This window comes from Sphingobacterium populi, assembly GCF_001586775.1.
GTDB classification, from domain to species: domain Bacteria; phylum Bacteroidota; class Bacteroidia; order Sphingobacteriales; family Sphingobacteriaceae; genus Sphingobacterium; species Sphingobacterium populi.
The window spans coordinates 922743-980413 of record NZ_LQXS01000001.1 but is presented as its reverse complement, the minus strand read 5'-3'; the positions used below and the strand labels follow the sequence as shown (position 1 = coordinate 980413).

Sequence of the window (57671 nt, the reverse complement as noted above, 5' to 3'; positions counted from 1 at the left end):
ATCTTAGTGTCGCAGGATTATTAGGTAGATCATTACGTACCAATTGGTCTGTACCTGAGATCAACGAAAATATGTTTCATCGTTATGTATATTTTCACGATCTAAGCTATTTTCAAGCAAATACCATGGGCACACGTCTCGAGTTAGGACTGAGGCAACCTCTTCGCAGGCAAGATTTTGTTCGCTTCTTAGTTTCGTGGCAAGCCTTATCAGCGCATCATATGCCCAATATAGGGCGACAAACTGCAACTATACCCGGCACCTCTCGACAACAATTTTCACTGAGCCTTGCTTATGGATTTTAATATTACTTTAGATGTGGAGCTTATATAACGATTAATTGTCATCATCTGTTGCTTGGTACTAGTACCAGCTATGGTATTGCTTTCTAGTTTTTTTTCTGAACCTCAATATAGCATAGCCCAGTTACGATCTCTGTATAGCAGTGGCGACTCTGGAAAATGGCCAAAGCCAAATGTTGATGAGCAGGTGAAACCCAATTTTGAAGATATTGGTCTGTTAGAAGAAGTACCTTTTCCGGCAGATAATCCTTTTTCGGAGCGCAAAGCAGCATTGGGCAAATTACTGTTTTTCGATCCTCGACTGTCCGGCTCCAAACAAATCTCTTGTGCAAGCTGTCACGATCCTCAGTTGGGATTTGGTGATGGTAAAAGCTTGGCACATGGACACGACCGCCAGATTGGTAAACGCAACGCCATGACATTGTATAATGTAGGCTATTACACGTCGTGGATGTGGGATGGACGCGCTACTTCTTTGGAAGATCAGGTTTTGATGCCAATACAAGACCATGTCGAAATGATGATGGAGCTCGACATGTTAGTGCTGCAAATTGCGAACATAAAAGGATATCAAACTTACTTTCATCAAGCATTTGGTGATGATCGAGTGAATATTCTTCGCATTCAGCAGGCTTTAGCCACCTATTTACGAACCATTAAAAGTTACCCCACGAGATTCGATCGTTTTATTACCGGAGCGCAAGAAGCACTCACAGATCAAGAGGTATTAGGATTACATCTCTTCCGCACAAAAGCTCGATGTATCAATTGCCACAATACGCCACTATTCTCAGACAATCAATTTCATAATGATGGGCAAGCACTATATGGCACGCGCCAAGAAGACCTAGGTCACTATCACATATCAGGTAAGCAGACAGATATTGGAGCATTTCGTACGCCGTCACTGCGCAACATAGCTTTAACTGGACCTTGGATGCATCATGGGAATTTTCCAACACTGCGCGACGTGGTGGAGTTGTATAATCTGGGCAATCCAGCACCAATTCAACGAAGCGTAGTAGTCGATGAAAACCTACGACCTATTCCATCGCCATTATTGCAAAAATTGCATCTATCGCGTGATGAAGTCAATGCGGTTATCGCATTTATGCAGGCGTTAAGTGCTCCTGTACAGAGAAGGATGAATACCCCAGAACTACCCAATTAGTAGTTTTCTACCCTTAGGCAAATTGTCTTAGTGAGAAAATGGATATGCTTTGCCAAAAATTCTGGTATTTGTGTCATAACAGCTATTAAGTTTGTATTTATGATCGCTAAAAGCGTAAATTTAAAGTACATATAAAAATTAGTGTTATGTCAAAATTAGAGAATAAAGTAGCTATCGTAACCGGCGCTGGATCGGGTATTGGCCAAGCGATTGCAGAACTTTTTGCTTCTAGTGGAGCGAAAGTTGTCGTTTCCGACATTAATGAAGAGCATGGTAAAGCTGTAGTCGATAAAATTAAATCAGCAGGCGGGGATGCTTTTTTTGTGAAAGCAGATTCCTCAAGCGCTGAAGACAACAGAAAGCTCGTAGCGACTACTGTCGAACATTATGGCAGATTAGATATCGCCTGTAATAATGCTGGCATTGGTGGACCGGCACAGCCTACCGGTGAGTATGATATAGAAGCGTGGGAAAAGGTCATAAACGTGAATTTGAACGGTGTTTTTTATGGATGTCGCTATCAACTTGAGCAGATGGTGAAAAATGGAGGGGGCAATATTATTAATATTGCTTCGGTTCATGGTACGGTAGCAGCGCCTATGAGCAGCGCCTATACAGCTACAAAACATGCTGTAGTCGGTTTGACGAAAAATATCGCAGCCGAATATGCTACTAAAAATATCCGCTGTAATGCAGTAGGGCCAGGGTATATTTTGACGCCTTTATTGGAAAAAAACCTTACCAAGGAAATGCAAGATGGTATCGCTGCAAAGGCGCCCATGAACCGATTGGGCTCGGCCGAAGAAATTGCAAATTTGGTGCTATTTCTGAGTTCCGAAGATGCATCTTTTGTAACTGGAGCCTATTATATAGCAGATGGAGGTTACACCATAGTTTAGTTCGGCAGAGCAATACCACCAAAAGAAAAGCCTATCTTTCATGATAGGCTTTTCTTTTGGTGGTAAACATTTGATAGATTCACTTTCAACAGCCAATTTATAACTGCGTGATAAAGTGTAAGAAAGATGAAACTTTCTCTTTATAGGTATCCCGATTCAGCACATAATAATGTGCCCCTCTCTTTGAGCCGTCTTTATCTTTGTCAGATTGTTTTACCAATAAGCCTGTTGATCGCAGCTTTCGCATAAAATTGGGTCTATCTAGTTCGACATTATACACCTGCTCGAAAAGTGAGGCAATTTGTGGAATGGTAAATCGATCTGGTAACAATTCAAACAAGATCGGGTGCAAGGCAGCCTTGTAGCGCAAGTGCTCCTTAGCGGCCTTCACCATTTCACCGTGATCAAATATCAAGTCAGGAATACGATCTAGCGATACCCATTCGGCTTTATAGTCTTTACTTAACTGATTTTCGTACTTGCCAATATCGATAAGTGCATAATAGGCTACGCTCACTGTACGCGCGAGTGGGTCACGTCCTGGCTCACCAAATACCTGAAACTGTTCCATATAAATATCTTTCAGTCCAGTGAGATGCGTCAAAATACGGGAAGCCGCCTCGTTGGTGTTCTCATGTTGTTGTACGAAACCGCCCATTAGACTCCATTTTCCTTTTTCAGGCAGCATGCCGCGCTCAATGATCAATAGCTTGAGCGATCTGCCATCAAATCCGAAAATAATACAATCTACTGCCAGTAGCAAGCGAGAGTGTTCCTTATACGCACTCATATAATTTTATAAATTAAACAGCAAATTTGCCGAGAAAATCAGACGTCCGCAAATAAATCGCTGATTTTCTACTGTTTCAGCTTGTAAGCCAGCTCACCCCACACCAATTCTTTCTCAAATGACCTTAGATTTGTTTCTTCATCGATAATGACACATTCTATATTAGCTATCTTGGCAAAATCGTGGAAGTATTCGGTGGTAAGATTTTGGCTGTATACCGTATGGTGTGCGCCGCCGGCATAGATCCACGCTGAGCAGCCCGTTTTCATATCCGGTTTGGGTTCCCACAAAACACGTGCAACCGGTAACTTAGGAAGATCGTTATCAAAATCTTTTGCTTCCACTGTATTTACGACCAAACGGAAGCGGTCGCCCATATCCACCAAGCTGGCATTTAAGGCATCGCCTCCCTTAGCGTTGAATACCAAACGCGCTGGATCATCTTTGCCACCAATTCCCAATGGATGTACTTCTAAGCTTGGCTTATCAGCAGATAAAACCGGATCTACTTCTAACATATGCGCACCTAATACCATCGGATTGTTAGGATCGAGATGGTACGTGTAATCTTCCATAAATGCGCTTCCACCTTCCATACCCGCAGACATCACTTTCGCTGCACGTACCAAAGCAGCCGTTTTCCAGTCGCCTTCGCCAGCGTAACCGTAGCCAGCTTGCATCAAACGCTGTGTAGCAATACCCGGCAGTTGCTTCATCCCGTGCAAATCTTCAAATGTATTGGAGAAGCCCTTGAATTCACCTTCTTCCAAAAATTGCTGTAGTCCGATCTCTATTTGAGCGGCATCGCGTACATTTGCATAGTTCGACCCACCTGCTTTTACATCGTCCGACATGTTGTAGTTGCTTTCATATTCTGAGATCAGCTTATCGATCTGCACATCGCTGACTGCATCGATCTTCGCAACTAGATCTCCAACCGCATACGTGTTGACCGAAAAGCCAAACTGCGCTTCTGCTGATACCTTGTCGCCATCGGTGACCGCCACGAAACGCATATTGTCGCCAAAGCGTGCAAATTTTGCACCTTGCCAGTCATTCCACGCAGATGCCGCCCGCGACCATACATTGATCTGCTGCACTACTTCCTCATCTTTCCAATAACCGGTCACGACTTTGCGAGAGATTCCTAATTTGGATACGATATGACCAAACTCCCGATCTCCATGCGCACTCTGATTAAGGTTCATAAAATCCATATCTATAGAAGACCATGGAATATCTCGATTATATTGCGTATGTAAATGTAATAGTGGCTTATTCAAAATCTTTAGCCCGCGGATCCACATTTTGGCCGGTGAAAAGGTATGCATCCAAGCGACAATACCGACACATTTATTGTCATAGTTTGCGGCGGCAATGGTTTCGTAAATTTCTTCTGATGATTTGACGATGGGTTTGAATACCACACGTACCGGAATCTGCTTGCTCTGATCTAAATGCTTCGCTATTTCCTGCGCATGGTCGGCCGCCTGCTTCAAGGTTTCTTCTCCGTAAAGACTTTGGCTACCGGTCACAAACCATACTTCCAATTCATTTAAGTTAATCATATATCGTAATTTATAAGGTTTTAGTTATTGTCTAAATTGCTGACTTATTGTCCATAGTAAGAATCGGGACCGTGCTTACGTTCAAAGTGTTTCTTGATCAATGCATCTTTCATGCGTGGAGCGTTAGGCTGTATTTGTTCGGTGAATAGTGCCATCTTCGCCACGTACTCGAGTACTGCGCTGTTGTATACCGCTTTATCACCAGTTTTGCCCCAGGTGAAAGGTGCGTGATTGGCCACTAAAATCATTTCGACCTCTTCGTAGTTTAGTCCTGATCGCTCGAAGTGATTAAGTATTTGAAATCCTGTTTCGTATTCATAATTACCGGCAATCATGGCATCTTCCATCGGAGGCGCACAAGGAATGTCGGTCGTGAGGTGGTCGGCGTGCGTTGTTCCGTACAGCGGAATATCACGTTGACTTTGTGCCCAAGAGGTAGCATATTGTGAATGCGTATGTACGATGCCTCCAATCTTTGGCCAGTGCTTATAAAGTACAGCATGCGTTTTGGTGTCGGATGAGGGTCGTAAATCTCCAGCAATGGTATTCCCCTCGAAATCCACAATCACCATATCATCAGGTCGCAATTGTGGATAATCGACACCGCTAGGTTTTATCGCAAAAACACCTTGATCATGATCCGCTACGCTGGCATTCCCGAAGGTGAATAATACTAGCCCCAATTCCGGCAATCGCATATTGGCGGCGTAGGCTTCTTCTTTTATACGGTTGTATTTTGTACTCATAAATATTAATTTTTGCTAAGGCGTTGCTCCGTGAAATCACCTAAGGCGATGTATTGCGCATAGCGATTGGCGTATATTTCGGCGCGCGAAGGATCTGGCGCATATTCTTTGTCAAATCCTTGTCCCATTTGCTGCATGGCATCTTCGACACGTGGAAATATGCCGGCGACAGTTGCGGCAAACATGGCGGCACCTATAGCACAGGTTTGTTCGGATTGGTGTACTCGAATCGGCATTCCAATAACGTCGGCCATCATTTGCATGACAAATGGAGATTTGCGCGGAATACCACCTAGAGCGATTATGCCTTTGACTGGAATGCCTTGATCTACAAATCGGTCTACGATTCGTTTTGCACCAAAGGCAGTCGCTTCTACCAATGCTCTGAAAATGTGTGGTGCATCAGAAGCTAGGTCTAAATGCGTAAATGCACCTTGTAAAGCTTGGTTGGCATCTGGGGTTCTTCGGCCATTCAGCCAATCTAACGCTAATTCATCTTCTATTGTAGGAATAATTGTCGCAGCTTTTTGACTAAGTACAGTCAAAATCTGGTTTTCCAGTTGGTCGATTTGTTCGTTAGTGAGTAGCCCACTATCTCCGCCAATATGTTTTAAAGGCCATACCAATAGCTTTTTGAACCACGCGTAAGCGTCACCAAATGCAGATTGACCGGCTTCTAAACCAATCATACCCGGTATTACCGAACCATCGACTTGTCCGCAGATACCTTTTACTAATTTGTTGGCCATTTCTTGCTTGGGCGCGACGAGGATGTCGCAGGTGGATGTACCGATAATTTTGCTCAGATAATACGGTTCGATTTGGCCACCAACTGCGCCCATATGGCAATCAAAGGCTCCTATTCCGACAAATACATCCGTAGATAATCCTAATTTTGAAGCCCATTCTGCGCTGAGTTTTCCTGCGGCTTCGCTGGCAGTATATGTTTCGGCCGGCAACTTTTGTGTAAAGCCATCTAATAAGGGATCGAGCGTGGAGAAAAATTCATTTGGTGGAAATCCGCCAAATTCCGCTGCCCATAATGATTTATGACCCGCCGAGCATACGCCGCGTTTGATATCGATAACTTGATTTCCTCCGCATAATAAGAACGGAATCCAATCACAATGTTCTACCCATGATTGAGTAGCATGGCGCACTTGATCATCCTGACGGAAGATATGGAGTAGCTTGGACCAGAACCATTCGGAAGAATATATCCCGCCAACATACTGCAAGTAATCCACATCAAATTGTTTCGCATGTAGATTGATTGCGGCAGCTTCTTGAATGGCGGTGTGATCTTTCCAAAGTACAAACATGGCATTTGGATTTTCGGCAAACTCCGGTAGCAAAGCTAATGGTGTTCCAGATTTGTCGACTGCTACAGGCGTGGAGCCGGTGGTATCTATGGAGATGCCCACCACATCGCGAGCGATATCAGGACCACTTTGTTGTACACAATCGTGGATCACTGATTCTAATCCCTCTATATAATCTAAAGGATGTTGTCTGAATTGACTTTTCTTGGCATCACAATACAAGCCTTCTTTCCAGCGAGGATATTCAAATACGGAGGTAGCTATTTCTTTTCCATCGGCGGTGCTGGCTAGTACGGCGCGAACAGAGTCGGTACCAAAGTCGACTCCAATAACATATTTTGTAAGCATCATAATTCGATTTGTCCAAATATTATAAAATATTGTCAAACTGACAATTAAAATTAAATTATTTTTTATAATAATGAACTATTTGTCTGATAGCGATGTACTTGTCAGCCCCACAATATATTCGGCACTTGCTGAAAGCTGTATTATTCAAGAGAAATTATCATTGTAGTGAGAATTTATTTCTCCCGAAGCGTTATGATATTGCTTTTTATATGAAACTAATAGTGCTACACGCAAGAATGTATCTACACGTTAAAATCCGAATAGTATAGGGTAATATCAGCGTGAACCATCCTGAATATACCTGCTAACTTGCCCGATAGCAATAACCTTCAAAATACGAGAATTATGAATAAATTCCATTATGTACTTTTTTTACTATTGCTTAATATAGGATTGGTGTACGGCCAAGAGCAAAGATCGCTCACGGGGCAGGTCGTTGACGAAGCTGGGAATCCAGTGCAAGGCGCCACCATCTCATTAAGCAATTCATCCGAAAAAATTTCTAGTAATCGATCAGGTCAATTTGAACTGCGTTATACGACTGGAGCTCGGATGACTGTGAACTCCGTAGGACACGTTGAGTTTACACAAACATTGACAGATCAGACTACACTGACAATACGACTACAAACTTCGTCCGAAGAATTGGAGCAAGTAGTCGTTGTTGGTTATGGTACACAGCGTCGCGGAGAGACTACCGGATCGGTAGCCAGCGTGAAGTCTGAAAGCTTTAATCAAGGCGCTGTTATTGATGCTGGACAACTGATTCAAGGTAAAGTGGCTGGTTTGCGGATTACTACGCCAAGCGGTAACCCAAATGGCAGAACGCAAATCAATTTGCGTGGTCTGAATTCAATTCAAGGTGCGGTAAATCCGTTAGTGATTATAGATGGTGTACCGGGCGAATTTAATTCGGTGGCTCCAGAAGATATCGAATCAGTCGATGTTATGAAAGATGGATCTGCGGCAGCGATTTATGGTACGCGAGCCACGGGTGGTGTTATTTTCATTACTACGAAGCAAAATCGTTCTACAGATGGCCGTACTAGTATCGAATATAACAACTATGCGAGCTTACAAACACTTTTCCGCGTTCCAGATCTGCTAACGGCAGACGATTACCGTCGTTTGATCGCGGAAGGTAAAAGTTATGAGGATCTAGGCCACAGTACGAATTGGATCGACGAAGTAACTCAAAATCCATTCAGCCACAACCATAATCTAACTTTGTTTGGAGGTAACTCCAGAACCAATTTTACTGGATCTGTAAACTACAGAGATTGGGATGGCGTATTGTTAAAGAGCGGCCAAGAACGGTTGAACATACGTACCGACCTTAATCATGATATGTTTGATGGTAAACTTCGCAGTCGGATTCAAGTTATTAGCAACACAATCAGTGCCAAGCAGGGTGGAAGTTCGGAATATATGTGGCGTCAGGCGATGATTCGCAATCCAACGGATCGCATCTTCAATGACCAAGGAAAATGGCAAGAAAGTAATGCTTACATGTATGATAATCCGCTAGGCATGATTCATGAAACAGTGAACGATCGTTTGTTTCGTGAAACACGGTTGAATGGTTCATTGGATTATCGTCCAACAACGGATCTAAGTTTTAAAGCTCTATTTTCTCGTGTTCAAGATAACGATTTGACAGGAACTTCGACCTCGTTTGATCATGTGAATACGACCAAAAACAACTTAAACGGTACAGCGTCTCGATGGACGCGCGCAGGTGTAGAAAACCTAATGGAGATCACCGCAAACTATAATAAGCAGATTGGCGATCATCGTATCGTCGGTTTGGCTGGTTACAGTTGGCAGCGTAATATGTTCGAGAATTTCAATGCTTATAACTTTAATTTTCCGACTGACGAATACGGCTATAATAAGCTAGAAGCTGGCCGTGCTCTACAAAATGGATTGGCTACGATGGGAAGTTACAAACAAGAATCTACTTTGATCGGTTATTTTGCCCGTGCAAACTACAGCTACAAAGAGAAGTACTTGTTAATGGCGAGTATCCGTCGTGAAGGATCCAGTACTTTTGGTGAAAACAATAAATGGGGAAATTTCCCGGCATTGCAAGTTGGTTGGGATATGGCCAAAGAGGACTTTATGGCCAATCAAAGTAGTATCAACCAATTGAAATGGCGTGCTGGATACGGTGTAACCGGTACCATTGCTGCTTCACCATATAATTCGCAGATCAGCTACAATTACACATTAAGCCAAGGCGCTTACATCAATGGTGCTTGGGTACCAGGGTTTGTGCCAGCACGTAACTTCAACCCCGATTTGCGTTGGGAAAGAAAGAACGAGCTAAATCTTGGGGTAGATTATAGTTTATTTAATAATCGTGTTTACGGTTCATTAGAATATTATTCTCGTCAAGTCAAAGACTTGTTGTACATGTTCCAAGTGCCTGTGCCGCCGTACCTTACCTCTTCTATGTTCTTGAATGCGGGCGAGATGAGTAATAGTGGTTTCGAAGCCCTAGTAAACGTCGACGCAGTCAACAAAGAACGGTTTAAATGGAGAACCACTGTAGTCTTTTCGACAAATAAAAATAAATTACGGAATCTATCCAACGATCGATTCGGCGTAACGCAAGAATTCTTTGATGCGGGGTACACAGGCGAACCGATTCAGACATTTACTCACCGTGTACAAGTAGGAAGAAGCATTGGTGACTTCTATGTATACAAAACGGTAGGAGTAGACGAAGACGGAAAATGGTTAGTAGAAAGTCAAGAAGGTGATGTCATTCCTATTCAGGATGCGACTATCGAGGATCGCCAGTACTATGGAAACGGTATTCCGGATTTCAATTTAGGATGGAACAACTCCTTTCAATATGGCAACTTAGATATGACATTGAACTGGCGAGGATCATTCGGTCATCAGATTCTAAATATGTCACGAATGTATTATGAAAATCCTGTAAACCCAGCCTACAATGCACTACGTACAGCGTATGACCCAGTGTACGGACGTACATTGAACAATGACTTGGTGTACGTATCTCATTATATCGAAAATGGTGATTTTCTGAAGTTGGATAATGTGACGATTGGTTACACATTCAACAAGCAGTTGATCAAAGGAATCAAATCGCTTCGTATTTATGTGTCGGGATTAAACCTGATTACAATCACCGGATATAAAGGTCTGGATCCAGAGGCAACCAGCTATGAAGGAGAATTCCAGTTCGCGCCAGGTATCGAACACCGCGATCGCTATCCAACAACGCGTACCTACACAGCAGGACTAAATGTGCGCTTTTAGATAACACGATACACAAAGCTGATTTAATTATAAAATAAGCGGAAACGCTATAAAATATAACCATTATGCAAAAGTTTAAAAGTTCATCTATTGCTCTATGGGGATTGGTGCTAAGCTCAATGACATTAGCACCATCCTGTACAGACCTGCATGAACAGGTATATTCGGAAGTTTTAGGAAACACGGTCAATCCGACCGAGCGCGACCTACCTTTCATTTTAGCACCTACGTATGCTTCATTTCGTTCCCTAATGTTTGGCTGGCAAGGTTATTTTGACCTGCAAGAAGAAAGTGCTGATCATATCATCACACCAGTACGACCCAACGGTTGGGACGATGCCGGAACGTATCGTAGAATGCATCAACATACATGGAACACCGAGCAATGGCAACCTTACAATACATGGAATCAAGCTTATGCAACGATCACGAAAGTGAACATGGTCATGATGCAGATTGAAGATGGTACATTGCCGTTGCCAGAAGCGGTAGGAAAGAATGCTCTTGCTGAGTTGAGAGCTACTCGTGCATTAGCTTACTATTTGTTGTTAGATAATCATGGCAACGTGCCTATTGTAACGGACTATCGTGACGCCAGTCTTCCGACGCCCAAGACGCGTCAGGAATTGTATGATTTTGTGGTCAAAGAGCTAACCGATGCGATACCAGATCTATCTACTGAAGTACGTAGTATGTATGGTAGAGTCAACGTTTGGGCGGCAAAAACGTTATTGGCAAAGATTTATTTGAATGCTCAAGTTTACACTGGAACTGCTCAGTGGGAAAAAGTAATTACGGAAACCGATGCCATTATTCAAAGTAATGAATACCGTTTGGATGATATCTACAGTGCAGTATTTTCACATACCAATCAATCATCTCCTGAGATTATTTTCTCCGTACCTTATGACGAAGTATACGGGCAAGGAAACCAGATTCACATGAAGACTTTAGATCCACTCAGCCGTTTAGTATATGGTATGGCAGCAGGGCCATGGGGAGGTAATTGTGCTGTGCCACAGTTTATCGATAGTTATGACGTAGACGATAGCCGATTATACGATTCGTGGATTCAAGGACCGCAATTGAATGCTAGTACAGGAGCAGTTGTTATCAACTATGTAAATAGTGTACCAGGAATAGGTGGCGATGGCGTGATTGCACCATCAAATGCAGGCTATCGTATTGGTAAATATAAAGTTAAACAAGGTGCTACGAGCAATTTGGATAACGATTTTCCGATGTTTCGCTATGCAGACGTGTTGATGATGAAAGCAGAAGCACTCTTAAGGACAGGTAGAGCGGATGAAGCTGCCGTGTTGGTAAGCCAGGTACGTGCGCGCGCATTTAAAGACAACCCGCAAAAGGCTACGGTGACCGGAGCACAACTTTTGCAAGGTAGCAATTACAATTATGGATTGCAGGCAGTAGATGGAACGGTAAACGCTACGAATGGCGGAGCGGATATTCAATACGGACGCTTTTTGGATGAGCTTGGATGGGAATTCACAGCAGAAGCTAGAAGAAGACAAGACATTATTCGTTTTGGTGTTTTTCAAACCAAATCATGGTTTAATCATCGTCCGCATGCTAACGCTCAAAGCCGAACGCTGTTTCCGATACCAAATGCGGAGATCACCAAAAATCCAAATTTGAAACAAAACCTCGGATACTAATATAACGTTGTGTGTTACGTTTATATTGAAGAGAAAGCTTAGGCTTTCTCTTTTTTTTATAAGCTCATTTTTATGTATTACAATTTTTTGTATATCTACATAAGGCAAAGATTTCCAAAGTTGCCGTCCTGGCCATTTACAAATGGCGGCTATATGGATCATATTTCAGTAATTATAGTATACTTCATGCAGCATTACAATGATCGATTCGGGTTGCTTCGTAGAAAAACCTCTCGAAGTTGCATAACAGCAATACGTATGCATTAATGATTATTATTGCCCACGACTACGAGTACGAAACGAGATGTCTATCGGCCGATTTATTTTCTAAGTAATAGCTCATAATCAATTGTAAATCGAAACACGATGTGATATTTATATACGGAGTGATTTCCAATAACAAAAAACGGCCTTCATACCGAAGTATGAAGGCCGTTTTCACGTATTAGCTAATTTGGGTAGTTTACTATTTTAAAGTCACATCCAAATAGACAGAATGGCGACCATAGCTTTCGTAGAAAGGTTTGAAATCTACACCATCAATCGTGAAATGCAATTGACCAGGATCGCCTTGTATGGACTGGCTTATATCCTGCGCATTCAATGTTACAGGGCGCCAATCTTTACGTGCCTCCGGCTCTTGCGCAGCCAATAAAATTGGTCCGTAAAACAAACTAGCAATATTCTGCTGATCCATTACCGGCTCCAAACGGAACTGGAAAGGCAACTGCCATTCGATCATATCACCGTCTTTCCAGTTACGAGCTAACTTCACATACGATCCAGCTTCCGCTTTCACATTCTCCAATTTTCCGTTTATTTTGACTTGCACACCTTTGGTTGCCCAAGCTGGTACACGTAGGTTGATGGCAAACTTACCTTTGCCATGTACCGTTAATTTTGTTTGATCTGTTTTTGGAAAGTCAGTGGTTTGCTCAATGCGAACATCACGTTCCGTCCAAGTTAAGGTAGAAGGTATGAAAAGGTTGACGTACAGGTTTTTATTATCATTGCTTTTGAAGTAAATAGCATGTTGCAACTTTGTGCTGCTTTCGATAGCCGTACCATTACAACAGGTAAATCCATTCATGTGCGGATTACCGAATTGCTTCACAGAAGCCGGTCTGATTGGCACGTGGTAGGTGTTGGCCGGACTATCTTCTGCCACTGAAGCTAAAATATGATTGTACAACCCGCGTTCGTAGTAATCCATTAACTCCGGTCGTTGCTCAAACATAAACAAGCTGCTGGTCAGTTTCAACATATTGTACGTTGCACAAGTTTCATTCTGTCCGCCTGCGGAGAATCCATTTTGGTATAAAGTAGATGGCTCACCGATAAAACATTCGGCATTTACTGGGTTGCGCGCGCCGGCTACACCACCAATGCTATACATATAATCATTCACCGCTTTGTACCAGAAGTTATCGGCAATTTTGAAGTAATCTAACTCATCCGATACGCCATACATCTCGATGCTTCCTACGATCTGCGGAATGTGCTGATTGGCATGCAATCCGCGAAACGTATCGACATTTTTTGCCAATCCATGCGTGCGTGCAGCATTGCCGAAGAACATATCGACGTTATCAAACAGCTGTGCTGTTTTCCAATATTTACTTTCACCAGTTAATTGATACAAATGCGCCATGGTTTCGTTCATACCACCAAATTCACCAGCGATGTAGGTATTCCAGATGGCGCGCAAGGTTTCTGGTGGGAGTGCACTTAAACGTGATTCTACCCAATCTGCCATGCCTGTTGCCACTTCCAAAGCTTTTTTATTGCCTGTTTGCGTGTAAATATCTAGCAAACCGGCTAAGATCTTATGCAACGTGTAATAGGGCGCCCAAACCTGATTAAGCTGGCCACCGTATTTTGCACCTTGCTCCAGCATGATGAATTGATCTGGTGGATAAGCGCTAATATATCCTTCGCCCCAATTCCAATAATCGGTACGAATGCCTTCTGTACTTAGATCCGAATTAAACTCGTTTTTGCCCGGACCAGTTGGCACAGCACGCGGATCTGCTACTGAAGCACCGCCTTCTTTTTGTGGTTTTCCAGACAATTGCGACAGCGTATACAACGTTTCCACCATTTGGTCGATTTTCTGTTTAAAGTTCGCTTTAAGAGCAGGATCATATCCCGTGCTGGCATACGCTTGTGCAATCGCTGTTAGGTAATGGCCAGTCGCGTGACCACGCAACTTGGTATCTTGACTATCCCACACGCCCAATGGTTTTGCTCCGGCTGGTTGTGCGACGCCAAATGCATTGCGAAACATATATAGGAAATCGTCGGGATTCGTTTTTGCTAACGTCAGGACGAACTTGTCGCGGTTGGCTACAAATGGATTTTTTTCAGTTGGCGAGTCATTGTTCAATGTGACTTCATTCAGCGCAAATGCAGATAAACTTTGGCGCGGTGCAGCAGATTTTTTTCCACCTTTTACAGTTACAAAAGCTTTCGGTTGCAAATCCGTTCCTGGTACGCGACCAACAATGGTGTAGTTTCCAGCGGTTTGCACCGCGGAGTTATCTGTCGGAGAAGGCCAGATTACGCGCACTTTTGGTCCTTGCATGCCATGGCGATACGTACCTTCTAAGAAACTCGGTAAACGTGGCGCATCTCCCACGGTAGTTTTTACTGCTACGTCAGCTACCTTTTCCAAATACGCATTGTACAATTGTGCTTGCGTCATCGGGAAAGACTGTAAATCGTCTTCCGTTTTTGCGCCTTGATTTACTGTGCTACTTGCGCTCTGACCGCCGTTTTTGGCGTTTGTATAAATTGTTTGTAGCTGTTTCGGAGTCAGAGCAACTCTATAAATTCGGAAATCTTTTAATAAGCCAGCCATAGGAGTGCCTGTAGCATTATTGGCTTGACCAACTGTTAATGTTCTATTGGCCGATTGACTACTTTGTGATAAGGTGCTGAAATCCAGATTCACGGGTTTCGTTTCACCTGTTTTCGCACCATTTAGATAAACGGATAAGGTTTTGGAAGGAAGATCTACAATGCCAGCGATATGTATCCACTCGTTGGTAGGTAATGCTTTTATCGCTGCGTTTTGACTTCCTGCTGCACTGTGTACCGTAAGCTCAAAAGCGGAATTATCGCCCGATCCTTTAATGCGCCCAGTAATTCGGTTTTTCGCATCGAAAGAGAAATCGAAAAGGTAAGATTCGGCCTGTGCCGGAATAAAAACCCATGTGGAAATACTTAAGGACTCGAGATCGTTAAGGGCTTCCTTGGGCAATTGAAGGTAGTTTTTCCCAGTGCCTGGTAAAGATAATACTTTGCCGCCTTTTTGGTCTTTGAATTGTGGGCCCTTGTCGCCTGCATAACGGGCGTGTAAGTTATTTCTAGACCAATCTCTTAAATCACCTCGGAAAAGATAGCGCGCAATCGTACTTGTTTCGCCGATGCCATCCAGAATCTGATCGCCACTTTGGCCTACAACATGATGCGTTTGCAATAGCAAACCCATCATGATGTATCCAAGTAAATGGGGGAGTCGTTTTAGCGTTTTCATCATATACTCTTTAATTTGTGGTAAATTAGAAAGTTTAGTGATGAAATTTCTCCCTTATTTTATCGTTTCCGTGTCGGATATTAACCATTCGCCTTTTGCGATGGCTGCGCCGAATGATTTACAAATTGCCGAACCGAATTAGAAGATAGGATTAAGAGTTGGTAGCCCTTAATCCCGTCCGCCTGCCGGGCAATTAGTTTGTAAGAATTTCGTGTATATTTTTGCTAAGTGTGCGGAAGTGCCTTCTCCCTCATTGATGGAGTGGCTGCGGTTGGGATACGACATCATTTGAAATGGAATGCCATGTTTCACCAATTCGTTGATATAAACCTCCGCATTCTGATAATGCACATTATCATCGCCCGTACCATGAATGAGTAGCAAATTTCCGCGTACATCTTTCGCATACGTGATGGCCGAACCACGAATAAAATCCGATTCATTTTCTTGTGGCAATCCCATGTAGCGCTCTTGATAGATATTATCATATAGCAATTGATTGGTGACCGGCGCAATGGAAATTCCCGTTTGGTAAATGTCTGGATATTGACCTAACAAGTGCAGAGTCGTAGCGCCACCGCCGCTCCATCCCCAAACCGCCACACGCGTCGGATCAATGAAATCCCATTTCAAAACCTCTTTTGCGCCCATTGCCTGATCGCGAATATTCAAATAACCGATGTTGCGATAGATGGATTTACGCCATTCGCGACCTTTCGGTGCCGGAGCACCACGGTTTTCTAATGAAATGTAGACATAACCATCTTCGGCCATATCACCATCGTACAAACGATTACGTCCGGCAGAGATATTGTCAAGCACCGTTTGTGAAGCTGGCTCACCGTATACATAAAATACCACCGGATATTTTTTCTTCGGATCAAAATCGTTTGGTCTCACCATCCAGCCGTCCAATTCCACGCCATCGATCGTCGTTACTTGAAAGAAAGTAGCGGTATTTGCATTTGCTGGTACATCGTAGCTGCGTTTTGGCGCTTGAATCTGTTTGTGCGAAGGCAGTGCTACCAACGCTTCCGAATACATATGTTTGCTGCTGCTGCTCGTATAGAAAGCCAATTTGCCGTTAGGCGAGATTCGGTAGGTGTTTGTTCCGCTGTTAGATTTCGGGGTCACGCGTTGCGCTTTGCCACCGCGGATCGCGATTTCGTACAAGTATTTTTGCGTCGCATTATCCGGCGAAGCCGAAAAGAAGATGCGCTCGTGATCGATATGATCGATCTGAATCACATCAAATTCATCTTGGGTAATTAGCTTTTCGTTTCCATCGAGATCTATACTATAAATCTGGCGAAATCCCCCTTTTTCAGATACCCAGATAAAGGATTTGCCATTTTCTAACCAATCCCAACCGCTTGGATCACCACCATTCCAACGAGATTTGATATCAATCCAAGCTGCATCCGTTTCATTGTGAATGGTTTTCGACGTACCATTCGTCGCATTAGCGGTGATGATGGCGCTTTCGTTTTGCTTTCTGTTTAAGCGTTGCAATATCACGCCCGATCCGTCCGTCAACCATTCCATACGCGGAATGTAATGCTGAGCCGGATCACCGTCAACTTGTACTTTGACTTGATTTTTAGCTTTCAGATCGTAGATCCAAATGCTGCTCGCCGATGGATTTAATCCTACTTTCGGGTATTCTACCGGAATTGTAAAAGCATACAAACTATCCGTATTGTTGATCATCAGAAAATGACGGGTTTCTTTCGCATCGAGTTTCCAATATGCGATGCGCTGTCCGTCGGGCGACCACCGAAATCCATCTTGCGTGCCAAATTCCTCTTCATACGCCCAATCAAATGTACCGTTGATCATGCGATCCGAACCATCTTGCGTAATTTGCACGTATTGGTTGTTGGCAAGATTTTCCACATAGATATTGTTCCGCGAAACGTAAGCAACCTGATCGCCTTTTGGCGAAAACTTCGCAAACATCAACGATGCAGCTGGCAATCCAGCACCTAACTGCGTTAGCTTGTTGCTGGAGCGGTTGAAGATCCAATATTCACCGCGCGTATTATCACGCCACACTTTTTTGGTATTGGCAAAGAGCAATAAATCTTGACCATTGGGAGATACCACAAAAGATTGTACATTCAGTGGGGCTTGCTGACCAGCGGGAATCAACTGTTCGGCAGCGAGAAAAGTCGATGACTTTTTAGCGTCTAATAAATGCACCAGTTTGATGCCCTCATCAGAGAATTCGTAATATGCATTGCCATCGGCCGACCACTGTTCTTGCGCGCTTAAGTGCGTAAATTTAAATACAAAGAGGGCTATAAATGCCAGAAATAAGTGAAGAAGTTTATACATAGCGTGCGCGGTAAGATTCTACATCATCAATGGTTTTGATTAAATCTGGCCCGAGAAGTTGATGACCATCAGATGTAATTAAGAAGTTGTCTTCGAGGCGAATACCGCCGAAATTTCTGAATTTTTCTAATTCGGTATAATTAATAAAATCGCTATGACGATTTTCGGTTTTGCATAGGTCGATCAAATCTGGTATAATGTAAATGCCCGGTTCTACCGTCAGCACAAAACCAGCTTCCAGCGGTTTGCCCAATCGCAACGATTTCAAACCAAAGGTTTTCGTATCTTTTGGATCGTCTTGCGTGTAGCCCACATATTGCTCGCCAAGATCTTCCATATCGTGCACATCCAAGCCCATTAAATGGCCCAATCCGCATTGAAAGAATAGCGTATGCGCATGATTTTGCACTGCTTCTTCGGCATCACCTTTCATCAATCCAACGGTTTTTAGTCCTTCCACCAATATCTTTGCTGCATGCAAATGAACTGATTTAAAAGAAACACCTGGTCGCAGTTGCGCTCTCGCACCTTCGAGGGCATCGAGCACGATTTGATACAGCGCTCGCTGCCGACTATCAAATGCAGCAGCTACGGGAAAGGTGCGCGTTAAATCTCCGGCATAACCCATAGCGGTTTCTGCACCTGCATCGACCAATACCATATCGCCATTTTTTAAAGCGTTACTACGCACTTGATTGTGCAATATCTGCCCATGCACCGTGATGATGGGCGGATAAGCCAAAGTACAATCTTGATTGCCAGCGAAAGCTTGAATGGCGTTCACCAATTCACTTTCTTTCATGCCCGATTTGGCCAATTGCATGGTCAATAAGTGCATCTCGGTAGAAACTGCGACGGCGCGTTCTATTTCAGCTATTTCCTGCGCTTCTTTGATCGATCGTTGCTGTGCTACCGCACGAATCAACGACACCGAAGGTTGCAATTGGCTGGGCGTCTGATTTAATAATTCGCTTATCAATAATTTATTGGCGGATTGGTAAGGCGGCAAAAAATGAATTGTACGATTTTGCGCAATCGCCCGCCCAATATATTCAGATAAACTGCTGATAGGAGCGGTTTCTGTCACGCCAACGCGTGCCGCACGATCGCTCAACGATTCCTGCGGGCCAGTCCATACTAGATCGTCGATGGTCGCTTCGCGACCGAAGATGATTTCTTTGTTTTCATCCAGATCAATTAATCCTACAACCGCGGGAACGGCCAACCCAAAATAATATAGAAAGGTGCTGTCCTGACGAAAAGGATAGGTGTTGTGTTCAAAATTTATCGGATTTTCAATATTACCCGGAAAGAGCAGGATGCCTCCAGATAGTTTGTTCTGGAGTGCCTGACGTCGGTTTTGATATGTGGAAGTCGTAAACATAGTGTACAAATGTATTGATTTAGCTAAAATTTACCGACTTACTCGCTTCAATTTTACCTGTTTCGTTCCAGCCGGAATGCTGTATTTGCCTTGTTCGTTCTTTTGGATTCCGACCACTTCGTACGAATCTTGTTCCAGACGCAAGTGTGCGGCAGGATTGTTATCGCCTGATCCAACCAACGTTAGCGTAATGTCACCATTTTTAGGTTGGTAATCAAGCTTCGCAATTTCACCAGATTCTGCATGAATCATCAGTTGTTCGGATGCTACAAAAATACGATTACGGCCAGCTGTGGTGATTTCGACCTGAATTCCTTTTTTGTTTTCAGTTAAGTTGCCACTAAAAGCCAACCAGCCAAATTCCGGATGTTGTACGATGTATGTGCCAGCATACGCAGCATAGCCATAAAATCCAGAACCATAATCACCTGTGATACCATCATTGGCTAAAGTAGAAGGATAGGAGTGGAATGCTCCGGGAGCAAATCCTTCTTCCGTGACATTTGCTAATGCGCCAATCATTCCGGCATGTCCGATGCGAAGCAAATGATAATCTTCTGGTGCATTGCGATACGCATCTAAGACCGGAATAGCATTTAAGGCCGATCCATAATGATGCAATTGACGCTCGATGCGCGACAATTTGCCACCGTATACGAAATCCCAATAACGGCGCGCACTACCATTGTAGCCCCAATGTGGAACGGTCGGCATATACGCCAAGATTGCATTCAATGTTACGGTCGCCTTATCGTCAAAACCGAAATAATCAGACCACATATATACTTCTTCTTGTCCGGTAGAATCCCACGGCATTTCGCTGCCAAACGGATAATTCAAGGTGCGCCAATGCTCAGCGCGTTCGCGCATCAAGGATTCCAACTTCGCTGCTTCTCGTGTTTTTCCTTCGCGTTGTAAATCTTGTAGGATAATCAAAAAAATACTGCCTTCCATTTGTCCGTATTGCGCATAGTGCGGTGCTTTTTCTACCATCGCAACCGAAGTTTCATACGCACGATCTAAGTACGTATCCCAGCTTTCTTCCGAAACTAAGTGCGGATAATGGCGTGCCAATCGGTAGAATACCCAATGTGCAGCCGCCACATGCGGATAATTGTACGAGCGGCCGATATTGTCGGCTTCTTTCTTTGGCCAAGCCGACCACAACGTATAATTAATACTATCGCTATATGTACCAGCTGGCATAGAATCTGGCTCGTAGTAAAATAAGCTTTTGACCACACCGTACTGATCCTTGCCTGTTTTATGCTGAATATTGCCGTATAAGGTTTCGTTCATAAAGCGTTTCAGTTTGGCGATTTCGTCGGCATTTGGTTGAACCACTTGTTTCATCATGGCTGCTAACCAACTTCCGGCACCTGCTTCGTCGCTCAAGCCGGCGTACCAAGCGCGTTGCTCTTCCGTTACTTGTCTTTTCACTTCATTATCATAGGTAATGATGGAAGGTGAGCGATGGAAAGGATCATTTGGGTTTTCGTACCATTGCTTGGTCGTGAGGAAATTTCCTAAATCATTGACCACATCACGCTCCGATTTGATGACCTTATAATGTATGGTTTGTTGTTTTCCGTCTGCATAGGTTATCGTCACACGTGCGCGACCCCAGCGGTTGCCTTTTACTTGGTAACCAGACCATTTGCCATTGGTATTTTTGTTTTTCGTGATCGTCAGCGCATTATGGGGATATACCGAAATGTCTTTGATATTCGCTTCATATTGCACAAATAGCTTTGCTGGGTTATTCAATGGTACGACAAATCCGGGTGCACCAATGGCCAATGGACGATCGTATTGTACGAGCGTTTGCTCGATCTCGCGAATGCTCGGTGATAGTGCAAAGCGTAACGCAAACGTGGCCTTTTCATTAGGTTTCAAAATTTTAGAAGTCGGTTCGTTCCATTGTTCCACACCCTTCCAGTCGGTCTCGGCATGTGCTTTACTGTGGATCATCCATTCATGGAAACCTTCGAATGTAATACTACGTGGCGTTGGGTCGGTATTGAGTGGATTGTAGGCTTCGAATGGTGCGTTTTCTTCTGGCAATACCAATAAGCTAACGCCTTTGCCATGTAAATGGTTGACTTGCATATATCCTGCATCCATACCGATGTAAGGATCCATAAATACGTTGTGCGCGTGCGCTTGATCGAGATTTTTGCCTTCCAGATTATTGTTAAAAGGCAAAGGTATGCCCAAGGATCCGATTTCGATTTCCTGATTGGTCGGATTATGTATGTCAAACTGCAAGATCAGATCATCGCCTTTGCGTTTCCAAGTTCTGCTAACATGCACAGGGATATTTGGTAATGTAGGTGTTAGATCTGCCGCGGCTAGTATATCTTGGCCCGCTGGCAATGCGTTAATATCATGACGATCTGCCGCGGTAGAATAGCTTGTCCACTCCGTATCAGTTGATTTTTTGATCCGAAGATTGATATCTCCTAGGTGATAAAACAGGTTACGATCTCTTTTATGTAATAATTCTACCGGTGTGTAATCAAATGCGGCATCGCCATTGGTTTGCTGTAGCGAAGCAATGGTTTGCGAAGATTGTAAAATCGCACCTTTCAATTTGGGTAGTGCGAATTTTTGCTCGCCGCCATCCACATGTAGCGTGGCAGGTTGCTCACGCACGGCTTTCCAAACGGGATGTTCGTGCTGCTGTGCTTGTAGTGTAAATACGGCAGTTTGCAGTAATACCAATAAGGTGGTGGAATATATCTTTGTAAGCATAATTATGGGAGTGTTGGTCATTTGAGCTAACAAATATAATCGCTGGTTGCACAGGTTGTATACCGGATTTTACCGCATACTATTCGAAATTTAATCACTTTTTTGCTGTGTAAATTTTTTATTATTTTTTGGGAAAATTATTGTGAAGGAATACTTTTTAAGTTTATCTTAGTGTTAATAACTAACACAAATCTTCTACTATGAAACCGATTCAATATAGCGTTCCAGTACCTAAGGATAGGACTGTGTTTATTCAAGAAGACGTTTTGGACAAATTCTATCCCTACATGCACCGCCATGAGGAGTACCAATTAATATGGATAGTAGAAGGGGACGGACAGCTACTGGTGGACGATAATTTGCATGATTTTCACGAAGGAGATATCTTCTTGCTAGGATCAAATCAAGCACATGTATTTAAAAGTCGTCCGTTGGGCGAGCGCGTGCGATCAGTTTCTGTGTTTTTTAGTGATAAAGGCGCATTGGCTAATATGCTACATCTTCCCGAGTTGAGTATTTTGCTGGATTTTATCAGTAAAAACAAACGCGGGTTTCAAGTACCCAAAGAACAGCTTTCCAGAGTGCGCCGCCGATTTGATATTTTGAAGAAATCCGATCACATGGATCAGTTGATCAATTTCTGTTATTTACTAAGAGCGCTCAATGCAGTTTCTTCAGAGCTGAAACCATTGTCTGGCATCTCCATCGGAGAATCTGAAGAAGCAGGATCCATCCGTATACATACGCTATGCCGTTATATAGAGCACAATTTTAGGGAGAATATCAGTCTGGATGAAGTATCGGACAAAGCTAATCTTACGCCACAGGCATTCTGTCGTTTTTTTAAACGTAGCACTGGGAAAACTTTTGTTTCCTATCTCAATGAGATCAGAGTTAGGGAAGCTTGTCGCTTATTAGGGTCATCTCGCTACGATTCTATCGCAGGTATTGCATACGATTGCGGTTTTAACAGCATTACGAATTTTAATCGGGTATTTCGAAGTATAATAGGTCTTTCTCCAAAAGAATACCTCCTAAGTTACCAGAATATTTTGCACCAATAAACGGCCGATGGTTAATATCAAGTAAGGAATGATTAAAAGGTGGTTAGTCGCCCGACGGATAAGTTGGTAGCTTTGATTTTAATAAATTAGATACATTAAAACTTAGTATAGACTGACTATGGCCGATTTAAATTGGAAGGGAATCTATCCCGCGGTGTTGACACCTTTTACCGAGAACGGTGATATTGATTACGATATGTTTGCCAAAAACACCGATGCTCAGATAAAAGCGGGTGTGCATGGTATTATCGTAGCAGGCACATTGGGCGATGCTGCGGCATTGGACGTAGAAGAGAAATTTGAACTATTAAAATACGCTAAAAAGATTGTAGGCGATCAAATTCCGGTTATCCTCAATATCGCGGAGAACACTACGCGTAATGCCATTAATTTTGCGAAAAAAGCATACGAATTGGGAGCCGATGGCTTGATGCTATTACCACCGATGCGTTATAAAGCAGATGATCGCGAAGTGGTTGAATACTTTAAAGCTGTAGCCCAAGCGACCGAACTGCCAATTTTGATTTACAATAATCCGGTAGACTATAGCACTTTTGTTAATTTAGAAATGTTTGCCGAATTGGCAGAATATCCAACCATTCAGGCTGTAAAAGAATCGACTCGCGATCTAGCCAATGTTACTCGTATGAAAAATCGCTTTGGCGATCGCTTCAGCATATTGGGAGGCGTCGATACCATTTCTTTAGAAACACTTTTCTTAGGCGCAGATGGATTGGTTGCTGGACTAGTAGATGCCTTTCCAAACGAAACGATGGCCATGTACAATTATGCACAACAGGGCGAAATCGAGAAAGCAGTTGAAATATACCGTTGGTTTATGCCGTTATTAGAACTAGATATTCATCCGAAACTAATTCAATACATCAAATTGGCCGCTACCGCAGAAGGAATCAGTACGCCACATACGCGTGCACCACGATTACCATTAGTGGGTGAAGAAGCGGATCGCGTACAAAAAATTATTCAAGATAGCATTGCAAAGCGCCCCGTGTTGGACGCAGTGAATGCATAACTAACAAAAATGGATCAAACGAAAGAGATATTAGATGGGTATGTGCAGAAGGCTGTCGAAGCGTTTCAGTTTTTAAAAGGAACAACGGTACAAGAGCGAGCAGCTTTGATGCATGCTGTTGCCGATGCGATCGAAGCACTGGACGAGCAATTATTGAATCTGGCACATGAAGAATCGGCCTTGCCGATGCCGCGTTTGCAAGGCGAAAAAGCACGTACGGTAGGGCAATGGCGTAGCTATGGCGATGCCGTAGCCAAGGGAACTTATCTGGATGCTCGCATTGATCGTGCAGATGCCGAAAAAGGTAAAAATGATATCCGCAAATACAGCATAGGACTTGGTCCTGTGCTGGTTTTTGGAGCGAGCAATTTTCCTTTTGCCTTTTCTACCGCTGGTGGTGATACCGCAAGCGCGATCGGCGCAGGATGTCCTGTGCTGGTAAAAGCACATCCCGGACATCCGAAAACTTCGCAATTAATGGCAGATACGATTTCTGAAGCCGTGAAGAACTTTGGCTGGCCAGACGGTGTCTTTGGACATGTTGCTGGCGAGTACGTTGCCGGAACAAAAACGCTTTTGGGTACTTACCTTACGGCGCATCCAGGCATTCAAGCTGTTGGTTTTACGGGTTCGCAGCAAGGTGGAAAAGCATTGGTAGCTGTAGCCGCTGGTCGCGAAGTACCTATTCCTGTATTTGCCGAGATGGGCAGTGTTAATCCAGTTTTTGCGCTACCGCAACTATTAGAAACAAATGCAGCGGAGTTAGCACAGCAATATGTAGGTTCTTTGACGTTAGGTACCGGACAATTCTGTACCAATCCGGGAATCGTCGTTGCACTAACTGGTGCAGCATTCGACCGCTTCAAGGAAGCCGTGCAAGAAGCTATTGCAGCAGCAAAGCCAACAGCCATGCTCCATAACGGTATTGCCAAAAATTATGCGGAGAAAAAAGACGCTGCCATCGCACACCAAGATGTAACTGTATTGGCGCAATCAGCAACCGATGCCGAAGATTCGCAAGGACAACCGACCGTGGCTTGGACTTCTGGAAAAGCCTTTTTAAGTGATACGCAATTGTCGGAGGAAGTTTTCGGACCATTTGCCTTACTCGTAGAAGCAGAATCAACTGAGCAACTATTGGCTATCGCCAAAAGCTTGGAAGGCCAACTTACGGCGACCGTTGCCGCAACGGAACAAGATTTGGAAGCCAATGCAGCTTTAGTAAGCATATTGCAGGATAAGGTAGGGCGTTTGCTGTTCAATGGAATGCCAACTGGCGTAGAAGTCGTGTATGCAATGCAACACGGCGGTCCATTTCCAGCGACCAGCGATCCGAGATTTACCTCGGTCGGTCCTGATGCCGTTAAAAGATTTGTGCGTCCAATCGCTTTTCAAAATTGGCCAGAAAATAGTTTGCCAGCCGAATTGAAATCTAGCAATCCTTTGCAATTAACACGTGTGGTGGACGGTGTACCTAACGCTGCCGCTTTATAAGATGTTGTCTACATTGTTTATATGTGAATGAAAAAGACTTTTTTTTGCATTGACTCGCATACCTGCGGTTGTCCTGTGCGTCTCGTAACTGGTGGTGTACCGTTTCTGTCTGGTCATACGATCATGGAAAAACGATTGCAGTTTATGGCGGAATACGATTGGATTCGTAAAGGACTCATGTTTGAGCCGCGCGGGCACGATATGATGAGCGGAAGCTTATTGTATCCGCCTTCCGATCCTGCCAACGATGTGAGTGTCTTATATATTGAGACAAGTGGCTGTTTGCCTATGTGTGGTCACGGTACAATTGGTACGGTGACCATTGCTATTGAAGAAGGGCTTATTCAGCCCAAAACTCCGGGTAAATTGCGCCTGGAAACGCCAGCTGGCTTAATTCATATCGATTACACCCAAGAAGGTCCTAAAGTAAAGACGGTCAAATTGACCAATGTAAAATCTTTTCTGTATGCAGAAGGATTGACGGTGGATTGTCCGGACTTGGGCGAAATCGTGGCCGACGTGGCTTATGGTGGTAATTTTTACGCCATCATCGATCCGCAAAAGAACTTTAGAGATATCAGTGATTTCTCAGCCAGCCAACTCATTCATTATGGCAAGATCATCCGCACTCTGCTGCGCGAAAAATACAATTTTGTGCATCCAGAAGATCCTCTCATTCATGGGTTGACTCATATTCAATGGACAGGAAAACCATTGAAAGAAAACTCGCACGGAAGAAATGCGGTGCTAGTAGGAGAGAACGCCTTGGATCGTTCGCCTTGTGGCACGGGTACGTCTGCGCGCTTAGCGCAATGGTACGCCAAAGGCAAGCTAGAAGCAGGTGATGTCTTCGTACATGAAAGCTATATCGGTTCTCAATTTATTGGACGGATCGAGCAAGAAACGAGCATCGTAGACCGAGCCGCCATTATTCCCTCTATAGAAGGTTGGGCGCGCATTACGGGCTACAGCCAAATTATTATCGACGACGAGGATCCTTACTTTGAAGGGTTTCAAGTCATGTAACTACATTTAATTCCAAAAAAACGTGTCTATAACTACTACAGAAAATAAAAATAAAGGAAAAGTGCTTGTTGTAGGTGCCGGAATTGCGGGCTTATGCAGTGCCTATTACCTGCAAAAAGCAGGATGGGAAGTGCAAGTGCTAGAAAAGGAAGATGGACAAAATAATTGCTCCATCGGTAATGCCGGTATGATTGTGCCGAGCCACTTTACGCCATTGGCCGCGCCCGGAATTGTCGCGCAAGGTCTTCGCTGGATGCTCGATAGCAAAAGTCCGTTTTATGTACGACCATCGCTCAATCCCGAGTTGATTAATTGGGGATTGAAATTCCTGCGTCATGCCAACCAAAAGCATGTGGATGCCCACGCTGAAGCCATTCGCGATTTGAACTTGTACAGTAGTCAGCTTTACGATATACTGAAAGGCGAGGTTGGGTTTGATTTTGAATTGCGGCAAAACGGCATCATGATGCTATACAAATCCAAAGCCGCAGAACATGAAGAGCAAGAACTAGCGGAGCGCGCACGTTCATTAGGATTGGATGCAGTGCCATACGATAAAGCTGGTATTCAAGCCTTGGAGCCGAATTTACGTTTGGACGCGGTGGGAGGAATTCTTTATAATTGCGACGGCATCCTTTCGCCATCGAAATTAATGCACGGCTTAACGGTATGGCTGAAAGAAGCGGGAGTAACCTTCAACTACCAAACGGCGGTAGAAGGATTCCAAGTTTCGGGAAACAAGGTGAAATCCGTGAAAACTTCGAAAGGTACGTTTGATGCTGATGAAGTGGTGATCACTGGTGGTGCTTCTTTGCCTCATCTAGTGAGAAACTTAAATATCAAAACGCCTTTAATGCCCGGCAAAGGTTATTCTTTCATGGTAGAGCCGCCCGAAAATAGGGCGATGCAGCACGCCGCTTTGCTCGTCGAAGCTCGCGTAGCGGTGACGCCAATGGACGGACAAATTCGTTTTAGCGGCACGATGGAATTAGGTCCTGCTAATGATCGAATTTACAGTAATCGTGTTAAAGGCATTGTCGAATCGATTCCAAACTATTTTCCCGATCTCAACGTGTCGTATCCGGAGAAAGTTTGGTACGGTTACCGCCCTTGTTCGCCAGATGGTTTGCCGTATCTCGGTCGTTCATCGCGCTATCAAAATGTATCAATTGCCGGTGGCGCTGGTATGATGGGACTGAGCCTCGGGCCAGCTTTTGGAAAAACCATTGCTGATCTATTAGATGGCAATACTTCGCAGACGAATATTCAAGGATTTCGACCCGAGCGGTTTCAATAAAACCTAAAAATACCTTCCTTATTATGATAACTATTCGCTCACAACTAATCATCGGTCTTTGCTCTTTAGCAACCGCGCTTGCCCAAGCTCAACATATGAACGAACATACTACGCCGCTAGAACCTTACGTGATACGATATGGTCACGATGAGCAAGCTATCAATTATTTTTACGGACCCATGCCCAAAGGTTGGGGTTTTCAGCGCTCAGCGCCATCGCCGGAGCAGATGAATCGCTTGCTCGTATTGGATCGCTCTTATTTCAAAGAACTGGAAGAAGTAGATTACAATAATCTGCCCACCGGCGGACAAGTGGATTATCAATTGCTAAAGCGCAAAATAGCACGCCATAGCGAAGATATACAAGCTGATCTTGAAACTTACAAACGCTTAGAATCTTATTTACCATTTGCGGCTGTGATCTACGATTTCGAGCAGAAAAGACGTCGCGGACATGAGGTAGATGCCAAGAAGCTGGCGACAGATCTGCAAAAGACCGTTAAGCAAATACAACTGCAAAGCGAACAAGTGAAGAATGGCAAAGCCATTCCATCGGCAGATGTACAATTCCTGACAGAAATGATAGAAAGCGTGAAGCAGAGATTGGCTAGCGCTTTTGATTTTTATAATGGTTACGATGTCGAGTTCACTTGGTGGATGCCGACTACGTTTGCCGATGTCAATACACAGTTGGATCAGTACACGGAAGCATTGGCATCCAAAAGTGACTGGAAAGTATTTGACGATGGAAGCAACATTGGCGGTCAGCCGATCGGTAAGAAAATGCTCAATCAGAAACTGCAAGATGAAATGATTGCTTACACAGCCGATGAATTGTTGGCTATTGCCGACAAGGAATGGGCGTGGTGCGTAGCAGAATTGTTGAAGGCATCCAGAGAAATGGGATTTGGTGATGACTGGCAAGCTGCACAAGAAAAAGTAAAAAATACCTACGTCCCAGTCGGAAAACAACCCGAACTCATCAACCAATTGTACGATAAAGCACAAGCTTTCATCAAAGAAAAGCAATTGATGGATATTCCGCCTTTGGCGGATGAAACCTGGGGAATGATCATGATGACACCAGAACGGCAGTTGGTCAATCCATTTTTCACAGGTGGCAGGGAAATTAGTATCTCATATCCCACAAATACCATGACCTACGATCAGAAAATGATGAGTATGCGTGGTAACAATCCGTACTTCTCATTAGGGACAGTACAGCACGAACTGGTACCGGGTCATCATTTGCAGTATTTTATGAATCGCCGCTACAAGCCGTATCGCGCACAACATTTCAATACACCGTTCTGGACCGAAGGCTGGACTTTGTATTGGGAATTACTACTTTACAGAATGGGCTTTGCCAAAACGCCCGAAGAACGCATCGGTATGCTTTTTTGGCGCATGCACCGCTGTGCTCGCATCACCTTTAGTATCAAATTCCATTTAGGGGAATGGACGCCGCAGCAATGCATCGATTATTTGGTCAACGAGGTAGGACACGAGCCCGCGAATGCGCATGGCGAGGTGAAGCGCTCTTTTGAAGGATCGTACGATCCGCTGTATCAATTGGCGTATATGATCGGTGGCTTGCAACTACTGAGTATTAGCGACGAGCTCGTTGGGAGCGGGAAGATGTCGTATGCAGAGTTTCACGATCGCGTAATCAAAGAGAATTACTTGCCAATGGAAATGTTGCGTGCGATATTGAAAGATCAAAAAGTGCCGCTCGATTATAAACCCGTATGGAAATTCTATTCAGCTAACTAACGACTAACGCACCTAATTATGAATAACGAATCTCCAGAATTTAAAAAATCCTTAGGTCTGCTCGATGCGACCATGTTGGTAGCCGGCAGCATGATCGGATCGGGTATATTTATCGTATCATCCGATATTGCTCGGCATACTGGATCTGCCGGTTGGTTGATGGTCGTGTGGTTGATTGCTGGATTTATGACCTTGACAGCAGCATTAAGTTATGGCGAACTGAGCGCCATGTTTCCCCGCGCAGGCGGACAATATATTTATCTTAAAGAAGCGTACAGTCCACTCGTAAGTTTCACTTTTGGCTGGACATTTTTTGCGGTTATTCACACAGCAACGATTGCCGCGGTCGGCGTCGCCTTTTCCAAATTTACGGCCTATTTATTTCCCATACTCGACGAAGACGTGATACTCTGGTCGCTGGGAACCTATGAGATTTCCTACGCGCAAGTACTCGCGATCGCCGTTATATTTTTGCTCACCTTCATCAATACGCTGGGCGTGCAAAATGGAAAAACAGTACAAACCATCATTACCATCTTAAAATTGCTAAGCCTTATTTTGTTAGTAAGCTTTGGCTTTTGGGCTTTTGATAGTGAAGTATGGCAATCGAACTGGGCGAGTGAAAATACGTGGCAATTGCAGAACTTGTCGAAAGATGGATCGTACAGCGATTACACCATGATTGGCGCTTTGGGCGCGCTTTCTGCCGCGATGGTAGGGGCTTTGTTTAGTAGTGATTCTTGGCATACTTCTTCCGCAGTGGCAGGCGAAATCAAAAACCCGAAACGTAATATTGGATTGAGCTTAGCGCTTGGTACCATGATCGTTACGGTCGTTTACCTACTTACCAACTTAATGTACACCGGAGTGTTGCCTTTGACTGAAATGGCCGCTGCTCCAAAGGATCGGGTAGCGATGGTGGCGGCACAAGAAATCTTTGGTCCCGTAGGAATTACGATTCTCGCTGTGATGATTATGGTAAGCACCTTTGGTTGTAACAATGGATTGATCCTCGCTGGAGCGCGCATCTATTATTCGATGGCGCAAGATGGTTTGTTTTTTAAGAAAACTGGACAACTAAATAAGAATGCCGTACCAGCTTATGCCTTGTGGTTGCAGGGATTTGTGGCTGCCGCATGGTGTCTTACTGGGCGCTACGGCGATCTCTTGGATATGATTACCTGCGTAGTGGTTATCTTTTACATGCTGTGTATTATTGGTGTGTTTATCCTTCGGAAAAAGCGTCCGGATCTAGAGCGACCATACCGGGCTTTCGGATATCCGATTCTGCCTGCGATTTATATTGTGATGGGCTTGTCCTTTATCGTGTTGCTCGTGATCTACAAACCACAATTCACGTGGCCAGGCATTGGTATTACGCTGGCAGGCATTCCCCTGTATTATTTAATTAAAAAGAAGAATCAAGTACTATGAAACTAACATTCTTTGCCATACTATCTACCTTTTACATCGCCTCAAGCTTTGCACAGGGAACTGCGGCAGATTATGCGCGCTCGAAGGAGTTGCAAGAAAATACGCGTAATAAAGTCTACCAAGTTCCACAACAAATCACTTGGTCCAAAGATGGAAATGCGTTGGCTTACCGCGTACGATTACGCGATGCCGGAAGTACGTATGTATTGGTCGATGCCGCTCGTAAAACCAAGGTGAACGTGGATGCCGCTGCATTGACGACTGCCCTTTCAAAGGAACTGGGTAAAGCCACTCGTCTAGAAGATATATCGGAGCGGGATTTTGAAGTGCTCGACGCGCAAAGAATTAGTTTCTCCGCTGGCAAAAGCATTTGGCAATGGGATAATCAGCAGAAGCAATTAACGAAGCTGAAAGATGCCGATAACGACCGCAATATCAGTTATTGGGGCCGTAAATGGGACGATACGGCCGGAGAACCGATTACTTCTCCGGATGGCAGTTATGATGCTTTCATCAAAAATAATAATGTGTATGTTCGTAAACATGACGAAACGGGTAAAGATGCCGAGCGTAGGCTGACGTACGATGGCAGTCCGGGCGATTATTATTCTTCACGTTTATACTGGTCGGCCGATAGCCGTAAGTTGGCGGTATATCGCGTTCGTAAAGCAGAAGTGCGTCAGCTCACGTTATTAGAATCTTCGCCTTCCGATCAGTTGCAACCCAAATTGCAAACCAGAGATTATGTGAAGCCGGGTGATGCGCTGCCCCAATATCGTCCAACTATTGTAGATATAGAAACGGGCGATATCCAATCCGCAGATCCCACTAAGATTGGTAATCAATTTTCCATTACACCTCCGGTGTGGAACAAAAGCAATACGGCAATCACTTTTGAGTACAATCAACGTGGCCATCAGCGCTATGAAATACTAGAATTGTCTGCCAATACGGGTGCTACCAGAAGCGTGATTGCAGAAGTCAGCCCAACCTTTATCGATTACAGCGGCAAAAAATACCGCAAAGATTTGGAAGATGCAGGCGAGATCATTTGGGCATCCGAGCGCGATGGTTGGAACCATCTTTACTTATTCGATGCGCAAACTGGCAAGATAAAAAACCAAATTACCAAAGGTAATTGGGTCGTACGCGGCGTGGAGTATGTAGACGAAAAAAACCGCGAAATCTATTTTCAAGCAAGCGGCATGAAGGACGGAGAAGATCCTTACTTAGTGCACTATTATGTAATTGGTATGAATGGCAAAGGCTTGCGCGAGCTTACACCAGAACAAGCGCAGCATCAGGCTTATTTCAATGGTACTCATACACAATTTGTAGATGTGTACTCGCGTGCAGACCAAGCCCCAGTAACCGTGTTGCGCGATGCCAAGAACGGTAAAATAATAATGGACTTGGAGAAATCAGATATCAGCGAATTACAAGCAACGGGCTGGCGTGCGCCAGAAGTTTTTCAAGCAAAAGGCCGCGATGGGAAAACGGATATTTGGGGCGTGATTATTCGTCCCTCCAATTTTGATCCAAATAAAAAATATCCGGTAATCGAATACATTTATGCTGGCCCACATAGCGCTTTTGTACCAAAATCATTTTATGCGAATCCTTCAGGAATGCATGAGCTGGCTGAATTGGGCTTTATTGTGGTGCAGATTGATGGTATGGGTACGTCCAACCGCTCTAAAGCGTTTCATGATGTCGCGTGGAAAAACTTGAAAGATGCTGGTTTTCTAGATCGTATTGCTTGGATGCAGACCGCGCAAAAGCAATATCCGTACATGGATCTAGAACGCGTCGGTATTTATGGCACTTCGGCCGGTGGACAATCGTCTACCGCAGGCTTACTTTTCCATCCAGAATTTTACAAGGTTGGTGTTTCATCTTGTGGATGTCACGACAATCGCATGGATAAAATCTGGTGGAATGAGCAGTGGATGGGCTGGCCGATAGGGCCAGAATACGCGGCTTGTTCGAATGTAGAAAACGCACACCTTCTCGAAGGAAAATTATTATTAATAGTGGGTGAGTTAGATGATAATGTAGATCCGGCCTCGACCTATCAATTAGTAGATCAGTTGATCAAACATGGAAAAGATCACGATTTCATTATGGTGCCCGGTATGGGACACTCTTCCGGTGGTGATTTTGGCGAGCGCAAACGACGCGATTACTTCGTAAAACACCTTTTAAAAGTCGATCCACCATCGTGGAACAAAAGTTAACGACGTAGATCGGCCAGCTTCAACGGTAGTTTAATCTATCCCAGAAGCTGGTCGATTTTTTTTGCTTACATTGTAGTACTATAACTATTTATCACCATATCGACGCAACATGAACACGCCTTTAGTATTTCAATTTATTTCCGAACCTTCTGATATTAATTACGGTGGCAAAGTACATGGTGGCAGCGTGATGAAATGGATTGATCAAGCAGGATATGCTTGTGCTAGTACTTGGAGCGGACGATATTGCGTCACCGTATATGTCGGCGGTATTCGCTTTTATCAACCCATCAAAATAGGCCAAATTGTAAAAGTAGAAGCACATGTGATCTACACCGGATCGACAAGTATGCATATTGCGATCAATGTGTTTGCCCGTGATCTGAAAAAGGAAACTTTCGAGAAGAAAACGCACTGCATCATTGTTTTCGTCGCGACCGACGATGAGGGCAAATCGGTGTCCGTCCCCAAGTGGGTTCCTCATACCGAGGAAGAAAAGAAACAAGAAGAATACGCCAAACGCTTGATGGTGCACCGCAAGCAGATCGAAGAGGAGATGAAGCCTTTCTTGTAGTAGCTAGGTGGTGCAGGTAGGAGAGTTGATATTATTTCATTATATTTGGCTATCTACTAGCTATTTATGGTATGTTACGACTATTGTTTTTGTGTTTTCTTATTACAAATTACACCGTTGCTCAAACCGATTCTTTAAAAATGTATCAAGGCAATTTGGAAAGCGTACTTGCGATTTCTGCCGAAGTAGACAAACCTGTGATGCTTTATTACACTGCTGATTGGTGCGCTCCCTGCAAAATGATGGAACGCGATGTGTTTATCGATTCGACTTTGATTGCAGCATTGAATCAAGATTATTTGTTTTATAAAGTTGATTATGATTCTGCCAATGGTAAGAAGTTGAACAAAACATATCGTACAAATGGTATACCTGCATTTTTCGTGCTAGATGAAACAGGCAAGCAGCAGTATTCTTTCACCAGTTATCAGTCTGTACCGGATTTCTTCCAGCGATTAGCAGAAGCAAAAGAGCCTGAAAAATCGCCGTTATTCAAAGCGCAAGCACAATACCTTTCTGGCGATTATGATCTTCCATTCTTGCTCTCGTATATCACACTATTACAGCAATTTCGCCAGCCTAATATTCATGAAGTATATTACAAATTGTGGGATGTAGGAGCTGTAGAGGAGTTAAGTAATGAGGAAGTGATCGCTTTGGCTGAGCGGTATATGATTAGTGATACAACTAAAGACTACCTGTTTGTGAGAGAAAATAGCGATAAGCTGATCGATTTACATGGCGAGGAAACTGTAAAAGCTTTGTTGAAAAGACCTATAGAGTTAAGTCTAGAAAATTATGCTATCGCTGGTGATGTAAAACAGTATACGGAAGCGGCTCAAAAACTAAAATCATCTAATCTGGGCAATGTGGATCGAGCGCTTTACCACGGCGAAAAAACATTATTCTGTGCTACCAAGCAATATGATAATCTAATTGAATTAGTAGAAGCGGATAGTTACGCCACAGCGTTTAAGAAGCCGACAGATCGTTTGCTTGATGGTGTGATGACTGTTTTATTTACAAATATTGAAGACGAAAACTTGGTAAAACAATCACAAGTGTGGATTGGTACTTGTATGCAAGAGGGCGAGAGCAGTCAGGTTTATGCTATTGGTGGTCAGGTAGAGGAGCGCTTGGGTAATCACGACATCGCGATGAATTATTATAAAAAATCGATCGATCTTTTTCATCAAGAAAATCCTGATACGGATATTATCCCGACAGGCTTGCGTAGCTTGATGGATAATTTGAATAAAAAGATGCTGTCAATTGTCAATTAGTATAGCAAGAAAATGATACGATGTGTCTTAGAAAAACGCATTTAACCTTTTATCTGTGCAGCATTCCCATCACAGCCGAATGCATAGCTCCTGATCGGAACCTTTTATGCCATGCTATCTGCTGCGAGAAAATAGTAGATACCCCGAAAACGGAACAAATCTAGCAGATTACAATAGATCGATTTGTCGAGTCACATTTCTTCCCGTATCCTTATTTTTACAGCTATATTCAAAACGTATTTATGAGAAAGATTGTGGTGTTTACAGGAGCGGGTATATCCGCCGAAAGTGGTTTGAAAACCTTCCGCGGAGCGGATGGATTGTGGGAAGGTTATCGGATCGAAGACGTCGCTACACCAGAAGCATGGCAGCGCAATCCAACACTTGTTCAAAACTTTTATAATGTAAGAAGAAAGGCTTGCTTAGCGGCACAGCCTAATGCAGCGCATCAATATCTGGCGGACTTAGCAAAGATAGAGGATGTGCAAATTATCACCCAAAATATTGATGATCTCCATGAGCGCGCTGGTAGTGATCGCGTACTGCATTTGCATGGGCAAATCACGAAGTCGCAGTCTTCCATTGATCCGTCTGCTGTTTATCCGATAGTAGGAGATACGCTCTCGATGGATGATCGTTGTGAGCGTGGCGCGCCGTTAAGGCCGCATGTTGTTTGGTTCGGCGAAGCTGTTCCAGCAATGGATGAAGCAATCGCTCTTGCAGAAGAGGCAGATGTCTTTATCGTAGTCGGTACTTCACTACAAGTATACCCAGCGGCCAACCTTTTATACCACTTGAAGAGTGACTGTACGCTTATTTTTGTAGATCCAAATGCGTCGCAATATGCCGTACCTAGACAAACAATCCTAATTGAGGAAACTGCGGTAAATAGTGTGCAAATTCTTCAAAATATGCTTACCAAATAATATTTTGTGGTATTATTTAATATTTTCATTATAAATATATTACATAAATTATATATATAAATTGTTTATGTCATTGATATTGACAGGTGTTTCTTAGCGGTCAAATGCCAAATAATATTCTGAAAACAAAAAACCTGTTAATCAAAGTATTGTTTAACAGGTTTTTAATAGTAGATATATGAACTAATTATTCATATCTTTTGTAAGCGTCCACAAAACTGCTTCGCATCTGCTGAAAGGTATCTTCTACCTTCTTTAAAAATGCTTCATCTATCAATTCGAACACACCATTCACTCCGCCGATGATATCAGTTTCGGCAATTTTATAGGACTGTTCTAATGTGCCTTGTTCGAATTTGATAATGAACTTTTGGTTCATTCCAAATAGGCTAATCTTGAAAGAAGGATGAGGTAATTCTGCTAATACGCGCATACTAATTGTTGTTAATTTTTTGAAAGATGTCTGCTGTCAATCGGAAAGCATCTAGGCGCTTCTGGTTGTCGAATATGTAATTAGTAGTCATGATTTCATCTGGCTGATAACGCGCAATGAATTCCGATAGTTCGCTTACCAAAGTCGGAGTATCTCCTATAAAAGTACAGCTCACCATGGACTGTACCGCCTGCTCAATTTCGGCAATTCCAGCATAGATAGGTTCTGTCGTTGGAGGTGAAAGCGGCGCTCTGCGATTGGTAATGATGCCGCAAAACATATTGAATAAGCTAGTGGATAAAAGCTGTGCTTCTTCATTAGTATTAGCGGGTATCACATTTGCGCAAATCAAAACGTACGGTTCCTGCAATTGCTCACTGGCTTTAAAATTTGCTCGGTATATCTCAATCGCTTGCCCCAGCATTGCAGGAGCAAAATGTGCTGCAAACGCATAAGGTAATCCAAGTTCGGCTGCTAAATAAGCACTATCTGTACTTGATCCCAAAATCCACAGTGGAATTTCCAGACCTTCGCCCGGAAACGCTCTTACCTTGGATGTATGGTTGTCTGCACTTAGATATTGCTGCAAGGCTTGCACATCGTCTTTGAAATAAAAAGAAGTGTTCAGATTATTACGTCGCAATGCCATGGCCGTTTGCTGATCCGTGCCTGGCGCACGACCCAAACCGATTTCTACACGACCCGGGAAAAGTGTTTCCAGTGTACCAAATTGTTCCGCAATGACTAAAGGTGCGTGATTTGGCAGCATAATGCCGCCAGATCCTACACGGATTTGCTTCGTTTGGCTAGCCACATGTTGTATAAGTAATGAGGTGGCCGAACTCGCAATGTATTCCATATTATGATGCTCAGCCAACCAGATCCGTTCGAATCCGTATTGCTCAGAGGCTTGTGCGCTTTCGACTGTGCGCGCCATAGCACCAGCGAGATTATCGCCTTTTACTACGGTTGCAAGTTCGAGCGTCGAAAATTTTACGTTTTTCATAAATCAAAGATACGAGCCTAAAGCGCCTTGTATCGTCTCGTTATCGTCACAATTGTTCTTCCTGTTAGTCAGCGAAATGTCAATACCTTAATCCCTTTCCGAGATTAATCTCCCGCATTTTTTTGTAACCATTCGGTGCGGCGCTGGTCTGCCAATGGCGTAATTTTAAATTGCTCGAATTTCACGTCAAATCCATCACCATCTGGACAAGCGGCCATCACACCAACTTTGACGGGATGATTGTCTTGCAACCACGCATTGCGCATCATGGTGTATGTTTTGTCATCAAAGGAATAGAACACTTCCACCGCGTCCAGTCTGCGTATGGCCTTGATCCAGACAAACGGTATGGCTTTATCGATAGGTACGATACTCCAATCACTTGTTTTGTGTGTTACTACGGCGCTTAGATTGTATTTGCCGTCTACAAATTCGATTCCCGCTTTGATGTAGTTTTCGTGATCGATGCGAAGCATTAATCCAGCTTGATCAAATCTAGCTTCGTAATCTGCTGATATTTTAACCTTCACTTCAAATTCTCCACCACGTTCGGTATAATAAAATGGTGCGTCATCGACTGTGAAACCATAATGCGAGATTCGCCAATAATCGCTTTTCGGAGTTACGAACATTTGCAAGGTTTCATTTTCTATTTCCCACTTGCTCGGTTCATTAAACCAAGTCATCTTTTCCAATTTTTGCGCAGCAACTTCGGTAGAAAATGAAGTAAGGATAATTACAATGGTCAAGATGACAATAATTCTCAATTTGTTCATGTATTTGTAGATAGTTTAATATATTTACGATGTTATTAAAATTTGCACAGTAAAGCAAGTCTTGATAATCTATGAACCAAAATCTACGCTAACAACAAACATATTAACATGTACCAACAAATGATTAAATCCTCGGTGCTGGGAACGGTGCTTTTCATGCTGAGCGTCTCTCCAAACAACACTTTTGCGCAACAACCACAACAAGCTAAAAAAGAAATCGGATTACAGTTGTACTCTGTTCGCAGTATGCTAGGAAGCCATGTTGACCCAAAATCGTACAATGCGGATTACGTCAATGTATTGCAAAAATTAGCCGATATGGGCTATACTTCGGTCGAGACAGCCGGATTTCGCGATGGAAAATTTTACAATACTGCCCCGGAAGACTTTAAACAAAAAGTGGAATCTGTTGGTATGAAAGTTTTGTCTTCGCACGTAGCAAGACCGCTATCTGCCGAAGAAGTGGCAAACGAAGATTTTACGAAAGCACTAGCGTGGTGGGCTACGACTATCCAAGCACACAAAACTGCTGGAATGAGCTATATCGTCACGCCATGGATGGATGTGCCAAAAACGATAAAAGAGCTAGCTGTGCATTGTCGCTATCTGAATGAGGTTGGAAAATTATGCAAAGAGCAAGGAATCAAATATGGCTATCACAATCACGCGCACGAGTTTAGAAAAGTAGAAGATCAAGCGGTGATGTACGATTATATGATCGAGAATACGGATCCAGAGTTTGTCTTTTACGAGATGGACGTATATTGGGCGGTGATAGGCAATGCTAGTCCAGTAGAATATTTCAAGAAATATCCAAATCGTTTTACAACACTACATATCAAAGACCACAAAGAGATCGGTCAAAGCGGGATGGTCGGCTTCGATGCGATCTTTCGCAATGCAGATGCGGCTGGATTAAAACATATCTTCGTGGAACTTGAAGAAGTGAGTGGTGACTTAGAGCAAGGTTTAAAAGAAAGCATTGATTACTTGCAGCAAGCGGACTTTGTAAAAGCGAGCTACGCTAAATAAAAGCAAAAAATTATCAGCACCTCTTTTTTACCGTCTTTCGCAGACCAGCACTGTGAGTGCATCTTCCAGATCGGTGGTAAAGAAGAGGTGTATTTGACCTCCATCCTGAATCTTAAATTTCTTGCGGATTTCTTCTACCTTTAGTGGAAAGTTACGCGTGGTAATATTGGCTTTCGCAAAGGTTTTTTTACGTTTGAGATCGCCAAATGGAAATACTTCCATAATCTCAAAAGCCTTGCCCGGAAAATCAGAAATCAAATTGTCTGACGTGTATAAGTGGGAGTGAAGGTGTAATTTTCCGAGTTGATATTCCTTGGCTACGCTCTTAAATGCGCCCGCTTTTACCACACTCACATCGGGTTCATACAAAAAGCGTTGTGGTGTGCGGTATTCACTTCGTAATGATTTCTCCTCTACCATCCTAAACGAAAATTCCTGTAACTGATCCTTGAAAAGGCGGATGGCAGAAATCAATGGATCGCCTTCAAAGCCCCGTTTTTGAATAAACAGGAGTTCCTTGCAGTCATTATCTAAACTGATCACATATACATTCGTTACATGTTTTAGTGAGCGCAATGCTTGCGTAATGTCTAATAGCGGAGAAACCTTGGTAATAATGCGATCGGATTTGGCAAAAAACAGCTCCTGCAGAGCCACGATATTCGGCTCACAGTCTTCTAGTAAGAAAACTTTGCTCTGGCTCACGCGGCGCGAAGGATCGATGTAAATGTAATCAAAGCTATCGTCGGCCTGCTCTTGCAAATAGGCAATGCCGTCTCCAGAGATGCAATGCAGATTTTTAACACCCAAGACTTGTGCATTGTGCGCCACGATCTCCGACAAATTTTCGTTCAACTCGCAGTGCGTCACTTGTTCAGCGTGCTGCGCCATATAGCAGCTATCTACACCAAAACCACCCGTTAGATCGACCACGCGAGCTCCTTTGCGAATAATCTGTTGTTTGATCAAGGCGGTATGCTCGGATGAACATTGCTCCAAATTGAGTTTCGGAGGATAGACGATCTGCTCGCTAAAAGCCCATGTGGGCAACTTGGATACGCAACGTTGCCAACCGTCGATTTGAGCAGCCAATTCGCTTGAGCTCACATCCGAAAAAGGGCTTTTGCGCAACGCAATAGTTGCGGGCAACTCCTGACGATGCGCCTGGATATAGTTTTGTACATCAGCCTGTAGCAGTCGATTATTCATCTTTTTTCTTCACCAGCATCTGGCAGGTATAACTGTCTTTTAATTCGCGAACGATTTCTTTGCCCACCAATACCCGATCGATGGTTTGCTGATTGTAGTACCGAATAGTAATTAATTCTAGTCCAGCCGAAACGCTCACCTTGTAGCGCTTCTGCAAATCTTCCATGAGTTGCCACACATTCTCGCCGGTATCGTCAATGCTGACGCAGAAGCTGATGGCGCTGTTGTGCATCATATTTACCTTAATACGGTTTTGGTGAAAGGTATTGAAAATGTGCCCCAGATTGTCCTCTACGATGAAGGAAAAATCTAGCGGCTGTATATTGACCAATACCTGATTTACCTTAAAGATAAAAGAAGGAATTGGTAATGTTTGATGCGTAGCGCGAATCTGCGTGCCCGGCTGAGTAGGATCTAAAAAAGAGCGTACATTAAGCGGTATTTGCGTGTTTTGTAGCGGTTTTATGGTTTTTGGGTGAATCACCGTTGCCCCATAATACGTCAACTCGATCGCATCGGTATACGACAACTCAGGAATTAACTCCGTTTCATTAAACCATTTTGGATCGGCATTCAGCACGCCCGGTACATCTTTCCAAATCGTGAGATCTTGTGCTCGGAGGCACGATGCAAAGATCGCAGCACTGTAGTCCGAACCTTCGCGACCCAATGTCGTCGTGAAGTTTTCGGAGGTAGATCCAATGAATCCTTGTGTGATGATGATCTCTTTTTCTAGTATTGTTGGAATATCACGACGAATTTTATCTTCCGTCTTGGCCCAATCTACCGTGCCTTCCATATATCGGTTGTCGGTAAATATGTAATCGCGTGCATCTACCCAGCGAATAGCAAACCCAACATGTTGACAATATGCTGCGATGATTTTGGTCGACAAGATCTCGCCCAAAGACACGATTTGGTCGTACAAATAATCGTACGCATCTTGTGGCTCTTCCTCTAATATCCATTCGGCTTCTACTAAGGTATTGACCACATCATCAAAAATGGGATGATTCTTGTCCGCAAACAAGTCATGCAAAATACTCAGGTGCTCGGAGCGTACCTGTTCCAATGCTTCGAAGGGATCACCTTCTCGATGAAAATAACGATCTACTACTTCAGACAGCTTATTGGTGGTTTTGCCGATGGCTGATACAACGACCAATAGTCCATTGACTTTATAGGTATCGATAATGGTCGCTACATTGCGAATATTTTCTGCACTTTTCACCGAAGCGCCACCAAATTTAAATACTTGCATGAATCTTTAAAAAAGTTAAGGATGTACTGTTTTTATTTCCTGAATGAATTGTTGCCCTTTGGCGGTCAATAGATCTTTCAGCTGATCATAGGGAATATGGAACTGTGTCACACCCTCGGCATAAGCCTTTATTTCATACGGATTGTATTGGAAGGCTAACCCTTCTTTGTCAAACGCGAAATTATCTGGCAGGGCAAATACGCCTTCATCAAAAAAGTAGCGATCCGTTAGCGGCGTATCTGGCGCCAAGTCTTCGACTTCGCGAAAACGCGCTTCCGCCAATGCGATGAACTTTTGTTGCTGATCTGCTGCTACGATATCTTGGAGCACTAAAGGTTTTCCTGTTTGAAGATCGTAATTGTCATACAGTTCGGCAAAGTTACCATGCGCTCCGCCTGTGTACTCGATCAGCGTTTTACTAATCACCAATAAAGTTGGCGTGTATAGCATGACGCGACCACGAATATCCTGAAACCAGGCATGGGTGAGTTCGGGCTGCTGCGCTTCTTCGACATAACTATCGTAGTCTGCTAAGAAAGATTCTCCCATATGCTCCAAATCAGCTCGATCTTTGACTGCCATCGATTGCATGATCAACGCGTTAAATTGCGTATCATCCGAGGTTGGGTAGCTTGCTCTAAAATATGCTGTATCGTACTGATCGCCACGTGATTGATAGTACGGACTCGTTTGAAAATACTCGGTTGTACGGTATGGCACTGTATCGACTGCAGATATGCTGTCGGAATGCGGTGCTGCACGATCGCCCGTAGGTGATTGGCAGGCTATTAAAGTAAACAGGGTTAAGAGTACAATCAAGTTTCGAGTCATAACTTAGAGATTATTTAAAGCGGTATTGCATATATCGGTACTAACCCTCTGATGCTTTGAAATGTTTTGTAACACGTTTGCCAAAGAGCGTACTTCCTACGCGGATCATATTGCTCCCTTGCTCAATAGCGATGTTATAATCTGACGACATACCCATAGAAAGCGTATCAAAAGTGTCTGTTTTTCGGAAAAAACTTACTTTAAGGCCGTCAAAAAGCATTTTTAATTCATAAAACTCTTCCTTGATATGCTTCTCATTGTCTGTATTTGTAGCAATACCCATCAGTCCGCGAATGCGGATGTGTTGCAATTCGCTTAGCGACTCATCGCGTAAAACTTCAATGAGCTCGGCATGGTCAAAACCAAACTTTGCATCTTCGTCGGCAATATGTACCTGCAGCAAGCAGTCAATCACGCGATTATTTTTGACAGCATGTTTATTTATCTCTTTCAAGAGATTGAGTGAGTCTACCGATTGGATCATAGTAATAATGGTGCAATGTATTTGACCTTATTGGATTGTAAGTGCCCAATGAGGTGCCATTCGATATCTTTGGGTAGCGCCTCCTGTTTTGCCACTAATTCCTGCACCATATTTTCGCCAAATATGCGCTGTCCAGCTTCGTATGCTTCCAATATTTCTTCGTTGGATTTCGTTTTAGATACGGCAATTAAGGTTACATCTTGTGCCTTTAGTTCATTTTGCAAGGCCTCTACATTATTTCTTATACTCATTTTCTTTGCATTTATTAACGCGCAATAGGATAGGCATTATTCGCCCGAATTGCTAAATTTGTACAAATTTACAAAATGCGTGCTTCATTCTTTGTGTTGATCCCCTTGATTTTACTGCTGACCTCTTGTTTCGATAAAAGGCCAGCCGGAATATTGAAGGAAGATCAAGTGACTAAACTACTTACTGATGTACACATGCTGGATGGCTACCTGCAAACATTGCCGATTGATAGTTCGCAAAAGGTGATCGATACGCTATACAAGCAACTTTTTGCGCGTTATGGGCTAGATTCGGTTGCTTTTGAGCGTAATCTGGACTATTACTATTCCGATCCATTGCTTACGGAGAAAATTTATGGAAATATTCAGCAAAAACTAACGGAGGCGGAGCGGAGTTCTAGTAGAGCGGATTCCTTGCGTTATGCGGTGGAACGTGATAGTTTGAATCGGATAGCACATTTTATGCGTTTGATGGATGTGAAACGAGATCTTTTAACATTTTACCCAGATTCTGGTCATCGCTTCGACTACGATATGTACAAGGAGAGTGTTTATAGGCCAAGTGGCTTGGGCTATCTGTGGAGGCGAACGGAGCTAAAGCCGTTTGCAACTTCTGAACCAAATCGAGTAGATTCGATTCAATAGGAAAGTGAAGTTATCGAATCAATAGTGGCACGCTAAATTATTTTTGATCAGTATAATCTATGATATATCCTATTAATGCAGCTGACAAGCTGGGTTTTCTTGAGATCAAAGAATTGGTGCGGCAGAAGTGTTTGAGCGAACCAGCGCGTGAATTGGTAAGCAAAATTCAGCCGCAAGTAAATCCTGAGCAAATTCAGAAATTTTTACACCAAACTGCTGAGTTTAAAACTTTGTTGCAGACGGACGATCCGCTGCCGATCGATCATATGTATCCGATTCGCCCTTTGATAGAGAAAGCTCGTGTAGAAGGTGCTTTTTTACTGGAAGAAGAGTTTCATCGTGTTCTTTTATCACTGCGTACGGTTTTTGCGTTGATTCGTTATTTCAAAGAGCGGAAGGGACAGTATGCGCATCTTGATATGCTATTTGAGCATCTCACGATTGAAAATTCAATCGTTCGTGCGATCGAACAGGTGATTGATGATCGGGGCAAAATGAAGGAAAATGCTTCAAGGCTTCTGTTGGATGTAAGTCAGCAAATTCAGAAAAGTGAACAGGAAGCGCGAAAGCGTTTGGAGTCGGTCTTCAAGACGGCGCAAAACAACGGTTGGACTGCTGATGGTAATTTAACCATCCGTGATGGCAGATTGTGTATTCCTATTCTGGCAGAGAATAAACGGAAAGTAAAAGGCTTAATCCATGATGAATCAGCTACTGGACAAACTGCTTATATAGAGCCAGAAGAAGTGTTTCACTTAAATAATAAAGTAAGGGATTTAGAGTTTGCGCGTCGTAGAGAAATTGTCCGTATTTTGACGGAATTAACCAATTCATTGCGCCCGCATATTCCATTACTACAATCCTATCACGGCTTGCTTACGAAGCTAGATTTCGTGCGCGCCAAAGCACTATTTGCAATTGATACTGAAGCAGCATTGCCAGAAATTTTAAAGACGGCAGAAATTAGTTTGGTCAATGCGCGGCATCCCTTATTATTCTTAAGTGCCAAGGCAGAAGGGAATCATACCATTGTGCCATTGAATATTAAAATGGATGAGCACGATCGCGTAATCTTAGTTTCTGGTCCTAATGCGGGCGGTAAATCAGTTTGTATGAAGACTGTTGGATTACTGCAATTGATGTTTCAGTCTGGATTATTAATCCCTGCCGATGGCAACTCGAAAATGGGGATTTTCAAGCAAATTTTTGCCGATATCGGTGATGATCAATCAATCGAAAGTGATTTGAGTACCTATAGTGCTCACTTATCGAAGATGAAGCATTTTACACAATTTGCAAATGCTAGAACTTTGGTGCTGATCGATGAGTTTGGTACAGGTACAGATCCGCAATTTGGAGGGCCAATTGCCGAAGCCGTTTTGGAAGTATTGAATAACAAGAATGTCCGCGGTGTGATTACCACGCACTATTCCAACCTCAAAGTATTTGCCAGTGATACCGCCGGCTTGGAAAATGCTTCCATGTTATTTGATAATGCAGCGATGAAACCTTTATATATTTTGCAGATCGGCAAACCAGGAAGTTCATACGCGTTGGAAATTGCGCAGAATATCGGCCTACCCAAGGAAGTTGTACGACTTGCAAAAGCTAAAATTGGCGAGCATCAGCAAAATGTGGAATCGTTATTGGTCAATCTAGAACGTGATAAAAAAGAGATTGTCGACACTAAAGCAGCAATTCTGAAACGCGAAAAGGAGTTGTTGATCAAGCAGCAAGAGTACGAAGAGCTGCGAGATTATGTAGATACCAACAGGCGAGAACTACTGAAGCAAGCGAAGGAAGAAGCGCGGCAAATATTAAAAGATGCTAATAAGCTGGTAGAAAATACCATTGCAGATATAAAATTGGCGCAGGCGGATAAAGAAAGAACACGCGAAATTCGGTCTGCATTACATCAAGCAATAGATAAGCATAGTCCAGCTAAGTCGATTGTTAAGAAGCAATTAATAAAGTCAGATCCTGTCGTAGATCAAAACTTGAACGTAGGAGACTGGGTGCGGTTGCTCGATTCGGGTAATGAAGCGCAGGTGATCGAAATTGCTAAAAACAAAAATCTGATTCTAGCATTGGGCGAGTTGCGCACCGTGGTAAAACCAGCTAAAGTGGAGAAACTTCAAGGTAAGGAGAAGAAAAAAGCCGCGAAGCGTATCGGCTCTGTATCGACCGGCGACGCTGCTGATTTTAGTCCGGAATTGGATATTCGCGGCATGCGAACCGATGACGCGATGAATCAGCTGGAGCTCGTTTTAGATCGCGCGGTCATGATCGGCTATCCATCTTTGAAGATCGTACATGGTAAAGGCGATGGTATTTTAAGAAAGTTTGTGCGTGAGTATTTACGGAAATACAGTCATATTTCTCACTTTGAGGACGAACATGCTGATCGGGGCGGAGACGGTATCACGTATGCTTACATTAAGTAAATCTGCTAAATAGATGCACTAGAGTAGTTTAGATTGACTATAAATTAATGGCGATGCGTATTCATCGCCATTTTTTTTTCCACATTTTTCGAGAGGTGCTTTTTACAAATTGGTAATTAGTTCCTTTATATTTTAACATATTTTTAACACTTGTACCTGAGTTGTTGTGAATATTTCCAAATTTTAGCCATCTCATCACACGATGCTACTTATCAACATTTAAGGATAGTGTAAATCCAATATTAAGTTTATGTTAAGGCGTTGATTTACTGATCACTCTTCTTAATTTTGCGATGCATTTATTTTATGAAACAACAAACTATGAAGAGATCATTACTTTTCTTTGCGTTAGTTCTAGCCAGCTATGGAACTATCCAAGCGCAGGTCACGACGAGTAGTGTTACGGGGATTGTAACACAATCATCGGGGCAAGCAACACCAGGTGCTACGATCCGAGCCGTGCACACGCCATCTGGTACGACTTACTCCAGTGCAGCTAACGATGCTGGACGTTTTAACTTAGCCAATATGCGCGTTGGTGGTCCTTACCGCATTGAGGTTACTTATGTAGGACAGGATCCAGTGGTTTACGAAAATGTTTACCTACAATTAGGTCAACCTTTCGTATTGAATGCGGTGTTTGGTGAAGGTATGACCAATCTTGATGAGATTGCTGTAACCGGACCAAGTCGTATCAACACAGCTCGCACAGGTGCTTCTACTGCTATCGGACAAAAGCAATTAAAAGAACTTCCTCAAGTAAATCGTAGCATTATCGATTTTACGCGTTTAACACCGCAGGCCAATGGAACTTCATTTGCAGGTCGTGATGCTCGTTATAATAATGTTCAAATCGATGGTGCCAACTTTAATAACGGTTTTGGTACAGACTCCAACAATCCTCTACCGGGTGGTGGTTCACAACCGATTTCTTTAGATGCGATCGAGCAGATTACCGTGAACATCGCGCCTTATGATGTGACGCAATCCGGTTTCACAGGTGCGGGTATCAATGCGATTACGCGTAGCGGTTCAAACCGCGTTGAGGGATCCGCTTATTACTTTTTGCAAAATCAGAACTTGCAAGGCCGCCGTATTGGTGATGTAACGCTGCCACGTGTTGATGCTGCTAATCGCAATTATGGTTTTAGATTAGGTGGACCTATCGTAAAAGACAAATTATTTTTATTTATCAATGCAGAGCGCGAAGAATCTACTGGAGCGAATGCTTCTGGAGCCAACTTGTGGCGTCCGTCTGAAGATGGTGTAGCCAATCCAGAAGAAAATATTGCTCGCACACGTAGATCTGATCTAGAACTAGTTCGTAATCATCTTATCAACCAATGGGGATATGATCCAGGACGATATGAAGGATATGCCAACGAAGCTTCACAAAATAGTACTAAATTCTTAGCGAGATTAGACTGGAACATTGATGATGTACACAAGTTAGCGGTACGCTATAACCAAGTGATTGGCAACTCAATGCAAGTAGCCAACGCTACTTCGGGTCCACGTCCGAGAGCAGCAGGTGCGTATAGCCGTGTAGGTCAAAACTCCATCACGTTCGAGAACGGGAATTACGCATTTCAGAACGTAGTTCGTTCCATTACTGCAGAATTAAACAGTAACTTCAGTTCAAGATTAAATAACCAATTCTTAGCTACTTATACTCGTATTCAGGATACGCGTACAACTCCAAGTAATCAGTTGTTTCCATTTGTAGACATCGGTGATGGTACGCATGTCAATAATTCGAGCCCTCATCAGAATTATATGAGTTTTGGTACTGAGTTATTCTCTCATAACAATGATGTTATTAATAATAACTACTCCTTTATCAATAACTTAACCTTATCTGCTGATAAACACAACTTTACTTTTGGTGCAGCATTCGAGATTCAGAATTTCGGAAACAGTTTTACCAGAATGGGAACATCGTATTACCGTTATCGTTCTGTAGAAGATTTCTTGACTACAGGTGGACCTAACGAAGTTGCTCCTATTATGTTTGGTTTGACTTATCCTTATGATGGTCAAGACACTTATTCTCGCATCAACTTCGGTCAAGCATCATTGTACGCACAAGATCGTTGGACGGCTACAGACAAATTAACGATTACGTACGGTGTTCGTGCGGAGTTGCCGATCTATATGAACAAGCTTACGGCAAATCCATCGATCGACGCTTTGCGCCTTCAAGATGTAAACGGTATGCCAACGAACTACAACTCTGGATTGTGGCCTAAATCACAATTGCTGGTATCTCCTCGTTTTGGCGTGAATTATGACGTTTTCGGAGATCGTAGCTTAGTGCTTCGCGGAGGTACTGGTTTCTTCTCAGGTCGTGTACCATTCGTTTGGTTGACGAACATGCCAACAGGTGCTGGAGTACTACAGAACACCATCGAACCTGGAACATATGGCGAGGTGGAGCCATGGATAGGAAATGTTAGATTTAACACCGATCCGTATTTTCACTTGAACAATGTGCCTGAAGGTGCTGAGAATGTATTTATTAGATCACCACGTGAAGGTGCTCCAGGTACTTTCTCTTTAGTAGATCGTAACTTTAAGATGCCAATGGTGTGGCGTACAAGTTTAGGAGCTGATTATAAAATTCCAAACTCACCGTTTGTGGTAACTGGAGACTTCTTGTATACGCGCGATATAAACGCTGTGTTTCAGTTCGGCTCTAACCTAAGAGCACCTAATACTTACTTAAATTATGGATCATCGGGTGAACCAGGAGATTTCGGAGATAATCGTGCGTACCATCCAAATGGAGCGACGGCCTTTAATCCAGCAATTGGTGCGAACAATGGTACCGTGCTAACTAATACCAATGTTAAAGGTTATGCATTGAGTGCTACTGTGGGTTTAAGCGTTCCAAACTATAACGGTTTTAGCGGTAGCGTTTTCTATACCTACTCTGACTCGAAAGATGTCACTGGAAACTCAGGTTCAAGCGCTAGTTCAGCATGGGGTGCATCTGCAAATATTAATGGTCCAAACGATCAAATGTTACATATATCATCATTCGCTATTCCGCACAGATTGGTAGCAAATTTGAGTTACCGTTTCGAATATGCTAATGCCTTAGCTACCACTGTAGGAGTTTATTACAATGGTTCGCACCAAGGAAGATTCTCTTACATTTATTCGAATGATATTAATGGTGATGGACAAACAGCTGATCTTATTTATATGCCAAGACTAACTTCTTCTTTAAACTTCCAGGATTATACCATCACGTTTAAGGATGATGATGATAATGAACAATCTAGGACATTTACAAGCGCAGATCAAGCAGCTGCTTTTGATTTGTATGCGTCAGAGAATGGTTTGGATAAATATAGAGGCCAGTATTTGCCAAGAAATGGCTTTTTGAGACCTTGGTTGAATCGCTTTGATGTTCGTATCCTACAAGATATCTACACTAACATTGGTCCACGTAGGCATTCATTACAGTTTAGCGCTGATATTATAAACTTCGGTAACCTGTTGAACAAAGCTTGGGGTATTCAAGAGAATTTAAATACTGCTGAACAATTACTAAGCGTTAATGGTGGTGTTTCTCCAGAAGGTGTGCCTGCAGCTTTTAGATTGCGTAATGTCAACAATCAGTTGGTAACGACACCTTTCCAAAATGCAAGTAATTTTAGTACTACGTATCAAATTATGTTTGGATTACGTTATACTTTCTAGAATTAAACTTCATTAAGGGGTATTTTTAAAAACCGGGCTATATGCTCGGTTTTTTTTGTGATACTCGATTCAATGAATGCTCCCTAAATTAGCCTGCAAGTACATTCTTATTAATTTAAAAGTTAATAAATTTTTAATGTTTAATCTGTGTTTAATTATTAATTTTGTTTCGAAATTAATTTAAGCATAAAGTTTGGTTGTTTCTTCTTGTCTAATTGTAGGCTTTATAGATGTTGTAAATAGTACCTATTGTCGCAATATAAGCACTTAAAGAAAATTAAACCGTAAAACATTAACTATTATTATAACCCAATTTTATGAAGAGATTTGTACTTCTACTAGTATTATTTTTGATGAGTTATGGGGTCAACTACGCTCAGGTCACGACGAGTAGTATTAATGGAATCGTAACACGTTCATCTGGCCAAGCGACACCTGGCGCCACTATCCGAGCCGTCCATACGCCATCTGGTACGACTTATTCCAGTGCTTCCAACGATGCTGGACGTTTTAATTTATCCAACATGCGTATCGGCGGTCCTTACCTTATTGAAGTCACATATGTTGGTCAGGATCCAGTTGTATATGAAAATATTTACTTGGAATTAGGCCAGCCATTTGTGTTGAATCCCGTTTTCACAGATGGTACAAGAAATTTAGAAGAAATTGCCATTGACGGCGGAAGGCGTATCAATACTGCGCGTACTGGTGCCTCGACTAGTGTCGGATTAAAAGAGCTTCAGGAATTGCCACAGATGAATAGAAGTATTTTAGATTTTACGCGCCTCACGCCGCAAGCTTCTGGAAATTCATTTGCCGGGCGCGATGCTAGATACAATAATCTCCAAATTGATGGTGCAAATTTTAATAATGGGTTTGGCTTAAGTGGTAATCCACTGCCCGGAGGCAATTCGCAGCCAATATCATTGGATGCGATTGAAGCAATAAGTGTAAACATTGCGCCTTTCGACATCACACAGTCTGGTTTTACAGGCGCTGGAATTAATGCGGTTACTCGTAGCGGTACGAACCGGGTCGAAGGATCAGGCTATTATTTCCTACAAAATCAGAATTTTCAAGGTCATCGAATTGGGGAGGTTACTTTAGATAAAATCCCCGCTGCCAATCATAATTATGGATTCAGGCTCGGTGGCCCCATCATCAAGGATAAGTTGTTTTTATTCATCAATGCGGAGCGCGAAGTAGCTACAGGAGACAACGCATCAGGAGTGAATCGGTGGCGCCCCTCTGAAGACGGAGTTGCTGTACCAGACGAGAATATTGCCAGAACAACACGGGCCGATTTAGAAGCCGTTCGGGATCATCTTATTAATCAATGGGGTTGGAATCCGGGACGTTATGAAGGTTATGCGAACGAAGCAAGAGAATCAAGTACAAAGTTTTTGGCACGATTGGACTGGAATATAAATGATCGCCATAAATTGGCCGTTAGGTACAATCAAGTTGTCGGAACATCTATGCAACTAGCAAATGGTAATTCGGGGCCATTCCCTAGAAGCCAAACGAACCGCGTAAGTCAAAACTCTATCACATTCGAAAATGGAAATTACGCTTTTCAAAATATTGTGCGGTCGTTGACCGCAGAATTGAATAGTAATTTCAGTTCGCGTTGGAATAATCAGTTTTTAGCTACATATACCCGTATTCAAGATACCAGAACCACACCCAACAGTCAGCTATTTCCTTTCGTAGATATAGGCGATGGTACACACAGTAATAACAATTCACCACACTCAAATTACATGAGTTTTGGTACGGAGCTATTCTCGCATAACAATGATGTCTTTAATAACAATTATTCCTTTATTAATAACCTGACATTATCGGTAGATAAGCACAATTTTACTTTTGGTGGAGCGTTTGAGATTCAAAATTTCGGAAATAGTTTTACACGCTTGGGAACATCTTATTATAGATATGCCTCTGTTCAAGACTTTTTGAGTACTGGCGGACCTAATGAGATAGCACCAATCATGTTTGGTTTGACGTATCCATACGAAGGTCAAGACACGTACTCTCGCGTCAACTTCGGTTTGGCTTCATTGTATGCTCAAGATCGTTGGACGGCGACAGATAAGTTGACCATAACATACGGTATTCGCGCTGAGTTGCCGATATATATGAACCAGCTTACCTCTAATCCATCTATTGATGCTTTGCGTTTGTTGGATGTCAATGGTATGCCTACTAATTATAATTCTGGATTATGGCCAAAATCAAGTTTGCTCGTATCGCCGCGTTTTGGCGTAAATTATGATGTTTTTGGTGATCGAAGTTTAGTTTTAAGAGGTGGTACTGGTTTCTTTTCCGGAAGAGTTCCATTTGTATGGTTAACCAATATGCCAACAGGCGCAGGCGTGTTACAAAACACGGTTGAGCCCGGTTCATATAATGATGTGGCAGGCTGGATAGCAACGTACGATTCAATCCTGATCCGTATTATCATCTAAACAATGTTCCGCAAGGTGCTGAAGATGTTTTTATACGTTCGCCACGCGAAGGCGCTCCGGGTACATTTTCGTTAGTAGACCGCAACTTTAAAATGCCGATGGTGTGGCGTACTAGCATTGGTGGTGATTACAAGTTGCCCAATACGCCAATAACACTTACAGGAGACTTTTTGTATACGAGAGATATTAATGCTGTGTTTCAATTTGGTGCCAATAGAGCATCGTCCAATACTTTTCTAGATTATGGCAGATCTGGTGAAGAGGGAGACTACGGTGATAATCGTACGTTTTATCCTGATGGCGTACAGCGATTCAATCCAGCAATAGGAGCTAATAATGTGACCGTACTAACGAATACCAATGTGAAAGGGCATGCTTTGAGTGCGACCGTTGGCTTGACGGTTCCTTTCCATCAAGGTTTTAGTGGCGGTGTGTTTTATACCTATTCCGACGCGCGTGAAGTAAGTGCAAATGCTGGGTCAAGTGCTGCTTCTGCTTGGGGAGGTTCTCCGAATATTAATGGCCCGAATGATCAAATATTACATCCTTCTAATTTCGCGATTCCTCATCGTGTGGTCGCAAACTTAAGCTACCGTTTTGAATATGCAAATGCATTGGCCACCACGGTAGGAGTAGTGTACACCGGATCTTCACAAGGACGTTTCTCTTACACGTATACAACTGATATTAATCGTGACGGCATAAATAACAATTTAATATACTTACCACGTGATTTAAATGCCTTGAATTTTGCTGATCGAGTGAATGCGAATGGTGACGTGCTCTTCACAGCCGAAGAACAGGTCGAGGCATTACGTGTATTTATAGCTAGAAATGGTCTGGAAAAATACATGGGTCAATACCTACCGCGAAACGGATTTTTATTACCATGGTTGAATCGTTTTGATGTACGCATATTGCAAGATGTTTACACCAATATTGGCGCACGTAAACACGCCTTGCAGGTAAGTTTGGACTTTATTAATTTTGGTAATCTGTTGAGCAGGAATGCGGGAATACGAAGCCGCCTAAATGATGCTCAATTTTTGTTTGGCAATCATTCAGTTCCTGGGGTAAATAATCAAGGACAATCTGTGCTCAATACGGTACCGACTCCCGCAAATGGGATTCCTACTTTCAATATGAATCTTATTGAAGGTCAATTGCCTACCACTCCCTTCCAAAATGTAAGTACAACTGCAACTACTTGGCAAATGATGTTTGGTGTGCGATATTTATTTTAACAGACAATTAAAATAACTGCTTTAAGTGGTTAGCTTTTGTAACTTCTGTTTGTTATATTTATGGTAACATAGTTAAATAATAGATTGAATTGTATTTGTTATCGTTAGTGATATATCGTACGTGAGAATTAATATAATAGATCATAAATATATCCTTGCTGAGCATTTTAATCATTTGCTTCGCGTGGCGATATGCGGCATCATATTGTATTCAAGCATTTTATCTTCTTTTGCTCAAGATATCTCGCTGCGTGCTAAGGTAGGTAGTGTGCTTTCAATGCCGAATACCAATAGTTTTTACCGTAATCAATCTATGCAATCAAATGTGGGTTTTATAGCTGGGCTAGGTTCCGAATATCTAATTAATACTCATTGGGCAGCAGCATTAGACATTTCACTGTTGTCTGCTAAACACAGCGTGCGTAATGCTAATCCCAGTATACAAACGCAGTACACACACACTTTTTTGGAGATACCGATCGGCGTAAAATATTATTTAGTAACAAAGCCAAATAGATTCAGACCTTACCTGCTCGCTGGATTAAGCGCCAACATGTTATTGGGCGCGCGTGCTGAGGGCACATATCCAAATGTTTTTAACAACGAATACAATGCTGATGCTGGCACGGAATCGTTTTTTTTAGAGAGTTTTATTAGTACAGACAAATCCATTTATCGTTCGAATTTCTTTGCAGGATATGCTGGCGTCGGCACATCATTATGGTCTAAGAATAAGTATAGTATAGGGATAGAAGTACGGTATGCGCACGGTTTACAGAGTTTTCTAGCTGGCAATACTAGTAATTTGAGTTTTTACAATCGCTTTCTTACCGCAGGCATACAACTTCAATTTGAACCGTGAGATAAGGCATATGAAGAAGATCTATTTCATCGTATTATGTTGTTATATATGCATGACTTCGTCCTGTTCGGATGATCTGCCCGGTGAAATTGGCCAGAATCCGACAATGGTTGATATATTTGATCAATTCTATCATTTTATGGATGAACGCTATGTATTTTGGGATCTCGAAAATACGGATTGGGATCAAATGCATCAATACCGTTCTCAATTTGAAAGGTTGGACATTAATGATCAGCAGGATCTCTTTTCCGCGGTAGAGCTTTTTCGCGAGATGACGCAAGACATCTTAGATCATCATTTTACTATTGATTTCACGGCTCGTGGCATCCAAGGTATTCAAATTAATCCCTCCTTTGAAAGAAAACAATTTGACGATGTTCCCTCTTATTTTGATTCATTAGAGGAAGTAGAAGCTATGATTAGGGGTGAACAACATGTTGGCCATTATACCAACGACAGTCATTTTATAACAGGTTTGACCGATGATCAGACGGTCATTTTTAAGACAAATCTCTTTAATTTCGGGAGGAACTACAGATCGGGAATTTCAGCCGAATCGGATGAAAGTTTGGATTGGTTCTTTGATCAAGTGGAGAACGATAATATCAAACACGTCATTTTGGATTTGCGCTCGTGCACAGGAGGCAATCTGATTGATCTTAATTTCTTTTTGGGTAAATTGCTAATAGCCGATATCCACTTTGGATACACGAAGATGAAACTCGGTCGAGGTCGTACTCACTATTCGCCTTTGCTTCCAGCGATAGTCAGATCTCGCAGAGTAAATACAACTGCTCCAAAAATTACTGTATTAACTAATGGTATTACCGCGTCGTTAGCAGAATTGATGGCTTATATTATCCAAAGCAATCAACTTGGTACTTTGGAGGGAGCTAGTACATATGGTGCTACTTCGCCAATTGCTGCTATTGAAATCTTTAATAGCGGTACGTATAGCATTGGAGAATTTATGCGTATCCGAACAGCGTCTGTACAATTCCTCGATAAGAATAGTCGTAGCATAGAAGGTGTCGGTGTAGCGCCAAATTAATTCTACAGTAAAATCAACTTTTATATGAGCAGGTCAGATAACGCGACGATCTAAAATCGTTTGCTGAAAGTGAACTTTCGCTGAGCAATATAACTATAAATCGTAATCAACCCTGTGCATAAGATCTGAGAAGGGGTAGGGTACCATTGTAATAATTCGACAAACAATTTTAGAAGAAAATAATTCAATATTAACGAACCCATGTTAGTCGCAAAATAGCGAAGCAACCGATTTCCAAATTTTGGTGCATGCTCATTTTGCTTAAATACCAGAAAAAAATTGAATAAAAATCCAGTAAAGAAAGTTACTACAAAAGAGGTTAATAATGCAAAGATATACGGACTTATAGTAACCAGTCCGAGCACGTCTACATTGTTTTTGAAGGTAACATAATGAAAGATAATATAAAACAAAACCCAATTAAGCAATACATTAGCTCCGCCAAAGAAAACATATTTGAATTTTTGATAATTCAAGAGATTTACTTTTCGATTCTTGACGGATATCGAAACATCCGTATCGGTAATATATTTTTTTAATGATTTGAGCTTGCTATCGTTGGTGTTCATCAAGGTGCTAATATAATGACCCTATCACAAAAAACACCCTCGATGAATAGAAATTTATCGAGGGTGTTTTTACTATAAGGTGATTAGATCAAAAATTATTTATACATCTCTTCGCGCTGCGCTTGCACCACTTCCGATTGAATGTATTCGTCGTAAGACATCAGTTTGTCGATAATGCCATTTGGCGTCAGCTCGATCACGCGATTAGCCACCGTTTCGGTCAATTCGTGATCTCGTGAAGTGAATAGGATAGAACCTTTAAAATCCGTCATTCCGTTGTTTAAAGCCGTGATTGATTCCAAATCCAAGTGATTGGTTGGTTCATCAAACATCAAAAAGTTTGCTCCTTGCAACATCATGCGGGAGAACATACAACGCATTTTTTCTCCTCCAGAAAGTACCGAACATTTCTTCAGTACCTCTTCGCCAGAGAACAACATTTTACCCAAGAAACCACGGATAAACTGTTCATCCGAATCTGGGCGTGTAGAATACGTACGCAACCAATCTACCAAATTTTCCTTGCTGCCTTCGAAGAATCAGCATTATCAATCGGCATATCTGCTGGTGTGATCGTTACACCCCATTTGAATTCACCTTTATAATCTTGATCACGACCCGATAGGATATCGTAGAAAGCAGAAGTCACTAAGTTGTTTTCTGCTAGGATCGCAATCTTATCGCCTTTGTTCACCATGAAGGAAATGTCTTTGAAGAAGACCTGTCCATCCACCGTTTTGCTCAAACCTTCTACCTGCAAGATCTGATCGCCCGGTTCACGATCCATTTGGTTGAACATGATAGCAGGATATTTACGATTGGAAGGTTTGATCTCGTCGATGTTGATCTTATCCAATGCTTTCTTACGAGAAGTAGCTTGTTTGGATTTAGAAGCATTGGCCGAGAAACGACGGATAAATTCCTGTAATTCCTTCACCTTGTCTTCCATTTTCTTGTTCTGATCCGAACGTTGTTTCAATGCTAATTGAGAAGATTCGTACCAGAACGTATAGTTACCGGTATAGATCGTCATTTTGCTAAAGTCGATATCCACAATGTGTGTACATACGGCATCCAGGAAGTGACGATCGTGCGATACAACTAATACAATCGCTTCGTACG

The 57671-nt window shown here is 42.8% G+C and carries 39 protein-coding genes and 2 pseudogenes (2 of these 41 cut by a window edge); 24 read left to right on the top strand and 17 right to left on the bottom strand.

The genetic code is table 11. From position 1 onward, the window contains the following. The 3 genes from A0125_RS03890 to A0125_RS03880 all read left to right on the top strand — a co-directional run. Nucleotides 1-305, top strand: partial view of a DUF6850 family outer membrane beta-barrel protein gene (locus A0125_RS03890; protein WP_066752326.1) — the final stretch only. It extends 1237 nt beyond the left edge of the window; the window shows 305 of its 1542 coding nt (coding positions 1238-1542); the start codon falls outside the window, past its left edge; its stop codon occupies nucleotides 303-305. A gap of 70 nt (nucleotides 306-375) precedes the next feature. After that, a complete protein-coding gene (locus A0125_RS03885) occupies nucleotides 376-1473 on the top strand; it encodes a cytochrome-c peroxidase (RefSeq protein WP_066752321.1) in 1098 nt (365 codons plus the stop codon). A gap of 146 nt (nucleotides 1474-1619) precedes the next feature. Next, nucleotides 1620-2372, top strand: a complete 753-nt coding sequence (locus A0125_RS03880) for an SDR family NAD(P)-dependent oxidoreductase (protein WP_066752318.1) — start codon at nucleotides 1620-1622, stop codon at nucleotides 2370-2372. A 97-nt stretch (nucleotides 2373-2469) separates the two neighbouring features. On the opposite strand, the gene A0125_RS03875 is transcribed toward A0125_RS03880, so the two are convergent. The 4 genes from A0125_RS03875 to A0125_RS03860 form a co-directional block, all read right to left on the bottom strand. Continuing rightward, a complete protein-coding gene (locus A0125_RS03875; protein ID WP_066752316.1) occupies nucleotides 2470-3162 on the bottom strand; it encodes an NUDIX hydrolase in 693 nt (230 codons plus the stop codon). 68 nt (nucleotides 3163-3230) lie between these two features. Continuing rightward, entirely contained in the window at nucleotides 3231-4730 is a 1500-nt protein-coding gene (gene araA / locus A0125_RS03870; protein WP_066752313.1) for an L-arabinose isomerase, read from the bottom strand. Nucleotides 4731-4774: 44 nt separating this feature from the next. Then, on the bottom strand, nucleotides 4775-5476 hold the full coding sequence (locus A0125_RS03865) for an L-ribulose-5-phosphate 4-epimerase (protein WP_066752310.1): 702 nt from the start codon (nucleotides 5474-5476) through the stop codon (nucleotides 4775-4777). Between the two features lie 5 nt (nucleotides 5477-5481). Beyond that, nucleotides 5482-7149, bottom strand: a complete 1668-nt coding sequence (locus A0125_RS03860; RefSeq protein ID WP_066752308.1) for a ribulokinase — start codon at nucleotides 7147-7149, stop codon at nucleotides 5482-5484. 345 nt (nucleotides 7150-7494) lie between these two features. On the opposite strand from A0125_RS03860, the gene A0125_RS03855 reads away from it, so the two are divergent. After that, nucleotides 7495-10440: a SusC/RagA family TonB-linked outer membrane protein gene (locus tag A0125_RS03855; protein WP_066752305.1), complete on the top strand. Its 2946-nt coding sequence runs from the start codon at nucleotides 7495-7497 to the stop codon at nucleotides 10438-10440. A 65-nt stretch (nucleotides 10441-10505) separates the two neighbouring features. Beyond that, nucleotides 10506-12116, top strand: a complete 1611-nt coding sequence (locus tag A0125_RS03850; protein WP_066752303.1) for a RagB/SusD family nutrient uptake outer membrane protein — start codon at nucleotides 10506-10508, stop codon at nucleotides 12114-12116. Between the two features lie 466 nt (nucleotides 12117-12582). On the opposite strand, the gene A0125_RS03845 is transcribed toward A0125_RS03850, so the two are convergent. From A0125_RS03845 to A0125_RS03830, 4 genes are all read right to left on the bottom strand, one after another. After that, complete coding sequence (locus tag A0125_RS03845; protein WP_197464763.1) at nucleotides 12583-15657, bottom strand: beta-L-arabinofuranosidase domain-containing protein; 3075 nt, start codon at nucleotides 15655-15657, stop codon at nucleotides 12583-12585. A 165-nt stretch (nucleotides 15658-15822) separates the two neighbouring features. Further along, a complete protein-coding gene (locus tag A0125_RS03840; RefSeq protein WP_066752298.1) occupies nucleotides 15823-17991 on the bottom strand; it encodes a S9 family peptidase in 2169 nt (722 codons plus the stop codon). Beyond that, nucleotides 17984-19375: an aminopeptidase P family protein gene (locus A0125_RS03835; RefSeq protein WP_066752293.1), complete on the bottom strand. Its 1392-nt coding sequence runs from the start codon at nucleotides 19373-19375 to the stop codon at nucleotides 17984-17986. The genes A0125_RS03840 and A0125_RS03835 overlap by 8 nt, the downstream gene beginning before the upstream one ends. A gap of 30 nt (nucleotides 19376-19405) precedes the next feature. Further along, on the bottom strand, nucleotides 19406-22129 hold the full coding sequence (locus tag A0125_RS03830; protein ID WP_066752290.1) for a DUF5695 domain-containing protein: 2724 nt from the start codon (nucleotides 22127-22129) through the stop codon (nucleotides 19406-19408). Nucleotides 22130-22329: 200 nt separating this feature from the next. Here A0125_RS03830 and A0125_RS03825 point away from each other — a divergent pair, with 200 nt between their 5' ends. The 11 genes from A0125_RS03825 to A0125_RS03775 all read left to right on the top strand — a co-directional run bounded on the left by A0125_RS03825 (nucleotide 22330) and on the right by A0125_RS03775 (nucleotide 36269). Then, entirely contained in the window at nucleotides 22330-23193 is an 864-nt protein-coding gene (locus tag A0125_RS03825; protein ID WP_066752286.1) for a helix-turn-helix domain-containing protein, read from the top strand. A gap of 118 nt (nucleotides 23194-23311) precedes the next feature. Further along, the gene (locus tag A0125_RS03820; RefSeq protein WP_066752283.1) at nucleotides 23312-24226 is read left to right on the top strand and encodes a dihydrodipicolinate synthase family protein; all 915 of its coding nucleotides are present in this window, start codon (nucleotides 23312-23314) and stop codon (nucleotides 24224-24226) included. 9 nt (nucleotides 24227-24235) lie between these two features. Next, entirely contained in the window at nucleotides 24236-25720 is a 1485-nt protein-coding gene (locus tag A0125_RS03815; RefSeq protein WP_066752281.1) for an aldehyde dehydrogenase (NADP(+)), read from the top strand. Between the two features lie 27 nt (nucleotides 25721-25747). After that, the gene (locus A0125_RS03810) at nucleotides 25748-26746 is read left to right on the top strand and encodes a 4-hydroxyproline epimerase (RefSeq protein WP_066752278.1); all 999 of its coding nucleotides are present in this window, start codon (nucleotides 25748-25750) and stop codon (nucleotides 26744-26746) included. A gap of 22 nt (nucleotides 26747-26768) precedes the next feature. After that, entirely contained in the window at nucleotides 26769-28043 is a 1275-nt protein-coding gene (locus A0125_RS03805; protein ID WP_231863105.1) for an NAD(P)/FAD-dependent oxidoreductase, read from the top strand. Nucleotides 28044-28066: 23 nt separating this feature from the next. Beyond that, entirely contained in the window at nucleotides 28067-29815 is a 1749-nt protein-coding gene (locus tag A0125_RS03800) for a DUF885 family protein (RefSeq protein ID WP_066752275.1), read from the top strand. A gap of 18 nt (nucleotides 29816-29833) precedes the next feature. After that, nucleotides 29834-31249: an APC family permease gene (locus tag A0125_RS03795; protein ID WP_066752272.1), complete on the top strand. Its 1416-nt coding sequence runs from the start codon at nucleotides 29834-29836 to the stop codon at nucleotides 31247-31249. Further along, complete coding sequence (locus A0125_RS03790) at nucleotides 31246-33486, top strand: S9 family peptidase (protein ID WP_066752269.1); 2241 nt, start codon at nucleotides 31246-31248, stop codon at nucleotides 33484-33486. Before A0125_RS03795 ends, A0125_RS03790 begins: the two co-directional genes overlap by 4 nt. A gap of 109 nt (nucleotides 33487-33595) precedes the next feature. Then, on the top strand, nucleotides 33596-34060 hold the full coding sequence (locus A0125_RS03785) for an acyl-CoA thioesterase (RefSeq protein ID WP_066752266.1): 465 nt from the start codon (nucleotides 33596-33598) through the stop codon (nucleotides 34058-34060). A gap of 140 nt (nucleotides 34061-34200) precedes the next feature. Then, nucleotides 34201-35343 (top strand): thioredoxin family protein, encoded by a 1143-nt coding sequence (locus A0125_RS03780; protein WP_197464762.1) that lies wholly within the window; start codon nucleotides 34201-34203, stop codon nucleotides 35341-35343. Nucleotides 35344-35585: 242 nt separating this feature from the next. Then, entirely contained in the window at nucleotides 35586-36269 is a 684-nt protein-coding gene (locus A0125_RS03775; protein ID WP_066752260.1) for an SIR2 family NAD-dependent protein deacylase, read from the top strand. A 187-nt stretch (nucleotides 36270-36456) separates the two neighbouring features. On the opposite strand, the gene A0125_RS03770 is transcribed toward A0125_RS03775, so the two are convergent. The 3 genes from A0125_RS03770 to A0125_RS03760 all read right to left on the bottom strand — a co-directional run bounded on the left by A0125_RS03770 (nucleotide 36457) and on the right by A0125_RS03760 (nucleotide 38484). Continuing rightward, nucleotides 36457-36702, bottom strand: coding sequence for a hypothetical protein (locus tag A0125_RS03770; RefSeq protein WP_066752257.1), 246 nt, complete (start codon nucleotides 36700-36702; stop codon nucleotides 36457-36459). Between the two features lies 1 nt (nucleotide 36703). Further along, entirely contained in the window at nucleotides 36704-37708 is a 1005-nt protein-coding gene (locus tag A0125_RS03765) for an LLM class flavin-dependent oxidoreductase (protein ID WP_066752254.1), read from the bottom strand. 104 nt (nucleotides 37709-37812) lie between these two features. Beyond that, on the bottom strand, nucleotides 37813-38484 hold the full coding sequence (locus tag A0125_RS03760; RefSeq protein ID WP_066752251.1) for a DUF1349 domain-containing protein: 672 nt from the start codon (nucleotides 38482-38484) through the stop codon (nucleotides 37813-37815). Nucleotides 38485-38592: 108 nt separating this feature from the next. Between A0125_RS03760 and A0125_RS03755 the strand changes: the two genes are divergently transcribed. After that, entirely contained in the window at nucleotides 38593-39516 is a 924-nt protein-coding gene (locus tag A0125_RS03755; RefSeq protein ID WP_197464761.1) for a sugar phosphate isomerase/epimerase family protein, read from the top strand. 27 nt (nucleotides 39517-39543) lie between these two features. Here the strand turns inward: A0125_RS03755 and A0125_RS03750 are convergent, their stop codons facing one another. The 4 genes and pseudogenes from A0125_RS03750 to A0125_RS03735 all read right to left on the bottom strand — a co-directional run bounded on the left by A0125_RS03750 (nucleotide 39544) and on the right by A0125_RS03735 (nucleotide 43552). After that, nucleotides 39544-40725, bottom strand: coding sequence for a class I SAM-dependent methyltransferase (locus A0125_RS03750; protein WP_066752245.1), 1182 nt, complete (start codon nucleotides 40723-40725; stop codon nucleotides 39544-39546). Beyond that, the gene (locus tag A0125_RS03745; RefSeq protein WP_066752242.1) at nucleotides 40718-41986 is read right to left on the bottom strand and encodes an aspartate kinase; all 1269 of its coding nucleotides are present in this window, start codon (nucleotides 41984-41986) and stop codon (nucleotides 40718-40720) included. Before A0125_RS03745 ends, A0125_RS03750 begins: the two co-directional genes overlap by 8 nt. 15 nt (nucleotides 41987-42001) lie before the next feature. After that, nucleotides 42002-42817, bottom strand: coding sequence for a DUF3298 and DUF4163 domain-containing protein (locus A0125_RS03740; RefSeq protein ID WP_066752239.1), 816 nt, complete (start codon nucleotides 42815-42817; stop codon nucleotides 42002-42004). 40 nt (nucleotides 42818-42857) lie between these two features. After that, nucleotides 42858-43552: pseudogene (locus tag A0125_RS03735) on the bottom strand (YggS family pyridoxal phosphate-dependent enzyme). Between the two features lie 75 nt (nucleotides 43553-43627). On the opposite strand from A0125_RS03735, the gene A0125_RS03730 reads away from it, so the two are divergent. From A0125_RS03730 to A0125_RS03705, 7 genes are all read left to right on the top strand, one after another. Further along, nucleotides 43628-44197: a DUF4296 domain-containing protein gene (locus A0125_RS03730; RefSeq protein ID WP_066752236.1), complete on the top strand. Its 570-nt coding sequence runs from the start codon at nucleotides 43628-43630 to the stop codon at nucleotides 44195-44197. Between the two features lie 59 nt (nucleotides 44198-44256). Further along, complete coding sequence (locus tag A0125_RS03725) at nucleotides 44257-46641, top strand: endonuclease MutS2 (protein WP_066752234.1); 2385 nt, start codon at nucleotides 44257-44259, stop codon at nucleotides 46639-46641. Between the two features lie 321 nt (nucleotides 46642-46962). After that, nucleotides 46963-50349: a TonB-dependent receptor gene (locus tag A0125_RS03720; RefSeq protein ID WP_066752745.1), complete on the top strand. Its 3387-nt coding sequence runs from the start codon at nucleotides 46963-46965 to the stop codon at nucleotides 50347-50349. Between the two features lie 317 nt (nucleotides 50350-50666). Further along, nucleotides 50667-52820: a TonB-dependent receptor gene (locus A0125_RS15780; RefSeq protein WP_197464760.1), complete on the top strand. Its 2154-nt coding sequence runs from the start codon at nucleotides 50667-50669 to the stop codon at nucleotides 52818-52820. A 92-nt stretch (nucleotides 52821-52912) separates the two neighbouring features. Further along, nucleotides 52913-54064, top strand: coding sequence for a hypothetical protein (locus tag A0125_RS15775; RefSeq protein ID WP_197464759.1), 1152 nt, complete (start codon nucleotides 52913-52915; stop codon nucleotides 54062-54064). A gap of 121 nt (nucleotides 54065-54185) precedes the next feature. Beyond that, nucleotides 54186-54926 (top strand): porin family protein, encoded by a 741-nt coding sequence (locus tag A0125_RS03710; RefSeq protein ID WP_066752231.1) that lies wholly within the window; start codon nucleotides 54186-54188, stop codon nucleotides 54924-54926. Nucleotides 54927-54936: 10 nt separating this feature from the next. Further along, entirely contained in the window at nucleotides 54937-55980 is a 1044-nt protein-coding gene (locus A0125_RS03705) for a S41 family peptidase (RefSeq protein ID WP_082784871.1), read from the top strand. A gap of 50 nt (nucleotides 55981-56030) precedes the next feature. Here A0125_RS03705 and A0125_RS16565 read toward each other — a convergent pair whose 3' ends face one another. After that, complete coding sequence (locus A0125_RS16565; RefSeq protein WP_066752227.1) at nucleotides 56031-56549, bottom strand: GtrA family protein; 519 nt, start codon at nucleotides 56547-56549, stop codon at nucleotides 56031-56033. Nucleotides 56550-56644: 95 nt separating this feature from the next. Next, nucleotides 56645-57671: pseudogene (locus A0125_RS03695) on the bottom strand (ABC-F family ATP-binding cassette domain-containing protein); it runs 598 nt beyond the window's last position.

What these genes read in the sequence shown, in the direction of transcription:
- A0125_RS03785 (WP_066752266.1), top strand. Translation starts at nt 33,596, where the DNA reads ATGAACACGCCTTTAGTATTTCAATTTATTTCCGAACCTTCTGATATT.
- A0125_RS03875 (WP_066752316.1), bottom strand. Translation starts at nt 3,162, where the DNA reads ATGAGTGCGTATAAGGAACACTCTCGCTTGCTACTGGCAGTAGATTGT.
- A0125_RS15775 (WP_197464759.1), top strand. Translation starts at nt 52,913, where the DNA reads ATGCCGATGGTGTGGCGTACTAGCATTGGTGGTGATTACAAGTTGCCC.
- A0125_RS03740 (WP_066752239.1), bottom strand. Translation starts at nt 42,817, where the DNA reads ATGACTCGAAACTTGATTGTACTCTTAACCCTGTTTACTTTAATAGCC.
- A0125_RS03745 (WP_066752242.1), bottom strand. Translation starts at nt 41,986, where the DNA reads ATGCAAGTATTTAAATTTGGTGGCGCTTCGGTGAAAAGTGCAGAAAAT.
- A0125_RS03730 (WP_066752236.1), top strand. Translation starts at nt 43,628, where the DNA reads ATGCGTGCTTCATTCTTTGTGTTGATCCCCTTGATTTTACTGCTGACC.
- A0125_RS15780 (WP_197464760.1), top strand. Translation starts at nt 50,667, where the DNA reads ATGAAGAGATTTGTACTTCTACTAGTATTATTTTTGATGAGTTATGGG.
- araA (WP_066752313.1), bottom strand. Translation starts at nt 4,730, where the DNA reads ATGATTAACTTAAATGAATTGGAAGTATGGTTTGTGACCGGTAGCCAA.
- A0125_RS03810 (WP_066752278.1), top strand. Translation starts at nt 25,748, where the DNA reads ATGAAAAAGACTTTTTTTTGCATTGACTCGCATACCTGCGGTTGTCCT.
- A0125_RS03720 (WP_066752745.1), top strand. Translation starts at nt 46,963, where the DNA reads ATGAAGAGATCATTACTTTTCTTTGCGTTAGTTCTAGCCAGCTATGGA.
- A0125_RS03860 (WP_066752308.1), bottom strand. Translation starts at nt 7,149, where the DNA reads ATGATGCTTACAAAATATGTTATTGGAGTCGACTTTGGTACCGACTCT.
- A0125_RS03755 (WP_197464761.1), top strand. Translation starts at nt 38,593, where the DNA reads ATGTACCAACAAATGATTAAATCCTCGGTGCTGGGAACGGTGCTTTTC.
- A0125_RS03800 (WP_066752275.1), top strand. Translation starts at nt 28,067, where the DNA reads ATGATAACTATTCGCTCACAACTAATCATCGGTCTTTGCTCTTTAGCA.
- A0125_RS03780 (WP_197464762.1), top strand. Translation starts at nt 34,201, where the DNA reads ATGTATCAAGGCAATTTGGAAAGCGTACTTGCGATTTCTGCCGAAGTA.
- A0125_RS03725 (WP_066752234.1), top strand. Translation starts at nt 44,257, where the DNA reads ATGATATATCCTATTAATGCAGCTGACAAGCTGGGTTTTCTTGAGATC.
- A0125_RS03840 (WP_066752298.1), bottom strand. Translation starts at nt 17,991, where the DNA reads ATGTATAAACTTCTTCACTTATTTCTGGCATTTATAGCCCTCTTTGTA.
- A0125_RS03835 (WP_066752293.1), bottom strand. Translation starts at nt 19,375, where the DNA reads ATGTTTACGACTTCCACATATCAAAACCGACGTCAGGCACTCCAGAAC.
- A0125_RS03760 (WP_066752251.1), bottom strand. Translation starts at nt 38,484, where the DNA reads ATGAACAAATTGAGAATTATTGTCATCTTGACCATTGTAATTATCCTT.
- A0125_RS03855 (WP_066752305.1), top strand. Translation starts at nt 7,495, where the DNA reads ATGAATAAATTCCATTATGTACTTTTTTTACTATTGCTTAATATAGGA.
- A0125_RS03775 (WP_066752260.1), top strand. Translation starts at nt 35,586, where the DNA reads ATGAGAAAGATTGTGGTGTTTACAGGAGCGGGTATATCCGCCGAAAGT.
- A0125_RS03815 (WP_066752281.1), top strand. Translation starts at nt 24,236, where the DNA reads ATGGATCAAACGAAAGAGATATTAGATGGGTATGTGCAGAAGGCTGTC.
- A0125_RS03795 (WP_066752272.1), top strand. Translation starts at nt 29,834, where the DNA reads ATGAATAACGAATCTCCAGAATTTAAAAAATCCTTAGGTCTGCTCGAT.
- A0125_RS03765 (WP_066752254.1), bottom strand. Translation starts at nt 37,708, where the DNA reads ATGAAAAACGTAAAATTTTCGACGCTCGAACTTGCAACCGTAGTAAAA.
- A0125_RS03885 (WP_066752321.1), top strand. Translation starts at nt 376, where the DNA reads ATGGTATTGCTTTCTAGTTTTTTTTCTGAACCTCAATATAGCATAGCC.
- A0125_RS03825 (WP_066752286.1), top strand. Translation starts at nt 22,330, where the DNA reads ATGAAACCGATTCAATATAGCGTTCCAGTACCTAAGGATAGGACTGTG.
- A0125_RS03865 (WP_066752310.1), bottom strand. Translation starts at nt 5,476, where the DNA reads ATGAGTACAAAATACAACCGTATAAAAGAAGAAGCCTACGCCGCCAAT.
- A0125_RS16565 (WP_066752227.1), bottom strand. Translation starts at nt 56,549, where the DNA reads ATGAACACCAACGATAGCAAGCTCAAATCATTAAAAAAATATATTACC.
- A0125_RS03880 (WP_066752318.1), top strand. Translation starts at nt 1,620, where the DNA reads ATGTCAAAATTAGAGAATAAAGTAGCTATCGTAACCGGCGCTGGATCG.
- A0125_RS03750 (WP_066752245.1), bottom strand. Translation starts at nt 40,725, where the DNA reads ATGAATAATCGACTGCTACAGGCTGATGTACAAAACTATATCCAGGCG.
- A0125_RS03830 (WP_066752290.1), bottom strand. Translation starts at nt 22,129, where the DNA reads ATGCTTACAAAGATATATTCCACCACCTTATTGGTATTACTGCAAACT.
- A0125_RS03790 (WP_066752269.1), top strand. Translation starts at nt 31,246, where the DNA reads ATGAAACTAACATTCTTTGCCATACTATCTACCTTTTACATCGCCTCA.
- A0125_RS03820 (WP_066752283.1), top strand. Translation starts at nt 23,312, where the DNA reads ATGGCCGATTTAAATTGGAAGGGAATCTATCCCGCGGTGTTGACACCT.
- A0125_RS03845 (WP_197464763.1), bottom strand. Translation starts at nt 15,657, where the DNA reads ATGATGAAAACGCTAAAACGACTCCCCCATTTACTTGGATACATCATG.
- A0125_RS03850 (WP_066752303.1), top strand. Translation starts at nt 10,506, where the DNA reads ATGCAAAAGTTTAAAAGTTCATCTATTGCTCTATGGGGATTGGTGCTA.
- A0125_RS03705 (WP_082784871.1), top strand. Translation starts at nt 54,937, where the DNA reads ATGAAGAAGATCTATTTCATCGTATTATGTTGTTATATATGCATGACT.
- A0125_RS03770 (WP_066752257.1), bottom strand. Translation starts at nt 36,702, where the DNA reads ATGCGCGTATTAGCAGAATTACCTCATCCTTCTTTCAAGATTAGCCTA.